This window comes from Roseomonas elaeocarpi (genome assembly GCF_042433915.1).
Lineage (GTDB): Bacteria > Pseudomonadota > Alphaproteobacteria > Acetobacterales > Acetobacteraceae > Roseomonas > Roseomonas elaeocarpi.
On sequence record NZ_JBHLUN010000008.1, the window covers coordinates 405,340 to 461,798 of the forward strand.

Annotated in this window: 48 protein-coding genes and 1 tRNA gene (1 of these 49 running past the window's edge); 18 read left to right on the forward strand and 31 right to left on the reverse strand. The window is 71.3% G+C overall.

Annotated features, from left to right (window positions below; all coding sequences use genetic code 11):
• Positions 1-220 precede the first annotated feature (220 nt).
• Together ACFFGY_RS13255 and ACFFGY_RS13260 are read left to right on the forward strand one after the other, a co-directional pair.
• The gene (locus tag ACFFGY_RS13255) at positions 221-1,573 is read left to right on the forward strand and encodes an LLM class flavin-dependent oxidoreductase (protein ID WP_377044967.1); all 1,353 of its coding nucleotides are present in this window, start codon (positions 221-223) and stop codon (positions 1,571-1,573) included.
• An 18-nt stretch (positions 1,574-1,591) separates the two neighbouring features.
• Positions 1,592-2,659 (forward strand): Bug family tripartite tricarboxylate transporter substrate binding protein, encoded by a 1,068-nt coding sequence (locus ACFFGY_RS13260; protein ID WP_377044968.1) that lies wholly within the window; start codon positions 1,592-1,594, stop codon positions 2,657-2,659.
• Between the two features lie 319 nt (positions 2,660-2,978).
• Here ACFFGY_RS13260 and ACFFGY_RS13265 read toward each other — a convergent pair whose 3' ends face one another.
• From ACFFGY_RS13265 to ACFFGY_RS13275, 3 genes are all read right to left on the reverse strand, one after another.
• Positions 2,979-4,454 carry a SulP family inorganic anion transporter gene (locus ACFFGY_RS13265; protein ID WP_377044969.1) on the reverse strand — a complete coding sequence of 492 codons (1,476 nt, stop codon included), beginning with the start codon at positions 4,452-4,454 and terminating at the stop codon, positions 2,979-2,981.
• A gap of 416 nt (positions 4,455-4,870) precedes the next feature.
• The gene (locus tag ACFFGY_RS13270; protein WP_377044970.1) at positions 4,871-6,007 is read right to left on the reverse strand and encodes a Kelch repeat-containing protein; all 1,137 of its coding nucleotides are present in this window, start codon (positions 6,005-6,007) and stop codon (positions 4,871-4,873) included.
• Positions 6,008-6,402: 395 nt separating this feature from the next.
• Positions 6,403-8,169: an aminopeptidase P family protein gene (locus tag ACFFGY_RS13275; RefSeq protein WP_377044971.1), complete on the reverse strand. Its 1,767-nt coding sequence runs from the start codon at positions 8,167-8,169 to the stop codon at positions 6,403-6,405.
• A gap of 191 nt (positions 8,170-8,360) precedes the next feature.
• Between ACFFGY_RS13275 and ACFFGY_RS13280 the strand changes: the two genes are divergently transcribed.
• Positions 8,361-8,711 carry a DUF1127 domain-containing protein gene (locus ACFFGY_RS13280; RefSeq protein ID WP_377044972.1) on the forward strand — a complete coding sequence of 117 codons (351 nt, stop codon included), beginning with the start codon at positions 8,361-8,363 and terminating at the stop codon, positions 8,709-8,711.
• A gap of 194 nt (positions 8,712-8,905) precedes the next feature.
• Here ACFFGY_RS13280 and ACFFGY_RS13285 read toward each other — a convergent pair whose 3' ends face one another.
• The 4 genes from ACFFGY_RS13285 to metF all read right to left on the reverse strand — a co-directional run bounded on the left by ACFFGY_RS13285 (position 8,906) and on the right by metF (position 13,863).
• Positions 8,906-9,856, reverse strand: coding sequence for a 50S ribosomal protein L11 methyltransferase (locus ACFFGY_RS13285; protein ID WP_377044973.1), 951 nt, complete (start codon positions 9,854-9,856; stop codon positions 8,906-8,908).
• Between the two features lie 25 nt (positions 9,857-9,881).
• Complete coding sequence (locus ACFFGY_RS13290) at positions 9,882-12,230, reverse strand: ATP-dependent helicase (protein WP_377044974.1); 2,349 nt, start codon at positions 12,228-12,230, stop codon at positions 9,882-9,884.
• Between the two features lie 16 nt (positions 12,231-12,246).
• Entirely contained in the window at positions 12,247-12,780 is a 534-nt protein-coding gene (locus ACFFGY_RS13295; RefSeq protein WP_377044975.1) for a pentapeptide repeat-containing protein, read from the reverse strand.
• 90 nt (positions 12,781-12,870) lie between these two features.
• Positions 12,871-13,863 carry a methylenetetrahydrofolate reductase [NAD(P)H] gene (gene metF / locus ACFFGY_RS13300; protein WP_377044976.1) on the reverse strand — a complete coding sequence of 331 codons (993 nt, stop codon included), beginning with the start codon at positions 13,861-13,863 and terminating at the stop codon, positions 12,871-12,873.
• Between the two features lie 465 nt (positions 13,864-14,328).
• Between metF and ACFFGY_RS13305 the strand changes: the two genes are divergently transcribed.
• Both ACFFGY_RS13305 and ACFFGY_RS13310 read left to right on the forward strand, forming a co-directional pair.
• Entirely contained in the window at positions 14,329-15,279 is a 951-nt protein-coding gene (locus ACFFGY_RS13305; RefSeq protein WP_377044977.1) for an MlaA family lipoprotein, read from the forward strand.
• A 199-nt stretch (positions 15,280-15,478) separates the two neighbouring features.
• Positions 15,479-16,117: an MlaC/ttg2D family ABC transporter substrate-binding protein gene (locus ACFFGY_RS13310; protein WP_377044978.1), complete on the forward strand. Its 639-nt coding sequence runs from the start codon at positions 15,479-15,481 to the stop codon at positions 16,115-16,117.
• Positions 16,118-16,491: 374 nt separating this feature from the next.
• Here the strand turns inward: ACFFGY_RS13310 and ACFFGY_RS13315 are convergent, their stop codons facing one another.
• The 7 genes from ACFFGY_RS13315 to ACFFGY_RS13345 all read right to left on the reverse strand — a co-directional run bounded on the left by ACFFGY_RS13315 (position 16,492) and on the right by ACFFGY_RS13345 (position 22,288).
• Complete coding sequence (locus ACFFGY_RS13315; protein WP_377044979.1) at positions 16,492-17,547, reverse strand: NAD(P)-dependent alcohol dehydrogenase; 1,056 nt, start codon at positions 17,545-17,547, stop codon at positions 16,492-16,494.
• A 269-nt stretch (positions 17,548-17,816) separates the two neighbouring features.
• On the reverse strand, positions 17,817-18,032 hold the full coding sequence (locus ACFFGY_RS13320) for a hypothetical protein (RefSeq protein WP_377044980.1): 216 nt from the start codon (positions 18,030-18,032) through the stop codon (positions 17,817-17,819).
• Between the two features lie 101 nt (positions 18,033-18,133).
• Complete coding sequence (locus tag ACFFGY_RS13325) at positions 18,134-18,694, reverse strand: GNAT family N-acetyltransferase (RefSeq protein WP_377044981.1); 561 nt, start codon at positions 18,692-18,694, stop codon at positions 18,134-18,136.
• A gap of 115 nt (positions 18,695-18,809) precedes the next feature.
• On the reverse strand, positions 18,810-20,489 hold the full coding sequence (ettA, locus tag ACFFGY_RS13330; protein ID WP_377044982.1) for an energy-dependent translational throttle protein EttA: 1,680 nt from the start codon (positions 20,487-20,489) through the stop codon (positions 18,810-18,812).
• A 204-nt stretch (positions 20,490-20,693) separates the two neighbouring features.
• Positions 20,694-21,212 (reverse strand): hypothetical protein, encoded by a 519-nt coding sequence (locus ACFFGY_RS13335; RefSeq protein ID WP_377044983.1) that lies wholly within the window; start codon positions 21,210-21,212, stop codon positions 20,694-20,696.
• Positions 21,213-21,365: 153 nt separating this feature from the next.
• Positions 21,366-21,737 (reverse strand): HNH endonuclease family protein, encoded by a 372-nt coding sequence (locus ACFFGY_RS13340; RefSeq protein WP_377044984.1) that lies wholly within the window; start codon positions 21,735-21,737, stop codon positions 21,366-21,368.
• A gap of 71 nt (positions 21,738-21,808) precedes the next feature.
• Positions 21,809-22,288, reverse strand: a complete 480-nt coding sequence (locus ACFFGY_RS13345) for a hypothetical protein (protein ID WP_377044985.1) — start codon at positions 22,286-22,288, stop codon at positions 21,809-21,811.
• 309 nt (positions 22,289-22,597) lie between these two features.
• On the opposite strand from ACFFGY_RS13345, the gene ACFFGY_RS13350 reads away from it, so the two are divergent.
• On the forward strand, positions 22,598-23,068 hold the full coding sequence (locus ACFFGY_RS13350) for a DUF4126 family protein (RefSeq protein ID WP_377044986.1): 471 nt from the start codon (positions 22,598-22,600) through the stop codon (positions 23,066-23,068).
• Positions 23,069-23,316: 248 nt separating this feature from the next.
• Positions 23,317-23,826 (forward strand): ferritin-like domain-containing protein, encoded by a 510-nt coding sequence (locus tag ACFFGY_RS13355; RefSeq protein ID WP_377044987.1) that lies wholly within the window; start codon positions 23,317-23,319, stop codon positions 23,824-23,826.
• A 383-nt stretch (positions 23,827-24,209) separates the two neighbouring features.
• Here ACFFGY_RS13355 and ACFFGY_RS13360 read toward each other — a convergent pair whose 3' ends face one another.
• The 7 genes from ACFFGY_RS13360 to ACFFGY_RS13390 form a co-directional block, all read right to left on the reverse strand.
• Positions 24,210-24,878 (reverse strand): RraA family protein, encoded by a 669-nt coding sequence (locus ACFFGY_RS13360; protein WP_377044988.1) that lies wholly within the window; start codon positions 24,876-24,878, stop codon positions 24,210-24,212.
• 6 nt (positions 24,879-24,884) lie between these two features.
• On the reverse strand, positions 24,885-25,688 hold the full coding sequence (locus ACFFGY_RS13365) for an ABC transporter permease (protein ID WP_377044989.1): 804 nt from the start codon (positions 25,686-25,688) through the stop codon (positions 24,885-24,887).
• Positions 25,685-26,515 (reverse strand): ABC transporter permease, encoded by an 831-nt coding sequence (locus ACFFGY_RS13370; protein WP_377044990.1) that lies wholly within the window; start codon positions 26,513-26,515, stop codon positions 25,685-25,687. Before ACFFGY_RS13370 ends, ACFFGY_RS13365 begins: the two co-directional genes overlap by 4 nt.
• The gene (locus ACFFGY_RS13375; RefSeq protein ID WP_377044991.1) at positions 26,512-27,690 is read right to left on the reverse strand and encodes an ABC transporter ATP-binding protein; all 1,179 of its coding nucleotides are present in this window, start codon (positions 27,688-27,690) and stop codon (positions 26,512-26,514) included. Before ACFFGY_RS13375 ends, ACFFGY_RS13370 begins: the two co-directional genes overlap by 4 nt.
• An 11-nt stretch (positions 27,691-27,701) precedes the next feature.
• On the reverse strand, positions 27,702-28,811 hold the full coding sequence (locus ACFFGY_RS13380; RefSeq protein ID WP_377044992.1) for an extracellular solute-binding protein: 1,110 nt from the start codon (positions 28,809-28,811) through the stop codon (positions 27,702-27,704).
• 321 nt (positions 28,812-29,132) lie between these two features.
• Positions 29,133-29,205 (reverse strand) — tRNA-Ile (locus tag ACFFGY_RS13385).
• Between the two features lie 14 nt (positions 29,206-29,219).
• Positions 29,220-30,494 (reverse strand): alpha/beta fold hydrolase, encoded by a 1,275-nt coding sequence (locus tag ACFFGY_RS13390; protein ID WP_377044993.1) that lies wholly within the window; start codon positions 30,492-30,494, stop codon positions 29,220-29,222.
• Between the two features lie 338 nt (positions 30,495-30,832).
• Between ACFFGY_RS13390 and ppa the strand changes: the two genes are divergently transcribed.
• Positions 30,833-31,369, forward strand: a complete 537-nt coding sequence (gene ppa / locus ACFFGY_RS13395) for an inorganic diphosphatase (RefSeq protein WP_377044994.1) — start codon at positions 30,833-30,835, stop codon at positions 31,367-31,369.
• 320 nt (positions 31,370-31,689) lie between these two features.
• On the opposite strand, the gene ACFFGY_RS13400 is transcribed toward ppa, so the two are convergent.
• Positions 31,690-33,198: an aldehyde dehydrogenase family protein gene (locus ACFFGY_RS13400; protein WP_377044995.1), complete on the reverse strand. Its 1,509-nt coding sequence runs from the start codon at positions 33,196-33,198 to the stop codon at positions 31,690-31,692.
• 176 nt (positions 33,199-33,374) lie between these two features.
• Between ACFFGY_RS13400 and ACFFGY_RS13405 the strand changes: the two genes are divergently transcribed.
• Positions 33,375-37,178 (forward strand): autotransporter domain-containing protein, encoded by a 3,804-nt coding sequence (locus tag ACFFGY_RS13405; RefSeq protein WP_377044996.1) that lies wholly within the window; start codon positions 33,375-33,377, stop codon positions 37,176-37,178.
• A 10-nt stretch (positions 37,179-37,188) separates the two neighbouring features.
• Here ACFFGY_RS13405 and ACFFGY_RS13410 read toward each other — a convergent pair whose 3' ends face one another.
• The 3 genes from ACFFGY_RS13410 to dnaG all read right to left on the reverse strand — a co-directional run bounded on the left by ACFFGY_RS13410 (position 37,189) and on the right by dnaG (position 41,662).
• On the reverse strand, positions 37,189-37,767 hold the full coding sequence (locus ACFFGY_RS13410; RefSeq protein WP_377044997.1) for a GNAT family N-acetyltransferase: 579 nt from the start codon (positions 37,765-37,767) through the stop codon (positions 37,189-37,191).
• Between the two features lie 4 nt (positions 37,768-37,771).
• Positions 37,772-39,694, reverse strand: coding sequence for an RNA polymerase sigma factor RpoD (gene rpoD, locus ACFFGY_RS13415; protein WP_377044998.1), 1,923 nt, complete (start codon positions 39,692-39,694; stop codon positions 37,772-37,774).
• A gap of 69 nt (positions 39,695-39,763) precedes the next feature.
• The gene (dnaG, locus tag ACFFGY_RS13420; protein WP_377044999.1) at positions 39,764-41,662 is read right to left on the reverse strand and encodes a DNA primase; all 1,899 of its coding nucleotides are present in this window, start codon (positions 41,660-41,662) and stop codon (positions 39,764-39,766) included.
• 127 nt (positions 41,663-41,789) lie between these two features.
• Between dnaG and ACFFGY_RS13425 the strand changes: the two genes are divergently transcribed.
• Positions 41,790-42,281 (forward strand): hypothetical protein, encoded by a 492-nt coding sequence (locus tag ACFFGY_RS13425; RefSeq protein ID WP_377045000.1) that lies wholly within the window; start codon positions 41,790-41,792, stop codon positions 42,279-42,281.
• A gap of 51 nt (positions 42,282-42,332) precedes the next feature.
• Here the strand turns inward: ACFFGY_RS13425 and ACFFGY_RS13430 are convergent, their stop codons facing one another.
• Positions 42,333-42,791: a GatB/YqeY domain-containing protein gene (locus tag ACFFGY_RS13430; RefSeq protein ID WP_377045001.1), complete on the reverse strand. Its 459-nt coding sequence runs from the start codon at positions 42,789-42,791 to the stop codon at positions 42,333-42,335.
• 104 nt (positions 42,792-42,895) lie between these two features.
• On the opposite strand from ACFFGY_RS13430, the gene carA reads away from it, so the two are divergent.
• From carA to ACFFGY_RS13460, 6 genes are all read left to right on the forward strand, one after another.
• A complete protein-coding gene (carA, locus tag ACFFGY_RS13435; protein ID WP_377045002.1) occupies positions 42,896-44,356 on the forward strand; it encodes a glutamine-hydrolyzing carbamoyl-phosphate synthase small subunit in 1,461 nt (486 codons plus the stop codon).
• Complete coding sequence (locus ACFFGY_RS13440; RefSeq protein WP_377045003.1) at positions 44,353-45,111, forward strand: SDR family NAD(P)-dependent oxidoreductase; 759 nt, start codon at positions 44,353-44,355, stop codon at positions 45,109-45,111. The genes carA and ACFFGY_RS13440 overlap by 4 nt, the downstream gene beginning before the upstream one ends.
• 18 nt (positions 45,112-45,129) lie before the next feature.
• Complete coding sequence (locus ACFFGY_RS13445; protein WP_377045004.1) at positions 45,130-45,468, forward strand: hypothetical protein; 339 nt, start codon at positions 45,130-45,132, stop codon at positions 45,466-45,468.
• Between the two features lie 49 nt (positions 45,469-45,517).
• On the forward strand, positions 45,518-48,760 hold the full coding sequence (carB, locus tag ACFFGY_RS13450; protein ID WP_377045005.1) for a carbamoyl-phosphate synthase large subunit: 3,243 nt from the start codon (positions 45,518-45,520) through the stop codon (positions 48,758-48,760).
• Between the two features lie 152 nt (positions 48,761-48,912).
• On the forward strand, positions 48,913-49,386 hold the full coding sequence (greA, locus tag ACFFGY_RS13455; RefSeq protein WP_377045006.1) for a transcription elongation factor GreA: 474 nt from the start codon (positions 48,913-48,915) through the stop codon (positions 49,384-49,386).
• Between the two features lie 12 nt (positions 49,387-49,398).
• Positions 49,399-50,661 carry a threonine ammonia-lyase gene (locus ACFFGY_RS13460; RefSeq protein WP_377045007.1) on the forward strand — a complete coding sequence of 421 codons (1,263 nt, stop codon included), beginning with the start codon at positions 49,399-49,401 and terminating at the stop codon, positions 50,659-50,661.
• Between the two features lie 134 nt (positions 50,662-50,795).
• Here the strand turns inward: ACFFGY_RS13460 and ACFFGY_RS13465 are convergent, their stop codons facing one another.
• The 4 genes from ACFFGY_RS13465 to ACFFGY_RS13480 form a co-directional block, all read right to left on the reverse strand.
• Positions 50,796-51,152 carry a hypothetical protein gene (locus ACFFGY_RS13465; protein ID WP_377045008.1) on the reverse strand — a complete coding sequence of 119 codons (357 nt, stop codon included), beginning with the start codon at positions 51,150-51,152 and terminating at the stop codon, positions 50,796-50,798.
• Positions 51,149-52,147, reverse strand: coding sequence for a DnaJ C-terminal domain-containing protein (locus tag ACFFGY_RS13470; RefSeq protein WP_377045009.1), 999 nt, complete (start codon positions 52,145-52,147; stop codon positions 51,149-51,151). The genes ACFFGY_RS13465 and ACFFGY_RS13470 overlap by 4 nt, the downstream gene beginning before the upstream one ends.
• Before the next feature lie 265 nt (positions 52,148-52,412).
• Positions 52,413-53,624, reverse strand: coding sequence for an acyltransferase family protein (locus ACFFGY_RS13475; RefSeq protein ID WP_377045010.1), 1,212 nt, complete (start codon positions 53,622-53,624; stop codon positions 52,413-52,415).
• Positions 53,625-53,664: 40 nt separating this feature from the next.
• Positions 53,665-54,156 (reverse strand): Lrp/AsnC family transcriptional regulator, encoded by a 492-nt coding sequence (locus ACFFGY_RS13480; protein WP_377045011.1) that lies wholly within the window; start codon positions 54,154-54,156, stop codon positions 53,665-53,667.
• Between the two features lie 147 nt (positions 54,157-54,303).
• On the opposite strand from ACFFGY_RS13480, the gene trxB reads away from it, so the two are divergent.
• Both trxB and ACFFGY_RS13490 read left to right on the forward strand, forming a co-directional pair.
• Positions 54,304-55,284, forward strand: a complete 981-nt coding sequence (gene trxB / locus ACFFGY_RS13485; protein WP_377045012.1) for a thioredoxin-disulfide reductase — start codon at positions 54,304-54,306, stop codon at positions 55,282-55,284.
• Between the two features lie 51 nt (positions 55,285-55,335).
• Positions 55,336-56,229 (forward strand): LysR family transcriptional regulator, encoded by an 894-nt coding sequence (locus ACFFGY_RS13490; protein ID WP_377045013.1) that lies wholly within the window; start codon positions 55,336-55,338, stop codon positions 56,227-56,229.
• A gap of 52 nt (positions 56,230-56,281) precedes the next feature.
• Here the strand turns inward: ACFFGY_RS13490 and ACFFGY_RS13495 are convergent, their stop codons facing one another.
• Positions 56,282-56,459 carry the final stretch of a hypothetical protein gene (locus ACFFGY_RS13495; RefSeq protein WP_377045014.1) on the reverse strand. 254 nt of this gene lie beyond the right edge of the window, so only the last 178 of its 432 coding nucleotides appear in the window; the start codon falls outside the window, past its right edge — the gene reads right to left on this strand; the stop codon is at positions 56,282-56,284.

Consider the following 56,459-nt stretch of genomic DNA (forward strand, 5'->3'; position numbering starts at 1 on the left):
CCGGGAGATTTCGTTCCTCCCACGGCCCGCGCGCGTCGTTTCGCACCCCTGGTACGGTGACGGCGCAGCGTCTCGCTTGGGCGGGGTGGGTCTTGGTGGAGGGTCCCGCAGACCCTAGGTTGCCAACAAGCAATGCGGACGCAGATCCGCCGGGGGAGAAGGAACGCCGCCCACCACGCCGGCCGCGCCCGCGCGACGGCAGGCCATGGACGGACATGCGATGCCCTCCGAACGATCCAGGCTGAGCCTCGGCCTGTTCCTGCTTTCCACCGGCCACCACATCGCGGGCTGGCGGCACCCCGAGAGCTGGGCCGCGATGCCGATGGACCTGCGCGCCTATGTCCGCGTCGCGCAGCAGGCCGAGGCCGCGTGCTTCGACATGCTGTTCCTGGCCGACAACAACTGCGTGCCGCAGACCGACTGGCCGGCGGTGCGCCGCACCACGCGCGAGCATATCCTGGAGCCGATCGCGCTGCTCTCGGCGCTGTCGATGGTGACGGAGCGGATCGGCCTGGTGGCCACGGGTTCCACCACCTATTCCGAGCCCTACCACGTCGCGCGCGGCTTCGGGACGCTGGACCACCTGTCGGGCGGGCGGGCCGGGTGGAACATCGTCACCACCTCCAACAGCAACGAGGCCTGGAACTTCGGGCGCGAAAGTCACCCGCAGCATGCCGACCGTTATCGCCGCGCGGCGGAGTTCGTCGATGTTGCCAAGGGACTTTGGGACAGCTTCGCCGACGACGCCTTCCTTAAGGACAAGGAGGGCGGGATCTACTTCGACGCCGCGAAGCTGCAGGTGCTGGAACACCGTGGCGAGGAATTCGCCGTCCGCGGGCCGCTGAACCTGTCGCGGCCGCCGCAGGGCTACCCGGTGCTGGTGCAGGCGGGCGGCTCCGATGCCGGGCGCGACCTGGCGGCGCGGCAGGCGGAGGTGATCTTTTCCGTCAGCCAGACGCTGGAGGAAGCGCAGAGCTTCTACGCAGACGTCAAGGCGCGGCTGGTGGCGCACGGGCGCGACGCGGCGTCGGTGAAGGTGATGCCGGGCCTATTTCCCGTGGTCGGGCGCACGCGGGCCGAGGCGGAGGACCGGATGGCGGCGTTGCAGCGGTTGCTGCACCCCGACGTGGGCCTGTCGCTGCTGTCGTTCCTCACGGGCGGCTTCGACTTCAGCCCTTACGACGTGGACGGTCCGCTGCCCGAGCTGCCGGATACCGACGTGGGCAAGGCACGGCTCAAGGTGATCGCCGACCTCGCGCGGCGGGAAAACCTGTCGATCCGCCAGCTGTACGAGCGCATCGCGGTGTCGCGCGGGCATCACATGGTGATCGGCAGCGCCACCGAGGTGGCCGACCGCATGCAGGAATGGTTCGAGGGCCGCGGCGCCGACGGCTTCAACGTCATGCCGCCCACCTTCCCGCAGGGCTTCACCGACTTCACGACGCTGGTGGTGCCTGAGCTGCAGCGGCGCGGCCTGTTCCGCTCCGCGTACGAGGGCACGACGCTGCGCGAGCACCTGGGCCTGCCGCGGCCGCCCCGCGCCGTGCGCGGCCGCACCGCCCTTCCCGAATAATCCACCCGGAGCACGACGATGACACGTTTCCTGGCCGCGCGCCCGGCATCTCCCCTGGCGTCTTCCATGGCGTCCCCTCTGGCCACCCCCTTGGCCGCCCCCCTGGCACGGCGCGCAGCGCTGGGCCTCCTCGCCGCGCCCGCGATCCTTCCCGCCCTCGCCCGTGTCGCGCGGGCTGCGGACCCGGCATCGGGCTGGGCGCCGGACCGCCCGGTGCGGATCGTGGTGCCCTTCCCGGCGGGCGGCGGGCTCGACCTCGTGGGGCGGGTGCTGGCGGAAGCGCTGGCGCCGGTGCTGGGGCAGCCGGTGGTGGTGGACAACCGTTCCGGCGCCGCCGGGGCGCTGGGCATCGAGCAGGTGTTCCGCAGCCCGCCGGACGGCGAGACGCTGGGCATCACCAGCGCCGGCAACATCACCATCGGCCCGCTGCTGCGCAAAACTCCCTACGAGGCGCTGGAGCTGACGCATGTCTCGCGCCTCACCACCAGCCCGTTGCTGCTGATGGCGCGCAAGGACCTGCCGGCGGCCGACATCGACGGTTTTATTGCCTGGGCCAAGGCGAAGCCGGAGCAGGTGCGCTTCGGCTCGGGCGGGGTGGGGTCCTCCACGCACCTGGCGCTGGAGCTGATGAACATCCGCATGGGCATCAAGATGCTGCACGTGCCCTATCGCGGTACCACGCCGCTGCTGACCGACCTCGCCTCGGGCAATGTCGACGTGGGCTTCAGCGATGCCGCGGGCTGGCCGCTGGTGGAACAGGGAACGCTGCGGCTGCTGGCGGTCTCCACCGCCGAGCCCTGGGCGCGTAGCCCCGCCACGCCGGTGCTGGACGGCAAGCTGGGCGAGTTCCGGGTGAACAACTGGTACGGGCTGGCGGCCCCGCCCGCGCTGCCGGCGCCGATCCTGGCGCGGCTGGAAACCGAGACGGCGCGCGCCCTGGCCCTGCCGCGCGTGCGGGACGCCTACGCGGCCTCGGGCTTCACCGCCTCGCCGATGCCGGCGCGCGAGTTCGCGCCCTACCTGGCGGGCGAGGTGGCACTGTGGAAGGGCGTGATCGAGACGGCGAAGATCGAGCGCGAGGACTGAGAGGGGGCGCTGGTTTGAACCCCGGGGAGGTGGAGAAGGAATTCTCCCCCTCCCCGGACCCCTCCGCCCTCATCTTTGTTTGAGACGCTGCCGCAGGAGTGTGGCTGAGGCTGTGCGCCCCGGCTCATGGAGCCGGAGCGAGGGACATCTCAGCCAGCGCTGAGAAGGACTTCTTGTCCGTTTCAGCAGCACCGGCGGCGACCGTTCCACGACCGGTTTCCACCGCCCTGCGGCAGCGTCAAAGAGAAAGATGAGTGGGGGTCCGGGGGAGAGAATTCCTTCTCTCCCCTGGCCGCCGGCCGAACAGTACCGCCCAGCCTCAGAGTTCCGCCGGCGAGAAGCGGCCGTGGCGCTCGACCATGGTGGCGCTGCTCTCGTTCAGCCCTTCCAGTTCGACGCGAAGCCCGTGGCGGCGCATCTTGTTCACCACGTTTTCCAGCGCACCCACGGCGGTGATGTCCCACAGCTGTGCCGCGCGCAGGTCGATGCGGATGTTCCGCGCCGTGTCGCGCAGGTCGAAGCTGTCGGCGAACATGTCGGCCGAGGCGAAGAAGACCTGGCCGTGCACCGTGTAGGTGCGGGTGTCGGTGGCGGCGTCGTACTGGCTGTCGACGCGCATCAGGTGCATGACCTTGAAGGCGAAGAAGACGCCGCTCAGCAGCACGCCGACGAGCACGCCCAGCGCCAGGTTGCTGGTGGCGACCACCACCGCGACGGTGGCGAGCATCACCGCGGACGACACCTTGGGATGCACCACGAGGTCGCGGAAGGAGCTCCAGGAGAAGGTGCTGATCGAGACCATGATCATGATGGCGACCAGCGCGGCCACGGGCACCTGCGCCACCCAGGGGCGCAGCAGCACCATCAGCACCAGCAGGAACAGCCCGGCGCAGAAGGTCGAGAGCCGCCCGCGCCCGCCGTAGCGGACATTGCCCACGGTCTGGCCGATCATGCCGCAGCCGGCGATGCCGCCGAACAGCCCCACGGCGATGTTGGCGATGCCGAGGCCGGTGCATTCCATCCGCTTGGAGCTGGTGGTCTCGGTCAGGTCGTCCACCACGCCGGCGGTCATCATGGATTCCAGCAGGCCCACGGCCGCCATCGCCAGCGCGTAGGGCGCCACGATCCGCAGCGAGGCCCAGTTCAACGGGATGTCGGGCAGCACCAGCGCGGGCAGGCTGGACGGCAGGTGGCCCAGGTCGGCCACGGTGCGCAGCGGCATGGGGAAGCTCATGCTGATCGCGGTCAGGATCACGATGCAGATCAGCGGCGACGGCACGGCCTCGGTGAGGCGCGGCACGAGGTAGATGATGGCGAGGCCCAGCGCGATCATCGCGTAGGTGTGCCAGGTGACGTCCATCATCTGCGGCAGCTGCGCCGAGAAGATCAGGATCGCCAGCGCGTTGACGAAGCCCGTGCGGACCGAGCGCGACACGAAGCGCATCAGCACGTCGAGGCGCAGGAGGCCGAACACCACCTGGAAGGCGCCGGCCAGCAGCGTGGCGGCGAGGAGGTATTGCAGCCCGTGCTCGCGCACCAGGGCGGCCGCCACCAGCGCGACGGAGCCCGCGGCGCCGGAGATCATCGCGGGCCGCCCGCCGGTGATGGCGATGACGATGCCGATCACGAAGGAGGCGTAGAGGCCGACCTCCGGGTCGACGCCGGCCACGAAGGAGAAGGCGATGACCTCGGGGATCAGCGCGAAGGTGCCGACCAGCCCGGCCAGGATGTCGCGCCGGATATTGCCGAACCATTCGGCGCCGTAGCGGCCGAGGGCGGTGGGGGGTGTGCTCATGGAGTTCCGGGATCAGGGGAGCCGTGTCACGCGCGGAAGGCGGCTGGCCGGTCCGCTCCGGGGCGCGTGCGCGGGGCACGGCGGCGGAGGGCGCGGGGCGCAGGTCCGGTCGAACGCTCGCAACAGCGGATCATGGGACGCGCCGCGGCGGAGGGACTCCGGGTCGCGGGCGGTGTGGCATGACGGTGTTGCGAGCGGGGACTACATCGGACCGGTGATCCTGCTTCGGGCAGCCCGGGCCGGAGGGGCTCCGGGGCAGGCCGCGTCGTGTTGCGTCGCAACAGGGTTACGGGCGGTTTCCCGGCGATGCAAGCGGAACCGTGCGGGTTCGGCGGTTTCCCCGCCGCCCCGGCACCCGCTTCAGCGCCCCGGTCTCAGCGCCCCGGTCTCAGCCCCCTCGCCTCAGCCCGCCTGGCTCAACCGAGGGTGAAAGCCTCGTGCACCGCCGACTGCACGGCGCCGCCCAGCACCGCGCCGCCGCCGGCGACATAGATCCAGTCGCCGATCGCGGTGGCGCCGACGGCGTGGCGCGGCGTGATCATCGGCGCGTGCCGCTGCCAACTGTCCGTGGCCGGGTCGTAGCTTTCCATCTGCCCGAAGACCCGTGCCTCGAGGGTCTGGCCGCGCTCGATGATGCCGCCCTCGCCGCCCATGCAGAACATCCGCCCGCGGTAGAGCACCATCCCGTGGCCCGAGCGCGGCGTGGGCAATGGGGCGCGCTCCTCCCAGGTGTCGCGGTCCGGCAGGTACACGTGATGCAGGCCGGTGTTGTACTGGAAGGTGTTGAAGCGGCCGCCCACCACGTGGATGCGCCCGTCATGGCTGACGCAGCCGACGTGGTCACGGGCGGCGGGTAGCGCGCGGCGCAGTTCCCAGCGGTCGGCGGCGGGATCGTAGGCCTCGTGCCAGCCGACGCTGGCGCGCTCCGCCGCGGGGTCGGTGGCGCCGCCGACGAGGTGGATCCGCCCGTCCAGCACCACCGCCGAGGCGGCGCCGCGCGGACGGGGCAGCGGCGCGATCTCCCGCCAGCGGTCCTCGGTGAGGTCGTAGCGGAAGGCCTTGTTGTCGCAGGCGCGGTTCTGCTCGATGAAGCCGCCCAGGGCGTAGACCTGCCCCCGGTCGGCCACCACGGCGATGTGGTTCGCCCCGCGCGGCAGCGGCGCCGCGCCGTACCAGCGATCCCCGGCCGGGTCATAGACGGTGTGGTAGGCGCGGTTGAACTGGCCTTCGCCGTAGCCGCCGACGACGTGCATCCGCCCTTCGGCCGCCGTGGCCCAGGCCATCTCGCTGCGCGGGATCGGCATCTCGGCGCGCGTTTCCCAGCGGCCGGCGGGGCCCTCGGGGGCATTGCTCTCGAAGAAGCGCTGCGCTTCCTGCTGCGCCGTCAGGTGATGCGGCGCGCCGTTCTGCGCCAGCGCGCCGAAGGGCGCCGGCGAGGACGGCAGGGCTTCCAGCGCCGGGCCGCCGTGGCCCGCGTGCTGCGCCAGCGCGCTGCCGGAGGCGGCGGTGCCGAGGCCCAGGATCGCCAGGCCGTTGAACTGCCTGCGGTGCATGTTCGTCCCCCTCCCCCCGCTCGCACCGGTTCCTCCCCAGCCCCGGCCGGTGGTGCGGGGTGAAGGGCCCGCGAGGGCTGCGCGTCGCGGGCCGGCCGCAGGACGGGACGGAGGCGTGCCTCGTCGCCACGGGGATGGCGGGATCATGAACGGGTGGACAGGTTTCCGCCAAGGGGTTTCGGGCGGTGCCGGTTGGGACGCGGGGTGTGGCGGCCGGACCCGGTTTCCGCCCTGGGGCGCGGCGCCCCGTGCCGGTTCCGCGTCCTGGTTCACCTGCGCCCTCGCCGTGACGGCTTTCCACCGTCGCTTCCCGCCTCGGTTCGCCGTGCCGGCTTCCCACCGCTGCTCCCCGACGCCGCCCGGCTTTCCAACGGACAGCGGGGAGGCCGCCGTCGTCAGAGCGGCGCGCAGGCCCGCGCCAGCCAGTCCCGCACCGGCGCGTCGAGGCCCGGCCCGGCCTCGCGCAGCACGCGCGCCTGGTAGTCGTCCACCCAGCGCCGCTCCGCGGGCGTGAGCAGCGCCGGCTCGATCAACGCGCGTTCGTAGGGGGCCAGCGTCAGGGTTTCGAAGCGCAGCCAGGGCTTGCCGGACAGGCCGGTGCCGTCGTTCTGCACCAGCAGCAGGTTCTCGATGCGGATGCCGTAGTGGCCGGGCAGGTAGAAGCCGGGCTCGTCGCTCAGGATCATCCCCTCGGCGATGGCGACCGGCTTGGCGGCGCGCGAGAAGGCGACGGGGCCCTCGTGGACGCTCAGGAAGGAGCCCACGCCGTGGCCGGTGCCGTGGTCGTAGTCCAGCCCCTCGTCCCAGAGCGGGCGGCGGGCGATGGCGTCGAGATGCGGTCCGGCCAGCCCTTGCGGGAAGCGCAGCGTCGCCAGGGCGACGTGGCCGCGCAGCACCAGCGTGTAGCGCTGGCGGAGCTCGGCCGGGGCCGGGCCGGGGCCGCTCCAGAGGGTGCGGGTGACGTCGGTGGTGCCGTCGGGGAACTGGGCGCCGCTGTCGATCAGGTAGCACTCGTCGGGCGCGATCCGCCGGTCGCTGCTGGCGGTGGCACGGTAGTGGACGATGGCGCCGTTCGGCCCGGCGCCGGAAATGGCGGGGAAGGACTCCGCGCGGAAGCCGGGAAGCTCACGGCGCAGGCGCAGCAGCTGTTCGGCGGCGCCGACCTCGGTGAGCGCGCCCTTCGGGGCCTCCTGCGCGAACCAGTGGAGGAAGCGGATCAGCGCCCCGGCGTCGCGGCGATGGGCGGCGCGGCTGCCCTCCTGCTCCACGGCGTTCTTGCGGGCGCGCGGCAGGCGCACGGGGTCGTCGGCGGCCACCACCTCGGCCCCGGCCTCGCGCAGGATCTGCCCGAACGCGGCGGGGGTCAGGTCGGGATCGACGCCGACGCGGCGGCCGGCCAGGGCGCGCAGGGCTTCGGGCAGTTCGGCGGGGGTTCGCAGGGCCACGGCGTTGCCGAGATGGGCGCGCAGCGCGTCGTCCACCTTGCGCCCGTCGATGAACAGCTCGGCCGTGCCGTCGGCGCGCAGGATGCCCTGGGTCAGCGGGATCGGCGTGTGGCCGAGATCCTCGCCGCGGAGGTTGAGCAGCCAGGCGGTGCTGTGCGCGTCGGCCAGCACCGCGGCGTCCAGCCCGGCCTCGCGCAGCGCGGCGGCGCCGGCGGCCAGCTTCTCCCCGGCGGCGAGGCCGGCGTGTTCCACCGGGTGCGGCACGGCGCGGGCGGCGGGGGCGGCAGGGCGATCGGTCCAGCTCTCGTCCACCGGGTTCTGGGCGAGCGGCACCAGCGTGGCGCCCGAGGCGGCGAGCCGGTCCAGCGTGGATTGCGGGAGGAGGCGCGGGTCGTAGCCGATGCGGCGGGTGCCGGCGTGCTGCCGGAGCCAGTCGGCCGGCGGCTGCTCGGTGATGTGCTGCCGTTCCCACAGGGCGGGATCGGTCTGGTCGGCGACCTGGGTGGTGTAGCGGCCGTCGGTGAAGACCGCCGCGCGCTCGGGCAGCACGATTGCCATGCCGGCGCTGCCGGTGAAGCCGGTCAGCCAGGCGAGGCGCTCGGCCGAAGGGGGCACGTACTCGCCCAGGTATTCGTCGGAGCGGGGAATGATGAACCCGTCCACGCCCGCGCGGCCGAGGGCCTCGCGCAGCGCCGCGAGATGCTGCACCGCACTCACGGGTTCGCGACCTTCGTAAAAAACATGTTTCACTCCTATTTCATGCGCCCGACGCATGCCTCCAAGGCCGGATCGGCACGCCCGAAACGAGGCTGAGAGATTATGTTCTCCCCATCAAGCGCGGCGGGGCGAGAGGCGGCACGGAGCCACCTTCCCGGACCTCTGAACCGCGCCGCAAAGGACGCCTGATCATGAACCCGAACTTCAACCAGACAGAAGCCAGCCTGATGATGCCCCGCGCCGCCAATGCCGAAACCGCCCGCGTGCAGGCCCTGCGCCAGCAGGCGATGCAGCAGAGCGACGCCGGCCTCGGCCGCTGGTTCTCCGGCCTGTTCGCCCGCCTGTCCGAGGGTCTGGCCCGCCGCCGCGCGATGGCCGAGCTGCAGGAGCTGAGCGATCGCGAGCTCGCCGATATCGGCCTGAACCGCGCCGAGATCCCGGGCCTCTTCGCCCGCATGGGCGAGCAGGTCGTGGCCGCCCCGGCCCGCACCAGCGTGGTTCGTCCGGCCAACGACTTCCGCCAGGGCCGCGCCGCGGCCTGAGGCGGGCGGCTGGGTCTCACCACTGCGTGAGACCTGCGCTGGTCGCATAAGCGGCCATGAAGCATGAGAAAAGGCGCCGGCTCCATGAGCCAGGCGCCTTTTTCTTTTGCATCGCAGCATCGGCCGGGTGGTCCGACCGGCTGTATGGCGCGATTTGAGGCAGCCAGCGGCCCGGGTGGCAGTGGGCGATGGCCTCAGCGGCGGCGCAGCACCAGCGTCGACCAGTGGCCGAAGTCGAGGCGCCGTTCCAGCACCAGCCCCTGCCGGCGATGCGCGGCCAGCACCATCCGCACTTGGGTGCCGAGCAAGCCGGCCAGGATGGCGGTACCGCCCGGGTTGAGGTGGGCGGCGAGGTCGTGCGCCATGGCGCAGAGCGGGCGGGCCAGGATGTTGGCGAAGACGAGGTCGTAGCGGCGGCGGTTGACCTTCGGCGAGCGCCAGCCATCGGCGAGCTCGGCCCGGAAGCGGTTGCGCAACCCGTTCATCACCGCGTTGTCGGCGGCGACGCGGACCGACCAGGGCTCGATATCGGTGGCCAGCACCGGCTGATGCAGGATCTTGGCGGCGCCCATGGCCAGGATGCCGCTGCCCGAGCCGAGGTCGAGCACCGAACGCAGCCGGCCGCGCCCGTGGCGCTTGGCCACCGACTCGAAGGCAATCAGGCAGCCGCGGGTCGATTCGTGCTCGCCGGAGCCGAAGGCGAGGCCTGCGTCGAGTCGCAGAACCACCCTGCCCCATTCCTTGCGGTCCTCCACATGGGTGGGGCGAATGATGAAGCGGGTGCCCAGCGCCTGCTCGGGGAAGGCCTCGATCGTGCGGGCGAGCCAGCCTTCGGCCTCGGTCTCGTGCCGCTCCGGCGTGCCGGCGTCGTGGCCGCTCACCATGCCCGCCAGCGCCAGGGCGGCGGCGAGCGCGGCCTCGTCGCCGTTCTGCTCCCACACGCCTTCGAGGCGCCAGGTCTCGCCCGGTTCCTCGCGGAAGTAGCTGACGGTGCGGCAAAGGCTTTGCAGCGCGGCCTCGTAGACCGGCACGGCCTCGTCCGGCAGGCCGCGGAGCACCAGGGTTTCCAGCGGGATCGCCCAGTGCGTGTTGCCCTGGGTCGGCCAGTGGCCGGGCTTCTGCTGGATGGCGGTCTGCGTGCTCATGCGGGGATTGCCTTCATGCGGCCGCTTATTGGGCGCGCTCCACGAAACGGTCCAGCACGCGCTTGCTGCCGGTCTTCTCGAAATCCACGTCCAGGCGGTCGTCGTCCACCCGGGTGACGCGGCCGTAGCCGAATTTTTGGTGGAAGACGCGGGTGCCGACGGTCATGGCATCCTTGCGCGCCGGGCGTTCCTGCACCTCCCAGGCGCCGGCCTCGATCACGCGGGGCTTGCGGGCGGCGGTGAGCGGGCCGTTGCTGAAGACGCTGGGGGCCGAGGCCATGCGCTGGCGCTGCATGGAGGAAGAGCCTTCGCGCTCCACCGCGTCCTCGGGCAGTTCGTCGAGGAAGCGCGACGGGATGGCGGCGGACCAGTTGGCGTAGATGCGGCGATTGGCGGCGTGGCTGATGACCACGCGCTTGCGGCCACGGGTGATACCCACGTAGGCGAGGCGGCGCTCTTCCTCGAGCGACTTGGTGCCGCCCTCGTCCAATGCGCGCTGGTGGGGAAAGAGGCCTTCCTCCCAGCCGGGCAGGAAGACGAGGTCGAATTCCAGCCCCTTGGCGGCGTGCAGCGTCATCAGCGACACGCGGTCGGCCTCGGATTTCTCGTCGTTCTCGGTGACCAGCGCCACGTGGTCGAGGAAGCCGGCCAGGGTTTCGAACTCGCCGATCGCGCGCACCAGTTCCTTGAGGTTTTCCAGGCGGCCCGGCGCTTCGGCGGATTTGTCCTGCTTCCACATCTCGGTGTAGCCGCACTCGTCCAGCATGGTGGCGACCGCGACGACGTGGCCTTCCTTGGCCATGGTGGCGCGCCAGCGGTTGAAGCCCTCGAAGAGCTCGCGCAGCGCGCTGCGGGGCTTCGGCCGGAAGGCGTCGGTCTGGGCGAGCTTGTCGGCCGCGACGGCCAGCGGGATGCTCTGGTCGCGCGCCACGATGTGCATCTGCTGCAGGGCGCCGTCGCCGATGCCGCGGCGGGGCGTGTTGACGATGCGCTCGAAGGCCAGGTCGTCGCTCGGCTGGTGCAGGATGCGCATATAGGCCATGGCATCGCGGATCTCGGCGCGCTCGTAGAACTTGAGGCCGCCAACGACCTTGTAGGGGACGCCGAGGACGATCAGCCGTTCCTCGAAGGCGCGGGTCTGGAAGCCGGCGCGCACCAGGATCGCCATCTCCGACAGGCGGAACTTCTCGCGGTGCGCGGCCTCGATGGCGTCGCCGACCATGCGGGCCTCCTCCTCGGAGTCCCACAGCGAGACGACCTTCACGCGCTCGCCATCCGCGTCGTTGCGGCCGGCGCGCAGCGTCTTGCCGAGGCGGCCCTCGTTCTTGGCGATCAGCCCGGCGGCGGCGGCCAGGATCGGCTTGGTGGAGCGGTAGTTGGATTCGAGGCGCACGATGCGCGCGCCGGGGAAGTCCTTCTCGAAGCGCAGGATGTTTTCCACCTCGGCGCCGCGCCAGGAATAGATCGACTGGTCGTCGTCGCCCACGCAGCAGATGTTCTTGTGCTCCTGCGCCAGGAGGCGGAGCCAGAGGTACTGCACCGTGTTGGTGTCCTGGTACTCGTCCACCAGGATGTAGCGGAAGGCGCGGTGGTACTGCGCCAGCACGTTGGGCTGGGTGCGCAGGATCTCGGTGGTGTGCAGCAGCAGGTCGCCGAAATCGGCGGTGTTGAGGTCCTTCAGCCGCGACTGGTAGGCCTCATACAGGCTGCGCGCGCGGTTGTTGGCATAGTCGCTGTCTTCCTGCGGGGTGACGCGGGCCGGCGTCAGGCCGCGGTCCTTCCAGCGCTGGATGATCGCCATCAGCCCCTGCGCCGGCCAGCGCTTCTGATCCACGCCCGCCGCGTCCATCACCTGCTTGAGCAGGCGCATCTGGTCGTCGGTGTCGAGGATGGTGAAGCTGTTGGTGAGCCCCACGTATTCCGCGTGACGCCGCAGCATGCGGGCGCAGAGCGCGTGAAAGGTGCCGAGCCACAGCCCTTCCGCCGGGTGGCCCAGGATCGCCGCCACGCGCTCGCGCATCTCGCGCGCGGCCTTGTTGGTGAAGGTCACCGCGAGGACCTGGTTGGGGAAGGCGCGGCGCATCATCAGGATATGGGCGAAGCGGGTGGTCAGCACGCGCGTCTTGCCGGTGCCCGCACCCGCCAGCACCAGCAGCGGCCCGTCCACGGTTTCCACCGCCTCGCGCTGCTCGGAATTCAGGCGCGCCAGGTAGTCGGGCGGCGGGGCCGCGACGGCGGGGGCCTGGCCGCCGCCGAAGCGGCCGTCGGGTGCGGAAGCGGCGGGGGCGGCGGGGATGCCGGAAGGGCGGCCGTCCGGTGCCGCCGCGGCGATGACGGTGCGGGCGGCGGCGGAAGCGTGGTCGGGCAGCGGCATGGTCGCGGCTCCTTCGTTACTGGCAGGCGCCGACGGAGCCGGGCGCGCAGATGCGCGTCCCGTCCGTCCAGCGGGCGCCGTCGAGGATGGCATAGGACAGGTCGGCGCCGAGAAGGTTCGCGCCGGAAAGATCGGCACCCGTCAGGTCGGTGCGGAACAGCTTGGCACGGCGCAGGTCGGCCCCGGTAAGCCTGGCGCGCAACAGCACCGCGCGGGTGAGGTCGGCGCCCAGCAGGCTGGCGCCCGCGAGATCAGCCCCGGTGAGGTCGGCGGACACGAAGCGGGCCTGCGCGGCCTCCGCCCCCGCGAGCTTGGCGCCGGGCAGGCGGGCGCGGATGAGGCTCGCGTCGCGCAGCACCGCGCCGGCGAGGTCGGCGCCCGTCAGGTCGCGCTCATCCAGCAGGCAGCGGCGGAAATCCACGCCCGGGGCGGGCGTGTCGTTGCAGGCGGCCCGGGCCGGAAGGGCGCCCAGGAGCAGCGGCAGGAGCAGGAGGAGGGCGAGCCGGGGCACCGGGCGGATATAGAACGGGTGGCGAACAAGGGGAACCATGCGCGCCGGTTTCGCCGCCCCGCGCGACAGCGCGGTGCGGGTTCCGGCCGGTCCGGCTCCGCGGGAGGAGCCGGACCGGCCGGGCGGGCTTCAGCCCACCGACTTCTCCGCCTGCTCGGCCTTGGCCTCTTCGGCGGCGCCCGACGGGCTCGCGGGTTCCGCCGGCCTGGCGGGCCGCGCGCCCAGGATATGGGCGATGGCGTAGGTCAGGTCGGGGCGGTTGAGCGTATAGAAGTGGAACTCGTCCACGCCGTTGGCCTGGAGCATGCGGACCTGCTCGGCGGCCACCGTGGCGGCCACCATGCGGCGCGTTTCCGGATCGTCGTCCAGCCCGTCGAAGAGGTGCGCCATCCAGTCCGGCACGCTGGCGCCACACATGGCGGAGAACTTGCGCATGGAGGCGAAGTTCGACACCGGCATGATGCCCGGCACGATCGGCACCTCGATCCCGGCGGCGAGGGCGCGGTCGATGAAGCGCAGGAAGGTGCCGTTGTCGAAGAAGTACTGCGTGATCGCCCGCGTCGCGCCGGCGTCGATCTTGCGCTTGAGGTTGTCGAGGTCGCTCTCGGCCGAGGCGGCACCGGGGTGGGTTTCCGGATAGGCCGCCACCGAGATCTCGAAGGGCGCCACGCGCTTCAGGCCTTCCACCAGGTCGGCGGCGTAGGCGTAGCCCTGGGCGTGCGGCTCGTAGCGCTCGGTGCCGGCCGGTGGGTCGCCGCGCAGCGCCACGATGTGGCGCACGCCGGCATCCCAGTACTGGCGCGCCACCTCGTCGACCTCTCCGCGCGAGGCACCGACGCAGGTCAGGTGGGCGGCGGGGGTGAGCGCGGTTTCGCGCACGATGCGCGACACCGTAGCGTGGGTGCGGGCCTGGGTGGTACCGCCGGCGCCGTAGGTGACCGACACGAAGCGCGGCGCCAGGGGTTCGAGCCTGCGGATGCAGCTCCAGAGCTGGGCTTCCAGCGCCTCGGTGCGGGGCGGGAAGAACTCGAAGCTCAGCGCCGGCGCCGGCAGCGCGGCCGGTGTCGGCAAGGCGCCGAAGCGCGGGCCGGTCAGCCAGCGGCCGAGAGGGTTCGCCGGCATGCTTCCCCCGGTATTCCCCCCGGTGTTCCCATGGGAGGCGCCTTGATCCGGTTGAGCAACGTGATTCATGGCCCCAACATAGCGGCTCCGCTCCGGAACGGCAGGGGGTTCGTGCGGTGCCGCGGCATGGCCGGGATGCGGCGGCACCGCGTGCCTGGGCAGGCTGCCGTTGCGCCGGCGCCCCGGGCGGATGGCCGACGGCCCGCACCGTCCGGTGCCCCTCTTCCCCGTTCGCCGCGCCCTGCGCCCCGTGTGCCCCGGCTTCGCGCGCCCCGGCTTCGTGCCCCCGGCTCCGTACCCATCGGCGCGAGAGGATATGTGACAGGAACAACGCTCCGGGCCATGCTGCCCGCCGGGTGGCGGGTGTTTACATCTGTCGCGGTATGTTGTTGTGCGGCGCTCCACGCTTTTCGGTGGCGTGGATGCTATGGCTGCGGCGCAAAGACCGAGTTGAGGACGCTTTCGTTGAAGACCGTTGGGACGATCCCCGGCGCCCTGCGCCACCCCTCCCCCGGACGTCCGCACGGACAGGCTCGGGGGCGCCGCTTCGGCCGCTTCCTGTCGCGCGGCCTGGCCGTGGCGCTGGCGCTGGGCGCCACCGCCTGCGCGACGCGCCCCGATCCGTCCGACCCCGACGCGGTGGCGGAGTTCAACCAGACCAACGACCCGATCGAGCCGTTTAACCGCTCGATGTTCGGCATCCACCAGGCGATCGACCGCAACCTGCTGCGCCCGGCCGCGGTGGGCTACCGCGCGGTGGTGCCCGATCCGCTGCGCGAGGGCATCCACAACGCGCTGGGCAACCTCAAGAGCCCGGTGACCTTCATCAACGACGTCGCCCAGGGCGAGGCCGGGCGCGCGCGCGACACGCTGACGCGCTTCCTGCTCAACAGCACGGTGGGCCTGGGCGGGCTGATCGACGTGGCCGACAAGATGGGCCTGCCGGCGCATACCGCCGATTTCGGCCAGACCGCCGGCAAGGCGGGGCTGGGCGAAGGGCCCTACCTGTTCATCCCGCTGCTGGGGCCGAGCAATCCGCGTGACCTCGCGGGCTTCGGCGCCGGCATCGCGGCCAATCCCTTCACCTACCTGACCTTCGGCAGCGACGGGCTGAACTACGCCTACGACTACGGCATCCCCGTGCTGACCGCGCTCGACACGCGCGAGCGTCTGATCGAGACGCTGGATTCGGTGAACCGCACCAGCCTCGACCCCTACGCCACCTACCGCTCCGGCTATCGCCAGCAGCGGGCGCGCGACATCGCCAGCACCGGGCCCGTCTGGCCGCCGGGCAAGGGCCCGAACGCCGCGGGCGCCACGCCGGAAGGCCCGGCCGCCGCCCCGGTGCCCGACGCCGGCAAGGCCGCGCCCTCCACGGGGCTCGGCGCGGGAACCCGGACGCCCTCGCAGCGCTAACAGGAGACGCGGCGCGGATCGCGGCGTGGGCCAGCGGCCCGCGCCGGGGTTTGCGCCATACCCGGGCGTTCCTCCAACCCGGCCTCCCCTGGCTGCCAGCTTGCGGCCACGGGATCGCCGCCGCGGGACCACGACCCCGCGCCACCTTTCCCCGACGGCCTCGCGGCCGCCCGGGACGACGAGACGGAAAGAAGTGCCGATGACCATGATCGACCGACGCAGCCTGCTGGCGGCCACGCTGGCCCTTCCCGCCCTGGTGGCGCTGCGCCACCCGGCGCTGGCGCAGGGCGTGGATCCGAGCCGCGCCACGAGCTTCATCCAGAGCACGGGCCAGGAGATGGTGGCGGCGATCAACGCCAGCTCGCCGGTGGCGCAGCGCCGCCAGCAGGTGGCCGCGATCCTGCGCCGCGCCGTGGACATCCAAGGCGTCGGCCGCTTCATCCTGGGCCGCTGGTGGAACCAGGCCAGCCCGGCGGAGCAGCAGCAGTACATGCAGCTGTTCGAGGAAACGCTGATCCGCAACCTGTCGGCCCGCTTCGGCGAGTACCAGGGCGTTCGCTTCTCGCTCGGCCGTGCGCAGCAGCGCACCGAGGACGACGTTCTGGTGAACACGGTCGTGGAGCGTCCCAACGCGGCGCCGGTCAGCCTCGACTGGCGCGTGGGCGATGTCGGCGGCCAGCCGAAGATCGTGGACCTGATCGCCGAGGGCACCTCGCTGCGCCTGACGCAGCGCTCCGAGTATTCCTCGGTGGTCAGCCGCAACGGCGGCAAGGTGTCGGCGCTGCTGGACGCCATGAAGCAGCAGATCGCGCAGCTCCAGGCCCAGGAAGGCCGCTGAGCCGCGCCCCGGGCCAAACCGGGATCGCTTCAGGAAAGGGCCGGGAGGGCGATCTCCCGGCCCTTTGCCGTTCATGGACGCGGCTGTCTGTGGCCAGGGAGAGGGAGAAAGTGTTCTCCCCCTCCCCGGGCCCCTCCCTCTCATCTTTTTCTGGGACGCTGCCGCAGGAAGGTGGTGGGCGTTGTGCGCTCCGGCTCACGGAGCCGGAGCGAGGCAGGCGTCAGCCAGAACTGACAGGAAGCCTGGATTTTTCTGGGAAGCGCCAGCGGCCATCGTGCCGCGACCGGCCTTCACCCCTCCCGCGGCAGCGTCCGAGAAAAAGATGAGTGGGGGTCCGGGGGAGAGAATTCCTTCTCTCCCCCGGGACGACCGCCTCAGACCGCAGCCGGCAGCGTCGCCATGTCGATCACGAAGCGGTACTTCACGTCGGAGCGCAGCATCCGCTCGTAGGCCTCGTTGATCTGGTCCATGCGGATCATCTCGATATCCGAGGTGATGTTGTGCTCGGCGCAGAAGTCCAGCATCTCCTGCGTTTCGGCGATGCCGCCGATCAGCGAACCCGCGAAGGAGCGGCGCTTCATGATCAGGCTGAACACCTGCACCGGCAGCGGCTTCTCGGGCGCGCCGACCTGCACCAGCGTGCCGTCGCGCTTGAGCAAGTTGAGGTAGGTGTTGATGTCATGCTCGGCCGCCACGGCGTCGAGGATGAAGTCGAAGCGCCCGGCCTCGGCCGCCATCGCCGCCTCGTCACGGGACAGCACCACCTCATGCGCGCCGAGGCGCTTGGCGTCCTCGATCTTGCTGGGCGAGGTGGTGAACATCACGACCTGGGCGCCGAAGGCCGCGGCGAACTTCACCGCCATGTGGCCGAGGCCCCCCAGGCCGACGACGCCCACGCGCTGCCCGGGGCCGACCTTCCAGTGCCGCAGCGGGGAATAGGTGGTGATGCCGGCGCAGAGCAGCGGCGCCACGGCGGCGAGGTCGAGCGCCTCGGGGATGCGGAGCACGAAGTCCTGCTCCACCACCACGGCGCGGGAATAGCCGCCGAAGGTGTGGCCGCCGCTGATCTTGTCCTCGCCGTTGTAGGTCGCGATGAAGCCGTTGTCGCAGTACTGCTCCAGGCCGTCGCGGCAGTTCGCGCATTCGCGGCAGCTGTCCACCATGCAGCCGACGCCGGCGAGGTCGCCGACCTTGAACCTGGTGACGCTGCCGCCGACGGCGGCGACGCGGCCGACGATCTCGTGGCCCGGCACGCAGGGGTAGAGGGTGTTGCCCCACTCGCCACGGGCCTGGTGGATGTCGGAATGGCAGACGCCGCAGTAGAGGATGTCGATCTGCACGTCGGTGGGGCCAGGGTCGCGACGTTGGAAGGTGAAGGGCGCGAGCGGTGCCTGCGCGGTTTCGGCGGCGTAGCCGGTGCAAGTGAACATGGAACCCTCGTCGCATGGGAGATGCCGGCCCGGGCCAGGGCGCCAGGTCACCGGTCCCGCCCCCGCCGGACGCGATCCGGGGCTGGGTTGAAGCGGGGGCAAGGTGGCCGGCGCGGTGGCAGGGTGGCCCAGGACACTTAGCGCGCCAGCCCCGCGCGTCGAGGGGTTCTTCGAGAATTATCGAAGAACATCAGCATGTTATGTTATCCGGTACCGCGTCGGGCAGCAGCGGCCCGTGGCGTTGGGCAAAGGGGCCGCTACGGCATTTCTCAGCGGATGGCGCCGGTGCCCGGGCCGCCCCGCGCCGAGGAATTTGCGTTGCTCTCGTCGCGCGGCGTGGAGCCGGCGCTGCTTCGCGTCGTCGGGTCGAAGTTGTTGTTCAAGCTGTCCCGCGGGCTCCGGTCCACGTCCGGCCGCAGCCCTCCGGAGCCACTGCAGGCCGCGAGCATCAGCACGGCACCCGCAGCGATCAAGGGCTTGAGCATCCCTGTCTCCTTTCGCCGGAGATCGGCGACGGAGGCATGATGGCACCGCGGGTCGTGACGGACTTCTCACACCTGCGTTGCCGGAAGTTCACGATTTGGCGTCAGGTGGCGGAAGTGTCGCCGGCGCGGCTCTCGTAGACCACCATCCGGCTGCCCCGGTGCAGGAACAGGTCGGCCTCGCGCATGCCGATGCCGGCGAGCACGGAGCGGGAACTGTCGTTGGTTTCCCGCGCCACCGCGATGATGCGGTCCAGCCCGGCGCGATGACCGAACTCGAGCGCCGCGCGCGCCGCTTCCCGCGCGTAGCCGTGGCCGCGGCATTCGGGCCAGAGCGCGAAGCGCAGCGCCACGCCGCGCCCGTCGGGGCGCTCCATCAGGCCGACGATGCCGAGGAAGCTCTCGTCCTGCTGGAGATGGATGCACCAAGTGCCGTAGCCGCGCACCGTCCAGAAGTCGATGTCGTCCTCCATCTCCTCGCGCGTGCGCTCGGGCGTTCGCACGCCGTGCAGCATGATGGCGAAGACGCGCTCGTCACCCTTGAGCTGGGTGAGCTCGGGCAGGTTCTCCCAGCCCACGGGCAGCAGCAGCAGGCGCTGCGTCCGCACGACGCGCGACAGGTGCAGGGAGGATGGGGCGAAGATCATGGGGAGCAGGCTCGACACGACGCTGGGCGCCCGGGTGCCGCTGGTGCGGCACGGTGCCGGGCGGCGCGAAAGCTGCCGCGCGCCGGGACCGCCCTGCCCCGAGGTGAGGAGGACGGGCCGGCGCGCCGGCGCTTCAGCGCGTGAGGGGGCGGTACTTGATCCGGTGCGGCTCGTCGGCCGCGGCGCCCATGCGTCGCTTCTTGTCGGCCTCGTAGGCCTGGTAGTTACCTTCGAACCACTCGACGTGGCTGTCGCCCTCGAAGGCCAGGATGTGGGTCGCGAGGCGATCTAGGAACCAGCGATCGTGCGAGATGATCACGGCGCAGCCGGCGAAGTCGGCCAGCGCCTCTTCCAGCGCGCGCAGCGTATCCACGTCGAGGTCGTTGGTCGGCTCGTCGAGCAGCAGGACGTTGTGCGGCGTCTTGAGCATCTTGGCCAAGTGGACGCGGTTGCGCTCACCACCGGAGAGCACGCCCACCGGCTTCTGCTGGTCGCCGCCCTTGAAGTTGAAGGCGGCGCAGTAGGCGCGGCTCGGCACCGAGCGCTTGCCCATGGTGATCATGTCCTGACCTTCGGAGATTTCCTGCCAGACGGTCTTCTTGTCATCCAGGCTGTCGCGGCTCTGGTCGACGTAGCCGAGCTCGACGCTGTCACCCACGCGCATGGAACCGCCGTCGGGCTTGTCGGCGCCGGTGATCATCTTGAACAGCGTGGTCTTGCCGGCGCCGTTGGGGCCGATCACGCCGACGATGCCGCCGGGCGGCAGCTTGAAGCTCAGGTCGTCGATCAGCAGGCGGTTGCCGAAGCCCTTGCGGATCTCCTCGGCCACGATGACGGTGTTGCCCAGGCGGGGCGCCGGCGGGATCTGGATCTCGGTCGGGTCGGGCGCCTTTTCCAGCGACTTGGCCAGCAGCTCCTCGTAGGCCTGGATGCGGGCCTTGCTCTTCGCCTGGCGGGCGGAAGGCGAGCGGCCGATCCACTCCTGCTCCTCGGCCAGCTGCCGCTGGCGGGTGCTCTCCTCCTTCTCCTCCTGGGCCAGGCGCTTGCGCTTGGCGTTCAGGTAGGCGGAGTAGTTGCCCTCGTAGGGGATGCCGCGGCCGCGATCGACTTCCAGGATCCAGTTGGTGACGTTGTCGAGGAAGTAGCGGTCGTGGGTGACGATCAGCACCGCGCCCTCGTAGTCGCGCAGCGTCTTCTCGAGCCAGCTCACGCTCTCGGCGTCGAGGTGGTTGGTGGGCTCATCCAGCAGCAGCAGGTCGGGCTTTTCCAGCAGCAGCTTGCACAGCGCGACGCGGCGGCGCTCACCGCCGGACAGGTTGGTGACGGGGCTGTCGAAGGGCGGGCAGCGCAGCGCGTCCAGCGCGATCTCGACGGTGCGGTCGATCTCCCAGCCGTTGGCGGCGTCGATGCGCTCCTGCAGCTCGGCCTGCTCGGCGAGGAGGTTGTTCATCTCGTCGTCGTCCATCGGCTCGGCGAACTTCGCCGAGATCTCGTTGAACCGCGCGAGGTCGGCGTTCACGGCGGCGAAAGCCTCCATGACGTTCTCACCGACGGTCTTGTCCGGGTTGAGGTGCGGTTCCTGCGACAGGTAGCCGACCTTGGCGCCCTCGGCCGCCCAGGCCTCGCCGCCGTATTCCTTGTCCTGACCCGACATGATGCGCATCAGCGTGGACTTGCCGGCGCCGTTGGGCCCCAGCACACCGATCTTGGCGGTGGGCAGGAAGCTCAGCGTGATGCCTTTGAAGACCTCGCGTCCGCCCGGGTAGGACTTGGTGAGATCCTTCATGACGTAGACGTACTGGTAGGCGGGCATGGGCGAGGTCTCGGTCGCTTGAGTGGGGCTGTTCGGGGCCGGTTCTACCGGCTCAGTCCCCCTGCGTCGAGCACGGGGCCAAGGGTCGGGCGGCGGCGGTGAGGTCCCCACGCAGATGGGCACGCGGCCGGAGCGGGTGAAGGTCCCCCACATCCGGCGCGGCAGGTGGCAGCCGGCGGGGCCATTCCCGCGGTCGCCGCGCCTTCAGTTCAGCACGATGCCGTCGAGCGTGACCTGCCGCGCCGAGATCTGCAGCATGGTCTGCGCGATCCCGGCACTGCCCGAGTAGTTCAGCGTCAGCGACACCACGCGCGCCTCGTCGAGCTGGTAGCGCATCACCGTGGGCGCGCCCGAGGGCTGCGGCACCGACACCGTGATCACCACCTTGCGCGACGCCTCAGGGCCGTAGTTCCCCTGCCGCAGCCATTGCAGCAGGAAGGCGTCCATGGGCTTCGGGCTGCCGGCCGCGATGCTGACATCGCCTCGCCCTTCCCCGCGCGGGTCCATGCCGCGGGAAATCGAGAAGGACAGGTCTTCCAGCTGGTATTCCCGCGGATTGCCGCCGCCCGGCTGTTCCAGCGACAGGGTGGTGGTGGCGCCGGCCGGCTGTTCCTCGACGGCCGGAGCCGGCTTCTCCGACGGCGCCACCACCGGTGGCTGCGCGGCGGCGGGAACGGCGAGGAGCGCGGCCAGCAGGGGCAGCAGCGGGAGCGGTGATTTCACGCAGAACCTCCGGGTCGGATTTCCGTCTCACGCGGGGAGCAGCCGCTCCCTTCGCGCGACACCGGGGCAAGATCGTGAACAAGGGAAAAGTTTCGGTGCCGGAAAGCCTGGAGCGGCGGGGAGACCGGGCGGAAGGAGCCGGCGCGGAAAGGCTCAGCGCCACTTCGCCGTGCGGCTCTTCGCGGCACGGGTCGGGGCGTGGAAGGCGGGCGGCTTGTTTCGCACCCATTCGAGGAAATCCACCATGCGCGGATCGGCGCGCAGGGCCTCGACCTCATGGAGGTCGCGCGCCAGCTCGGTTTCGGTGAAGCGGGCGTGGATGGCGCTGTGGCAGAGCTGATGCAGCCGCACCGTGCCGCGGTGCGTGCCGCCCTTCAGGCGGGGCGTCAGGTGGTGCAGCGAGGATTTCGCATCCGGCGGGATGGGACGATCGCAGAGCGGGCAGACCGGCGGGCCAGAGGCCTGGGCGTCCGCGCCCTGCTCGAAGGCGGATCGCGCGGCGCGTCGTTCGTGGCGTCGTGACACGCCCCGGATGTGGGGATCGCGCCAGCCAGGTGGAAGGGGCGGCGCCGGAACGCCGCCCCTCCCCGCCGGGCTCAGCGGTTGGTGGTGCCCAGGGCGCGGCTGGCGGCGGTGCCGGGCGGGTTGCCCGGCGTGCCGTCGGACTGCGAAGGATAGGCGCCCGAGGTGTTGGTGCCCGCGGCACGGTCGAGCGCGCGGCTGGCCGCCGTGCCCGGCGGATTGGCCGAGGACGTGCCCGGATGCGTCGTCGCACGCCCGTTGGTGGTGGTGCCGTGCGTGGTGGAGCGGTGCGTCGTGGTGGCGCGGCGCGCGCTGTTCGTGGCGCGGTCCGCGGCGCGGCCGGCGGCGGTGCCGGGCGGGTTGCCCGGCGTGCCGTCGGACTGCGAGGGATAGGCACCCGATGTGTTGGTGCCGGCGGCGCGGTCGAGCGCGCGGCTGGCGGCCGTGCCCGGCGGGTTGCCGGTGGTGCCGTCGACGTTCTGGGCCAGGGCCGGCACGGCGGCGGTGATCAGCGCTGCGGCCGCGAGGCCATGGATGGTGGCACGAAGGCGCATGATGATGGTTCCTCTTTCCGGCTTGAACTTGCCGGCATGACAAGGTGAACCACCCAAGGAGGCGGAAGTTCCGCCGCGCGCTGACCATGTTGTGGCACCCCGCCCCGCGCCTGCCACGATCGGGGCAGCGCCGGTCCCGCACCGTGGGCGGGAACGGCCGCGACGACGGCAGGACAGACCGGGTTGTGATGTCGCGCAGGTGCCGGACGGCAGGCCGGGTTGCCGTCCCGCGCAGGTGCCGGACAGGCATCCGGAAACCGGCGGCGGGCGGCGGATGTTGCATCCCCGAACAGCGTTCGGATGAACACGATGCTCGCCTCTTTCCTGATGGGCCTGGTGGGCGGGCAGCGCGCCATGACGCCGCTGGCCACGGTGTCGGTGGCGGCCTCGCGCGGCCTGCTGCCGGCGGACAACGGCGCGCCCCGCATCCTCGCCTCGCCCTGGGTGGCCGCGGCGACGCTGGTTCTCGCCGTGGCGGAACTGGCGGGCGACAAGCAGAAGGATGCGCCGGACCGCATCGTGCCGATCGGGCTCGTCGCGCGCTTCGTCACCTCCGCCATCGCGGGCGCATCCCTGGCGCCGCGCCAACAGCGCTGGCTGGGTGCGGCGGTCGGCGCCACGACGGCGGTGGCGGCATCCTACCCCGGCTGGCGCCTGCGCGTGGCCACCATCCCGCGCTACGGGCAGACGCCTACCGGACTGGTCGAGGACGCGGCGGTGATCCTGGGCGCCTTTACCATCCTGCGCAGCTTCGGCCGGGGGTCCGGCAGGTCCGCCTGAGCATCGCGGCGACGCAGGGTGGCGCGACCCTTGCAGCCCGGGAGCGCCGCCTGAGACAGGTCGCCCAGGATGAGCCTCCTGAGACAGGCGGCCTGGGACACCCTCGGGACGGACTGCCTGGCACGGCTTGCCTGGAGCTGCCCAAGGAGACGTGAGGCCGGCATGCCGAACGTTCCGCCGCGCCGAAGCGTTGTGCTTGCGGTTTGCGGCTGGGCCATTGGTCCGCACCGGGAAAAAGGAAGAATTCCATGCAGGAAGGTTATCGCGACCTTTACGTCACCGGCCTCGTGAACGCCCGGGCACTGGAAACCCAGGCCATCGAGCTGCTGTCGCGGCAGGTGGAGCGGGTCGAGAGCTACCCCGAGGTGGAGCAGGCGCTGCGTCGGCACATCACCGAGAGCGAGCAGCAGCGCGACCGCCTCGACGCGATCCTTGAGTCGCTTGGAACGTCGAATTCCGGCGTGAAGGACTTCATCACCGGGCTGATGGGCAACATGGCCGCGCTCGCCCACGCGCCGATGCAGGACGAGATCCTGAAGAACGCCCTGGCGAACTACGCCTTCGAGCATTTCGAGATCGCGTCCTATAAGTCGCTGCTGACGCTGGCCGACCTCGCCGGCGACACGCAGGCACCGACCGCGCTGAAGCAGTCGCTGTCGGAGGAAGAGCGCATGGCGCAGTGGTGCGAGGACAGCCTCGACCCGCTGGTGCGCAAGTTCGCCACGCTGAAGGCTCAGGGCGAGAAGGCCGGCATCTGACGGCAGCGTTCCGGTCGATATGCGCGAAGCCCGCCGTGATCGATGTCACGGCGGGCTTCGTTGCTTTCGGGGGTGTTGCCGTGGCCAGGGAGGGGGAGAAAGTGTTCTCCCCCTCCCCGGACCCCTCGCCCCTCATCTTTTTCTCAGACGCTGCCGCAGGAACGTGGCGAGCGTCGTGCGCTCCGGCTCGATGAGCCGGAGCGAGGGACGGTTCATCCAGGGCTGACAGGAAGTTTGATTTTTCCGGGCAGCGCCAGCGGCCCCCGCACCGCGACCGGCCTGCCCCGTTCCCGCGGCAGCGTCCCGGAAAAAGATGAGTGGGGGTCCGGGGGAGAGAATTCCTTCTCTCCCCCGGGACAGCGGGACGGTTCCCCGGCCCGAACTTAGCCCAGCCCGGCCAGGACCTTCGCGGTCGCGCCGCTGATGTCGCCCAGCTTCTCGCCGGCGGCGACGCGGGCCTGGGTCTTGAGGCCGCGCTCCTGGCGGGCGATCGCCTCGCGCGCCTCGGCCTCGGCCTCGTGCGGCGGCAGGACGAGGACGCCGCTGTCGTCGCACAGCACCGCGTCGCCCGGCATCACCACCACGCCGCCGATCGCGACCGGCACGTTCATGCGCCCGCCCAGGTCGTAGCCGCGCGTGGTGATCGGCGCCTGGCCGCGGCACCAGAGCGGGAAGTCGGAGGCCTCGACCTCCTCCAAGTCGGTGCAGGGGCCGTCCACCACGCCCGCCACCGCGCCGGCGGCCTTGGCGGCCACGGTCACGCCGCCGCCCCAGCAGGCGTGGCGGTCGTCGCCCAGGCGGTCCACCACCAGCACGTCGCCGGGGCGCAGCAGGCCGAGCGCGTGGTGCAGCAGGGTGGAATCCGGGCCCAGGATCTGCACGGTCACGGCGGTGCCGGCCACGCGGCGGCGGCGCAGCAGCGGCTGCACACCGCGGTCCACGAAGCCCCAGTGACGCCAGTGGCCGACGGTGGCGGTCTCGGTCTGCTCAAGGAGCTGGATGACCTCGCGGCTGATCTGCGGGGCGCTCTTCTCGACGACGTATTTCGGCACGGGTGCTTACTCCTTACCCAGGGCGCGCTGGAAACCGACCAGACGCTCGACGCACAACACGACAACCAGGGCCACCACGATCAGGGCCATGGCAAGGGCCGCCACCAGAGGGTCGGAGCGGCTCTCGGCGTAGCGGAACATTTCCACCGGCAGGGTCGTCAGGCGCGGCCCCACCAGGAAGAGGGTGATCACGGTCTCGTCGAAGGAGACCAGGAAGGCGAGCGCCGCGCCCGCGATGGCGCCGGGGGCGGCCATCGGCAGCGTGACGCGCAGCGCCGCGCGGAAGGGCGTGGCACCCAGCGTCCAGGCTGCCTGTTCCACGTCGGCCGGCACGGTGCTGAAGGCCTGCACCATGATGCGCAGCGCGAAGGGCAGCGCCACCAGCAGGTGCGCCAGGATCAGCCCAGGCCAGGTGGCCACCAGGCGCAGCGGCTGGAAGGCCAGAAGCAGCGCCAGGCCCAGCACCAGGGTCGGCAGCAGCAGCGGCGCCGCCATCAGCCCGGCCACCACGCCGCTGCCCGGAAAGCGCAGGCGGGTGATGGCGTAGGCGGCGGGCGCGCCGATCACCAGCGACAGCGCCGCCACCAGCGCCGCCAGCACGACGCTGGTGCCCAGCGCCGACATGAGCTGCCCGTTGGTGAACAGTGCCTCGTACCAGCGCAGCGAGAAGCCGGGCGGCGGGAAGTTCAGGTAGTTGCCGCTGCTGAAGGACACGATCAGCACCACCACGGCGGGTGACAGGAGGATCACGTAGCCCAGCGCGGCGAAGAGGCGCATCACCGGACCGGGCGTCGCGGCGCCGGCGCTCATGCCTCGTCCCCGCGGCGGAGCACGGCGCGCAGCACCATCACCGCGAGGAGGGTCAGCAGCAGCAGCATCGCCATAGAGGCGGCCACCGGCCAGTCCACGGTCTGCAGCGCCTGGTCGAAGATCTCGGTGGCCACGGTGTAGACGCGGCCGCCGCCCATCAGCTTGGGCGTGATGAAGGAGGAGATACCCAGCACCAGCGTCAGCAGGAAGGCGCCGCCGAGGGCTGGCGCCGCCAGCGGCAGGGTGACGCGGGCGAAGGTGCGGGCGCGGCCGGCGCCCAGCGTGGCGGCGGCTTCCTCCAGCCGCGGATCGAGGCGGCCCAGCCCCGCGATCAGCACCAGCACGGCGTAGGGCATCAGGCTCTCGACCAGGCCGATCCGCACGCCGGTCCAGTTGTTGAGCAGCGCGATCGGCGCGTTCGTAAGGCCGAGTGCGCGCAAGGTGGAATTCACCAGCCCGAGGTCGCCCAGGATGGCGCGCCAGCCCACCACGCGGGCGGTGCCCGAGATCAGCAGCGGCGAGATCGCCAGGATCGCCAGCGGCGTCTGCCAGCGCGGCGCGGCACGGCGGATCACCAGCACCACCGGCAGGGCCAGCGCGGTGGCGATGGCGGCGCTGGTGGTGCTGAGCACGAGGGTGTCCCAGGCGATGCCCCATTCGTAAGGGTCGGTCGCGACCTTCGCGTAGCTGTCGAGGGTGAGCGCCGTTTCCATGGCGCCGGTGTCGGTGGTGCGGTTGAAGCTGATCCGCAGCAGCCCCGCCATCGGGTACAGGAAGGCCAGCGCCATCACGAGCAGCGCCGGGGCGCTGAGCAGCCAGCCGATCATGCCGGGAACACCCGCAGGTCGGCCGGGCGCACCGCGAGGCGCGCCATGTCGCCCGGGCGCAGCGACGCCGCGGCATGGTGGGCCGGGAACTCGGCATGGAGCGGGCCGGCCGCGGTCTCGGATTCGATGGCCACGGCCTCGCCGGTATAGGTGCGGCGGGTGACGCGGGCTTCCAGCGCCAGGGCATCGCCCGGGGCGGCGGCGCCGGGCGGCACGAAGACCACGCGGTGCGGGCGCAGGAAGGCCTCGGCCGGGCCTTCCGGCATGTCGGCCCGGACCTGGAGCGCGCCGCCGCCGGAAGCGCGGAACACGCCGCCCGGCTCGACCCGGCCGGCGAAGCGCGTGGCGCGGCCGACGAAGGTGGCGACGAAGCGGGTGGCGGGGCGCTCGAAGATTTCTTCCGGCGTGGCGAGCTGCTCCAGGCGGCCGGCGTTCATCACGCCCACGAGGTCGGCCATGGCCAGCGCCTCGGCCTGGTCGTGGGTCACGAAGACGGCGGTGGTGCCCAGGCGTTGCTGGAGGCTGCGGATCTCGTCGCGCACGCTGTCGCGCAGCTTGGCGTCCAGTGCCGACAGCGGTTCGTCCAGCAACAGCAGGTCGGGGCGGATCGCCAGGGCGCGGGCGAGTGCCACGCGCTGCTGCTGCCCGCCCGACATGGCGCGCGGCTTGCGGTCGGCCAGGGCTTCCAGGCCCACCATCGCCAGCGCCTCGGCCGCGCGGGCCTGACGCTCGGCACGGTTCAGGCCGCGCATCTCCAGGCCGAAGGCGGCGTTGGCGGCGGCGGTCATGTGCGGGAACAGGGCGTAGCTCTGGAACACGACGCCCATGTTGCGCCGGTGCGGCGGCAGGGCGGTGACGTCGCGCCCCGCCACGACGACGCGGCCGCTGTCGGGACGCTCCAGCCCCGCGATCATGCGCAGCGTGGTGGTCTTGCCGCAGCCCGAGGGGCCCAACAGCGCCAGCAGCGCGCCCTTGGGCAGCGTCAGCGACACGTGGTCGGCCGCCAGCACCGCGCCGGCACCGAAGCGCCGGGTGAGCGCTTCGAGCCGCAGGTGCGGCTCGGTGGCGCCCGCGCCGGGCTGCGGGGCGGCGGTGTTCGGAACCTCGGGCGTCAAGGCACCGGACTTCAGGGGATCGGCCGTCACCGTGGTGCTGCGCAGGGAGGTGCTGCTCAACGGGATGCCGCTCAACGGTTCGCCGCCGTCATGACCTCGCGCCGCCAGACCTGGTTCCAGCGGTCACGCAGGCGCACGGCCTCCAGCCAGTCGATCGGGGCCACGCGGCTGCGGTACTTCGGGTCGAGCGCGGTGCGGTCGATGGCCTTGGCGGTGCGCTGTGCCTCGACATTGGTGGGGCCGTAGAACATCCGGTCGGTGAAGGCGACCTGCGGCCCGGCGGACAGGGCGTTGCGCACGAAGGCGATGGCGGCGGCGCGGTGCGGGGCGTTGGCCACGATGTTGATGGTGTTGATCTGGAAGGCGGTGCCTTCCTCGGGGATGATCACGCCCAGGCGGCCCTTGCTCTGGTCGTGGTAGTACTGCGCCCGGGCGTTCCACAGCGTGCCCATCTCGACCTGGCCGCTCAGCACCATGGCGCCGCCGTCGGGGCTGGGCTCAAAGGTCTGGACGTTGGGCGCGATGGCCTTGAGCGTGGGGATGGCGCTGTCGATCTTGCGCCAGTCGCCCGTGGCGTGGTTGGCCAGCGCGCCGATCAGCGCCAGCGCCTGGATGTTGGGCAGGGTGGAAAAGGACAGCTTGCCGGCGAATTCGGGCTTCGCGAAATCGGCCCAGCGGGTGGGCGCGGGCTTCACCTTCTCGGTGTCGTAGACCAGCGACAGGTGGTCGTAGGTCACGGCCGGGCCGCAGCCGGCGCCGGAGCTCCGCGCCTGCTCGTCCAGCTGCGCCAGTTCCGGCACATCCTCGGGCGTGAGCTTTTCCACCAGCCCTTCGGCGCAGGCTGCGGCGGCGGTGGTGGCGTCCATGATCACCACGTCCACCTGCGGATCGGCCTTCTGGGCGCGCAGCGTGCCCAGGAACTGGGCGGAACCGCCCAGGCCCGCATCGCCGTACTGGACCGCGATCCCGGTGCGCTGCGCGAAGGGGTTCACCACCGTGTCGAGGTAGTTGTCGCGGAAGATGCCGCTGTAGGTCAGCAGCGTCACCGGGCCCTGAGGTGTCCCCTGAGGAGCGGCCGCCGGGGCCTGCGCTGCGGCGGTTCCGGGCAGCAGCGCCGTGCCGAGGCTGGCGCCGAGCGCGGTGGTCAGGGTCAGCGCGGCGGCGAGGGTCGTCAGGCGCATAGGCGGAAAGCTCCGTGGCGATGGTCCGGCCAACCCCTTCGCGATCCTGCCGGTGGGCAGGGATCGCCAGTGGGTCGGCCGGGCGGGTTGGCTCATGCTGGCGCCTGCAGCTTGCAATCGCCGGGCCAGGACCGCCAGCGCCGAGGTTGAGCGGGGTGGGCCCGACCCGGACCCGCGCTCCGGCCGCCGCCCCGCACCGCTATTCCGGGCACCGCTATTCCGGCGAGCCGCTGAGGTGGACCCGCCGGTGTTCCCCCGGATGTTTCCCGAATATTCCCCCGGGGGGGGGCACCGCTTAGGGTTCTGCCGCGGGGTGTCGCCTGGGCCGGGCAGGAATCGAACCCGCAACCAAGCCGTTATGAGCGGCCAGCTCTAACCGTTGAGCTACCGGCCCGAGGCCCGAGCGGTTTACGGCGCCGGCGCCGGCTGGGCAAGGAAGCTGCGGATCGCCTCGGCCGCCTGCTCGATGCCCAGCGTGCCCTCGTTGTGGCCGCGGTCGCCGCCGAGCTCGCGCAGCACCACCGGCCGCTTCGCCTCCTCCAGCTGCCGCGCCAGCTCACGCCCGTATTCCACCGGGAAGACGCGGTCACCGGTGGCGGGCAGCACCAGCCAGGCGGCCTGGCTGCGGGCCAGAGCCGCGGCGGTGTCGGGGTACTCGTTGAGGAAAAGCTGCATCGCCCGCGTGAGGTACAGGAAGGAATTGGCGTCCGACACGCGCGCCCGCGCCGCCGCGGCGTCGAGCAGGAAGCGGTCCACCGCCACGGTGTCGCCGATGCGCTTGGCGGGCTCCTGCCCTTCGGGCACCTGCCGGTTGAAGCGCGCGAGGTCGCCGCGGTCGCGGGTCTGCAGCATCAGGATCCGCAGGGCGTCCGTCAGGCCCCGCGTCGGGGGTTCCCTCCCTTGCGCGTAGTACTCGCCGCCCCGCCAGTTGGGGTCGTTGCGGATCGGCGCTTCCCAGACCTCCATCCAACCCTGGAGATAGGCGTCCATCGCGCCGGTCGGCACCGCCGCCACGACGCGCCGCACCATCTGCGGATAGGCCGCGGCCCACTCGATCGCCTGCATCGCGCCCATGGCGGGACCGCCCACCATCGCCAGCGCCTTCACGCCAAGGCTGTCGAGCAGGAGCTTCTGGACCTCCACGAAGTCGCGGATCGAGAGCACGGGGAAGCTCATGCCGTAGGGACGGCCGGTCGAGGGATCGACGCTGGTGGGGCCGGTCGCGGTGATGCGGGTGTCGCGCGCGTGGAGGCTGGCCGGCACGTCGCTCGACACCACGAAGTAGCGGTCGGTGTCGATCGGGCGGCCGGGTCCGATGATGCTGTCCCACCAGCCCGGCGTGCCTTCCCGGTCGGTCCGTCCGAAGGCCTGTCCGTTGCCGAGAAAGGAGTGGCAGAGCAGGACCGCGTTGTCGCCGGTGGCGTTGAGCGTGCCCGCGACCTGGTAGCCCACCCGCAGGCGCCCGACCGTGGCGCCGCCGCGGGTGGCGTAGTCGCTGCTCTCGAAGACCTTGCGTTCCACCAGCGGCGCCTCGGCCGGGGTGGCGGAAGGCGCGGCGGGTGGCGGCACGGCGGGTGGCGCGGCGGGCGGTGTGGTCTGCGCCTGGGCCTGTGATCCCCAGAGCGCCTGCACCGACGCGGACATCCCGAGCAGGAGGGCGGGGAGCGTGCGGCGGGGCATCATGCGTGCGGTTCTCCGGTGGCCGGTGTGCCCGGCCCTCGTGGTTTGCCCAAGGTTTCCCCAGGGGGTTGCCCCAAGGGGTTACGCCCGGGGGGGGGTTTACGCCCCGGGGTTTTACGCCAGGGGTTGCCCTGGCTGGCGGCCCGGGCGGCGCCGTCGCCGGCGCGGGCTGCGGACGCCTGCCGGTCCTGGCCGGGCGGGCCGGGATGCTGACGCCGGGGCGGTTGTGGCGCAACCTCGCGGTGGCGGGAAAGCAGCATTGCTGCTAGGTCGCGCGGTGTTGCAAAGGGGCGCCCTGCGGCGTTCCTCCGGCCACCCCACACCCGCGAGCGAGTTTCCGCATGAACCCGTCCCTGATCCCCACCGGCAAGGCGCCGCCGCACGACATCAACGTGGTGATCGAGATCCCGCAGGGCTCGGCGGTGAAGTACGAGGTGGACAAGGACAGCGGCGCCATCGTGGTGGATCGCTTCCTGTTCACGCCCATGGCCTATCCGGCGGCCTACGGCTTCATCCCCGGCACGATCGCCGATGACGGCGACCCGACCGACGTGCTGGTGCTGGTGCCCACCCAGGTGGTGCCGGGCGCGGTGATCCGCGTGCGCCCGATCGGCGTGCTGCTGATGGAGGACGAGGCCGGCCAGGACGAGAAGCTCGTCGCCGTGCCGCACGACAAGATCAGCCTGCTGTACAAGGACGTGCAGACGGTGGACGACCTGCCGGCGATCACCAAGCAGCAGATCGAGCACTTCTTCACCCGCTACAAGGACCTGGAGCCCGGCAAGTGGGTCAAGGTCACCGGCTGGGGCACCAAGGAGCAGGCCCTGGCGCTGATCGAGCGCGGCCTGGCCGCGGCCGGCGAGAAGAGCGGGTCGTAAGGCGTTTTCCGGCCGCCGGTTCAGCGGTGGCCGCCGGCCAGGGAGGGGGAGAAGGAATTCTCCCCCTCCCCGGACCCCTCGCCCCTCATCTTCTTTCGCAACGCTGCCGCAGGAGCGTGTCCGGCGTTGTGCGCCTCGGCTCACCAAGCCGGAGCGACGGGCGCGTCATCCCGCGCTGAAGCGCGTGTTTTCGTTTCAGCGGAGCGAAGGCTCAGCCATTCCGCGGCCGGTCACCGCCGCCGTGCGGCAGCGTTTCGGAAAAAGATGAGCGGGGGTCCGGGGGAGAGAATTCCTTCTCTCCCCCGGGACAGGGCAACGCCTCAGCGGCGCAGCGACGTGTCCGCCTGCCGGACGCGCGAGCGCACCGTGAACACGCCGTCGCCCGACAGGATGGCGCCGCGCGCGAAGAGGCGGCCGTTTTCCCAGTTCGACAGGCCGAGCTCGGGCTTTTCCAGCGCGTACTGCCCATCCACCCAGCGGGTGAAGCCGTCGCCCACGAAGGGCGCGTTCACGGCCTCAAAGAAACGGTCATGCGCCGCGCGGTCCTCGCTGAGGAGCGAAGCGGTGAACTGCGGGCTGTGCCGGTTGAACAGCGCCGCCGCGGCGTCGAGATCGTCCACCACGTGCAGGCTGACCTCGGGCGTGTCTTCCCATTCCCATTCGCGGCCGAGCTCATCCGCCGCCATGCGCTCGGCGATCGGCTCCTCCCGCTCGCCCTCGGCGCGGCGGACGCGGACGCGCGCCTCCTGCCAGTGCGCCGGCAGGTGCTGCCAATCCTCCGCCACGACGTGGAGCTTGCAATTGTGGCCCCGCGCCTCGCCGGCGGCGTGGAGGGCATCGAGGAAGACGGGTACCAGCTCCGCCGCGCGGTCGCGGTGAATCAGGCAGGTGTTGAGCGTGTTGCAGACCTTGCGGTCGAGCGAGTTGCGCACCACCGCCGCGAAGCGCGCCGCATCGGCTGCCCGGTCGGCGAACATCCAGGCGCCGCCGGTGCCGTGGAGGCTGACCGCGGTGCCGGCCTGGCGCGCCACGGCGCCCAGCTGCGCCACCGCGGCGCCGGAGCCGCGCGCCACCGCCAGCGACAGGCGGCGGTCGGCGAACATGGCCCAGCCGGCGGCGTGCTCGGCGCTTTCCACCAGGGCGGCGGCGCCTTCCGGCAGACCGGCCTCGCGCAGGGCGGGGTCGAGGGCGTGCTGCACGATGGCGCGCGCGGTGCCCAGCGCGTCGCTGCCGATGCGGAACACCACGGTGTTGCCGGTGCGCAGCACGCCGGCGGCGTCGGCGAAGACGTTGGGGCGGCCTTCAAAGACGAAGCCGACGACGCCCAGCGGCGCCACCACCTGTTCCACGGTCCAGCCGGGATGTTCCACGCGGTTCAGTACGCGCCCGCGCGTCGAGCCCGCGTCGCGCCAGGCGCGCAGGCCCGCCACCATGTCGGCGCGCATGCGCTCGGTGGCGAGGAGGCGGGTGGTGGAGCGACCGCGGGCGCGGGCGCGCTCCACGTCGGCGGCGTTGGCCTCGGCGATCGGGGCCCAGGCCTCAGGCGATTCCAGCAGGGCGGCGAAGCGGTCGAAGAAGCGCGTCACGGCCTCGTCCGGTACCTCGGCCATGCGGCGGAAGGCGGCGTGGGCGCGGCCCACGGCCCCGGCGGCGATGCGGTGCTGCTCGGCCGGGACGTGCAGCAGCGCGCCGCTGTCCTGCACCACCAGGAGGTGGTCGCCCGGCCGGAAGCGTTCGGCCAGTTCCGGCGGCACGGCCACGGCGCGGTTGCCCGCGAAGGGGATCAGGGTGCCGGCGGCGAGGCGGTCGAGCGTGGTGGTGGCGGTCATGGCGGGCGGCACCCTACAGGGCGCGGGCGGCGGAACAAGCGCGATGGCGGCGGGGCGCCGCCGCGCGGCGGGCGTGGCCGCGCGTCGCCCCCATTCTGCGGGAGGGCCGATCTTGCCCGGCAGGTTCCGGCTGTATCAGAGTGCGACGGGTGTTTCAGCGCAGGAGTCGCGTCCTAGTGTCGCCTTTTGGACGGTCTTCCTGGCTGGTAGCGGCACTCGCCTCCACGGCGCTGGTGTCGATCCCGCCCGCGCTGGCGCAGAACGTGGTGCTGGCGCCGGGGCAGACCTACGACATCGGCGTGGGCAGCGGCGCCACGATCGACACGCTCAACGGCGCGGCCGGCAGCCGGGTGACGTTGGGGACCAACACGCTGACGATCGGCGCCGGCGGCAGCTTCGCGGGCAGCATCCAGCAGGATGGCGGGCTGACAGTCGGCGGCGGCACGCTGACGCTGGGTGGAACGAATACCTATACTGGCCTGACCACGATCCAGTCCGGCGCCACGCTGCGGCTGGGTGCGGGCGGCAGCCTTTCGGCGAGCACAGGGGTGTTCCTTCCCAGAGGCGGCACGCTCGACCTGAATGGACAGAACCAGACGCTCAGCCGGCTCCGTGGATCAGACCAATGGCTCCCCACCAACAACGTCGGCGGCAATGTAGTGCTCGGCAGTGGGACGTTGACCCTGAACATCGGGCCGCCGACCACGCAGATCCCGTACGAGAACATCTTCGGCGGCGTGATCAGCGGCACCGGCGCCCTGGTGAAGACGGGCTCCAGCTCGCTCTGGCTGACAGGCGAGAACACCTACACGGGCGGCACCTACATCCTGGAAGGGGAACTCGCAGCCGGCCCCGCCTATATCTTTCCTTCGCGGATCAGGTCACTCGCCAGCAACGCGCCGCTGTTCGTGGCATCGGGCGCCAGCTTCTATCTTTCTCAGAATGTCTTGTCGGTCACGACGCTCGGCGGTGGCGGCACGATCACGCTGGACAATGCCTCGCTCTACGTCGGGGGCGATAACAGCGACAGCCGCTTCGACGGCCAGATTTCCGGCGGGTACACCAGCTACGTTGGGTCCAGCTCCCTGGGCCACTCGTCGGAGGTGGTGGCAAAAAGCGGGACCGGCACCCTGACGCTGACGAATCCTCAGGCGCTGTACGGGCCGGTCATCGTGGGCGGGGGTGTCCTGGCCCTCACGGGACAGGCCTCCGCGTCCTACGCGGGATTTTCGATCGGCGGTAACGGCGTGCTGGACCTGACCGGAACCACCACGACGCCGGCGATCCTGAGCCTCGACGGCAACAATCCCTTTGCTCCCACTGTCGCCACGTCCGGACAGGTGCGCCTTGGGTCCTCGGGACTGCGCCTGACCAACCCGAGCTACAATCCGCGCACGATCGGCGTTTCGAGAGACGGGTACTTTAACGGCACCATCAGCGGCGACGGGCCGCTGATCCTGGGCCCAGAAGGTATTCTCGCCGATCCGGCCGCCTACAACGCGGTGGTGCGCCAGTACCTGGAAGGGGTGAACACCTACACCGGCGGCACGTTGATCGAGGCCGGCACGCTGGTGATCGGCCGAAGCGGCAACGCTGCCGCCCGCCTAGCCGGAGCGGTGTCCGTGCGAAGCCTGGGAGCCCTGGCCGGCTACGGCGCGATCGCTGGAAGCGTTGTCAGCGATGGCGTGGTTGCGCCGGGTTCGGAAGGTCTGCTTCTCAGCCCTGTCGTCGGCTACGCGCCCGGCACCGGAACGCTGCGGCTGGGCGGCGACTACACGCAGGGTGTGGGCGGAACGCTTGCAGTCGCCATCACGCCGGCGGCCAGCTCACGCCTCGACGTCGGTGGCACGGCGCGACTGGCCGGCACGCTGTCGCTTCTGCCGCTCGGCACCGGCTTCACCCTGAATAGTGAATACGAGGTGCTGACAGCGGCCGGAGGGGTACAGGGCTACTTCCAGGCCGTGCCGGCCTCGTTGGACGGGCTGCCAGTCACGGTTCTCTACGGGGCCGATCGGGTGGTGGTGGTGCTGCGGCAGGAGCCCGTGAAGGGCGGCGGTGGTGGCACCCCAGTCGAGAGCATGGTGATCGACCGCTCCAAGCCCTTCTTCACGCAGGATGACACCGCGGCGCGGCTGGCGACGGTCCAGTTCAACGGCGGCACCCTGCGCCCTTCCATCACCACCCAGATCCCACGCCCGGTCGCGGTCTCCGCGGCCGGCGCCGTGGTGGACACGCGTGACGCGGACCTTGTGCTGAGCAACGCCGTGACGGGCGGGGGCGGCCTGACCGCGCAGGGCGGCGGGCGGCTGACGCTGGCCGGCGCCGCGGATCTCGGCGGCGCGGTCACGGCGGCAGAGGGGGAACTGCGCGTGGACGGCACGCTCTCGGCCGCCTCGCTGGAGGTCCGGCCGGGCGCGGTGCTGCGTGGCACCGGCACCGTCGCGGCGCCGACGGCGGTGGCGGGCACGCTGGCGCCGGGCAACAGCCCCGGCACGCTGCGCTTCACCGCGCCGGTGACGCTGGCCGACGGGGCGGTGCTGCGCCTCGACGTCGATGGGCCGGGCACCGGCAACGGGGCGGGCAACTATAGCCGCGTCGTGGTGGAGGGGGCGGGCTTCACCGCCGCCGGCACGCTGGCACCAGTGTTGCGCGGCATCACGGGCGATGCCACGAACGGCTACACCCCGCCGGTCGGCCAGGGCTTCACGGTGGTCGCGGCCCAAGGGGGCGTCGCGGGCAGCTTCGCGGCGCTGGCGCAGCCCGAGGGGCTGGCGCCGGGCACGCGCTTCGACGCGCTCTACGGTTCGGACACGTTGACGCTCTACGCCACGCCGGCCTCCTATGCCGGGCTGGCTGCGGCGGGGGTGCGGCAGTCGGCCAACGAGCGCGCGGTGGGCAGTGGCCTCGACGCGCTGCGCCCCCTGCCGGGGCAGCGGCCGGACGCAGCCGTGGCGCCGGCGCTGGAGCGGCTCTACCCGCTGGGTCTGCCGGCGGTGGCGGCCACGATCCGCACGCTCGGCGCGCCGATCTACGGCGACGCGCTGGTGGGCGCGGTGGAGCGCGAGCGGCTGTTCGGCCGCACCCTGTCCGGCCGGCTCGCGGGCGAGGACGCGCCGTTGGCGTCCGGCGACGAGGTGGCGCCCTTCGGTGCCAATGGCACGGCCTGGATCAGCGGGCTGGGCCAGCATTTCCGCACCGGCGAGCGGGGCGGCCAGACCGGCTACACCGCCGACCTCGGCGGCGTGTCGGCCGGTGCCGAGGCGCGCGGCCACGAGGACTGGCTGGCGGGCTTCGCGCTCGGCTTCACCACGGGGCGCGTGTCGTCCAAGGCCACCGGGGCGCAGGCGCGCTCCGACACGGGGCATCTCGGCCTTTATGGCAGCTGGACGCCGGGACCCTGGTACGTCGAGGCGCAGGTGACCGGCAGCCTGGGCGAGGCCAAGGTGCGCCGCTCGCTGGGCGCCACCGGCCTGTCGGTGCGCAGCGACCCGGACACCTCCGGCGTGGCGGGCGAGGTCGGCGCCGGGGCCGAGTTGTTGCTCGGCGGCTGGCGGCTGCGACCAGGCGCGGGGCTGCGGGTGGATGCGCAGCACCGCGACGGGGTGCGCGAGCGCGGCGCCGGGGCGCTGGGCCTGCGGGTGGAGGATGACGGCGTGACGGGGGTGCTGGGTACGCTGGGGGCCACGGCGTCGCGGCGCTTCGCGCTCTCGCCCGGCATCGGCGTGTCGCCGAGCCTGCGGCTGCAATGGGGGCACGACTTCGCCGACGTGACCACGGGCACGGAGGCCGCCTTCGCGGGGGCGCAGGACGCGGTGTTCCGCGTCACTTCCTCGCATGGCGGGCGCGACCGGCTGCTGGCGGGGGCCGGGGCCAGCATCGACCTGCCCTGGAACCTCGCGGTCTTCGCCTCCTACGGCGTCGACCTGCGCAGCAACTACACCGCCCAGACCGTCACCGGCGGCATCTCCTGGCGCTGGTGAGTGGCCTGCCTCAGCCCCGCAGATGCGCGGGGATGCGCAGGCCCAGGCCTGTCGGCACCGGCCATTCCTCGCGCACCCGGCGGATCGTGGTGAAGCCGGCCGCGAGGTAGTTCGGCAGGGCGCGCGGATGGTCGGCGGTGCAGGTGTTCACCGTCAGCACGGTGCAGCCTTCCGCCCAGCACGTGTCCACCGCCTGGCGCAGGAAGGCGCGGCCCAGTCCCTGCCCCACCGCGTGCGGCAGGAGGCCGAAGTAGCTCAGGTTGACGGTGTTGCCGGCGCGGCGCTCGAGCTCGTAGAAGCCGGCCGGCTCGCCGCCCTGGTAGAGGACGTGGATGGAGATGGCCGGGCTGGCGAGGATGTCGCGCAGCCTGGCATCGGGCACGGTGCGGCGGAACCACCAGAGGTATTCGCCGCCCACCGTGTCGTAGAGGTAGCGGTAGAACGGCACGGTGGGGCGGCTGAGCCGCTCCACCACCGCGTCGGCCGGAAGCGGCCGGACGGCTCCTTCCGGCGGGTGGTCCATGCGGAGAAAGGTGACGTCCACGGTGACGGGGACGACGGCCTGGGGGTGCACCACATGGACCGACATGGGCTCAGCTATCCAGGAAGGAGCGCAGCTTGCGGCTGCGGGACGGGTGCTTGAGCTTGCGCAGCGCCTTGGCCTCGATCTGGCGGATACGCTCACGCGTGACGTTGAACTGCTGGCCGACCTCTTCCAGCGTGTGGTCGGTGTTCATGCCGATGCCGAAGCGCATGCGCAGAACACGTTCCTCGCGCGGGGTGAGGCTGGACAACACGCGCGTGGTCGCCTCGCGCAGGTTGGTCTGGATCGCGGCATCGAGCGGGATGATCGCCGCCTTGTCCTCGATGAAGTCGCCCAGGTGGCTGTCTTCCTCGTCGCCGATCGGCGTTTCGAGGGAGATCGGCTCCTTGGCGATCTTGAGGACCTTGCGGACCTTCTCCAGCGGCATGCCGAGCTTCTCGGCCAGTTCCTCCGGCTGCGGCTCACGCCCGATCTCGTGCAGCATCTGGCGCGAGGTGCGGACCAGCTTGTTGATCGTCTCGATCATGTGCACCGGGATGCGGATGGTGCGCGCCTGATCCGCGATGGAGCGGGTGATCGCCTGACGGATCCACCAGGTCGCGTAGGTCGAGAACTTGTAGCCGCGGCGGTACTCGAACTTATCCACGGCCTTCATCAGGCCGATATTGCCTTCCTGGATCAGGTCCAGGAACTGCAGGCCGCGGTTCGTGTACTTCTTGGCGATCGAGATCACGAGGCGGAGGTTGGCCTCGATCATCTCCTTCTTGGCCTGCGTCATGTCGCGCTCGCCGCGCGACACGGTGGCGTAGACGCGCTTGAACTCGGCCATCGGCAGGCCGGTCAGGCTGACGGTCTTGCTGATCTCGGCGCGCACCAGCTCCACGTCGTCGCGGCTCTTGGCCACGAAGGCCTTCCAGTACTTGCCGGGCAGCGTGTTGACGCGATCCAGCCAGGCGGGGTCGAGCTCGTTGCCGCGCCACTGGTTGAGGAAGTCCTCGCGCTTGACCTTGGAGCCCTCGGCCATGCGCAGGATCTGACCCTCGAAGTTGGTCATGCGCCGGCTGAGGCCCTTGAGCTGATCCACCAGCTCCTCGATGCGGTTGTTGTGCAGCCGCACCTTCTCGACCAGCGTCACCAGTTCCTGGCGCTGCTTCTCGTAGGTCTTCTCGGACCGTCCCGCGAGCTCACCGCCCGTGGTGTAGGTTTCCATGCGCTTGCTCGACAGCTTGTCGAGCTTGCCCAGCGTCTGCTCGATGGCCTCGAAGTTGGCCAGCACCTCGGGCTTGAGCTTCTCTTCCAGGGCGGACAGCGACAGGCCCATGCCCTCGCCTTCCTCGCCCTCTTCCACTTCCTCGACCTCGGCCGGGGGCGGCGCATCGGCGTCGCCGGCGTTGGTGGCCTCGAGGTCGATGACGTCGCGCAGCAGCTTGCGGCCTTCCTTGACGTCCTCGTACCAGCCGAGGATCGCCTTGAAGGTCAGCGGGCTCTCGCAGAGGCCGCCGATCATCATGTCGCGGCCGGCCTCGATGCGCTTGGCGATGGCGATCTCGCCCTCGCGCGACAGCAGCTCCACCGAGCCCATCTCGCGCAGGTACATCCGCACCGGGTCATCGGTGCGGCCCATCGACTCTTCGTTGGTGTTGCCGCCGGACTCCTCGTCCTCTTCCTTCTTCTCGCCGTCCTCGTCCTCGGCGACGGCCTTCTTCTCGCCGTCTTCCTCGGCGGATTCCTCGGCCTCGACGACGTTGATGCCGCCCTCGCTCAGCATCGCCATGGTGTCCTCGATCAGCTCGGAAGACACCTGCTCGGAGGGGAGCGCCTGGTTGATCTCGTCGTAGGTGACGTAGCCGCGCTCCTTGCCGCGGGCGACCAACTTCTTGACGGTCGCGGTCAGGGTATCGAGCAGCGCGCCCTCCACCTGCTCGTCGCGGGTCTCGGTCGTTTCCGTGCCTGTCGCGGTCTTTGTCGCCATTCCGAGCCTCCGAAATGCATGGCACCCGACGCCTGCCCGCCGGGTCCATGCCGTGAAATTGTGTCTACCCTAGAGCCCGTCCAGGCCCGTATCGCCACGCTGAACGGCGTCGAGCGCTTCTTTCAGCCGGTAGGCCCGCCGCTCCGCCGCCGGATCATTGGTTTCGATCCATTCCTGCAAGGCCTGACGCCGATCCTCGATCAAGGTGTCCTTGCCCCGCAGCAGGGCGTAGAAATGCCACCACGCCCCCAGAACCTCCGCCGGCTGAGCATCCGGTCCGGCCGCCGCCGGCAGCCCGGTCTTTTCCGTGGCCCAGGCGTGAACCTCACCCAGTTCAGCCGCGTGCAGGTGGGCGAGCAGAGTCGCGGAGTCAAGCGTTCGTGAGTTTTCCGTGTGCGATCCGTGACAACTGAGCACGCCGTGGCGCAGCCGCTCGCACTCGCCGGGCGGCAGGTCCAGCAGCGCGCAGGCTTCCTCGACCTCGTCCAGGATCCAGGGATGGGCCACGGTGATCGCCAGCAGGCAGCGGGCCTGTTCCAGCCGCGCGCCGTCGGCCGAGATCGGCCGGCGCTCGATCCGGATCGGCGGCGGGCGGCGGTTGCCACCGGGGCGCCGGCTGAAGCCGCCCTCCCCGTCGCTGTTCCGGCGGGGTGCCGGGACGCCGGCGCCGCCGCCACCGGCACCTTGGGGCGCGCCGCCCGGGCGGTTGTTGCGGCGGTTGCTGAAGAAGCGCTCGAACAGGGCCGAGCGGTATTCCGAGGCCAGCGCCTTGTCGGGAATGCGCGCGGCGTATTCCGCCAGGTCGTTGCGCAGCGCCGCGCGCTGGGCCGGTGAGCCGCCCTCCCGGTCCTTCGCCAGGATATCGTAGAGCGCCTCGTGCATCGGCCGGGCACCGTCCAGCACCGCCTGGAAGGCGGGCGCGCCCTGGCGCAGCACCAGCGTGTCCGGGTCCTCTCCGGCGGGTAAGGTGGCGAAGCGCAGCGAGCGCTCGGGGTTGAGCAGCGGCAGCGCGATCTCGGCGGCGCGGGCCTGGGCGCGGGCGCCGGCGGCATCGCCGTCGAAGCACAGCACCGGCTCGGGCGCCATGCGCCACATCTCGCTGATCTGGTCCTCGGTGATCGCGGTGCCGAGCGGGGCGACGGCGCTGGCAAACCCCGCCTGATGCAGGGCGATCACGTCCATGTAGCCTTCCACCGCCACCACCGTGGCGCCGCGATGGGCGGCCTCGCGCGCGAAATCCAGGCCGTACAGGTTGCGGCGCTTGGAGAAGAGCTCGGTTTCCGGGCCGTTCAGGTATTTGGGCTGGCCGTCGCCCAGGATGCGGCCGCCGAAGGAGATGATCCGCCCGCGCCGGTCGCGGATCGGGAACATCACGCGGTTGAAGAAGAAGTCCGAGAAGCCGCCGTCGCGCTCGTTGGGCTTGGTGAGGCCCGCCTCGGCCAGGCGGGCGGGTTCGATCCGCAGCGGCGCCAGGTCCGCCGCCAGCGCGCCGCGGCCGCCGCCGGACCAACCCAGGCCGAAGCGCTCGATGGTGTCCTCCGTCAGGCCGCGGCGGCGCAGGTAGTCGAGCGCCGGCTGCCCTTCGGGCGAGCGGAGGCGGCGCTGCATGGCCTGGCAGGCGGCCTCCATCACGTCGTGGAGGTCGCGGGCGCGGTTCTCGCGCTCCACCTGCTGCGGGCTTTCCTTCGGCACCTCGAGCCCGGCCTCGGCCGCCAGCCGCTCCACCGCGTCGCGGAAGGGGGCGCCCTCGGTGTTCATCACGAAGGCGATGGCGTCGCCGTGCGCGCCGCAGCCGAAGCAGTGGTAGTGGTCGTCGTAGACGTAGAAGGAGGGCGACTTCTCGTTGTGGAAGGGGCAGCAGCCCTTCCACTGGCGCCCGTTCTTCACGAGCTTGGTGCGGCGCCCGATCAGCGAGGGAAGCGGCGTGCGGGCGCGCAGTTCTTCCAGGAAGGCGGGCGGGAGGGCCATCAGCCTGTCTTTAAGGCAGTTCGCACGGGGCTTTGCGCGTCATCTGCGTGGATCAGCAATGTTCAGCCTCCTTGTGCGCCGCAAGGTCGTGCCAGGATAGATCGGCATCATGATGGCGCGAGAACCCATGAGCATCGATTCGCACCTCCCCGGCCCGCAGCAGCCCTCAGGCTTCCAAGGGCAATCCCGGGGCACCTGGTCCGGCCGCGACCCGCGGCGCGACGACCGTCGCCGCAGCGAGCGCCTGGCCGAGGGCGGGATCGTGGCCGGGCTGATGCTGGCCAGCGTCGTGGCGACGGCCTGGATGCTGGGCGGCGGGCGGCAGCTCTCGGTCGCGGTCAGCCCACAGGCGGACTACCGGCTGGAGTTCTGGCGCCCGACGCGGGTGCAGCAGATCCTCCACCCCCTGCACGAGGAACCGGCGCTGGTGCGGCTCTACCGCGTCACCGACAACTGCCTCCTGCGGGAAAGCGACGTGATCGACCTCAGCGAGGACGGCGAAGAGGCCCGTTGGGCGGTGCCGGACCGCGGCGAGGTGTCGGTGGGCCAGACGCTGAGCTGGGAAGGCCTGCCGCCGGCGCCGGGCGGCGGGGACTGCCCGGAGCTGGCGGTCGAGTAAGGGACCGCCGGCCCGCGGGTGGGCGGGGCCAGGCCCCACCCCGGGCGTGCCTCAGCCGCCCAGCTTCGCCTTCACGAGCGGGCCGACCTTGGCCATGTCCAGCGTGGCCGCGTGCTTGGCCTTCAGCGCCGCCATGACCTTGCCCATCTCCTTGATCGAGGTGGCGCCGGTCTCGGCCACGGCCTCGTCCACGGCGGCGGCCGTGGCGGCCTCGTCCATCTGCTGCGGCAGGAAGGACTCGATCACCGCGATCTCCGCCTCCTCCTTCTCGGCAAGCTCGGGGCGGTTGCCCTGTCGGTACATCTCCACGCTTTCGCGCCGGCTCTTGCTCATGCCGCGTAGCATCGAGACGATCTGCTCGTCGGGCACCTTGTCGACGCCCGACGGGCGTGCGGCGATGTCGGTGTCCTTCAGCTTGGCCATGATCATGCGAATCGTGGAGGTCGTCGCCTTGTCACCGCCCTGCATGGCGGTCTTGAGGTCGGCGGTGAAGCGGGTGCGCAGGTCCATGGACGGGCTCTCCGGAGGGTCGGGAAGAAGGTTGGGAAAAAATTTCCCAGCCTTATGGATGGGAAATGGTGGACTTGGGAAATCAGTTCCCAGATAAGGGTTCCATGCGGTCCGTGGAAGAGATCATCACCCTGATGGGCGGCGCCGAGGCAGTGGCGAGCCGCTGCGGCGTCGGCCTCGAAGCCGTGCGCAAGTGGCGGCAGTCGCGCGCCATCCCGCCCAAGCACTGGGCGGCGGTGCTGTCCGCCACCGGGCTGGGCTTCCACGAGATGCCGCGCGGCGGCTCCGCCGATGCCGGTTCCGACCCGTCCGCGGGCGAGAAGCCGTCGGCCGCCGCGGCGCAACCAACCCCTCCGGAGAAGACGATGCCCGAGCCTGTCGAGACCGTGTCCGGGACCCGCGGCGGGGATGTTCCGCCCGGCGCCACCGCCTGCGTGGTGCTGAGCGACGGCAGCGTGTTCTGGGGCCGCGGCTTCGGCGCGGCGGCGCGGCAGGTGGGCGAGATCTGCTTCAACACGGGCCTCACGGGTTACCAGGAAACACTGACCGACCCGTCCTATGCCGGGCAGATCATCACCTTCACCTTTCCCCATATCGGCAACGTCGGCGCCAATGGCGAGGACGTGGAAAGCACGACGCCCGCCGCGCGCGGGCTGATCGTGAAGGCCGACCTGACCGAGCCCTCCAACTACCGCGCCACGCGCCACTTGGACGACTGGCTCAAGAGCTTCGGCATCCCCGGCATCGCCGGCGTCGACACCCGCGCGCTGACGATCCGCATCCGTGACCTCGGCGCGCCCAACGGCGTGATCTGCCACGCGCCGGACGGGGTGTTCGACCTCGCCGCGCTGCGGGCCGAGGCGGCGGGCTGGCCGGGGCTGGAAGGCATGGACCTGGCGAAGGACGTGTCCTGCCGGCAGTCCTACAACTGGGAAGGCGGTCTCTGGAGCTGGGCCGAGGGCTACGCCGCCAAGACCCCGAAGCGCCACCGCGTGGTGGCCGTGGACTACGGCGCCAAGCGCAACATCCTGCGCTGCCTGGCCGATGCCGGCTGCGAGGTGACGGTGGTACCGGCGACGGCCACCGCCGAGGAGATCCTGCGTCACGAGCCCGACGGCGTTTTCCTGAGCAACGGCCCGGGCGACCCGGCGGCCACGGGCGAATACGCCGTGCCGGCGATCCAGGGCGTGCTGGAGGCCCAGAAGCCGGTCTTCGGCATCTGCCTCGGCCACCAGCTGCTGGCGCTGGCGCTGGGGGCCAAGACCTACAAGCTCGACCGCGGGCACCGCGGCGCGAACCAGCCGGTGAAGGACCTCGCCACCGGGCGGGTGGAGATCACCTCGCAGAACCATGGCTTCGCGGTGGACGACAAGTCGCTGCCCGAAGGCGTCAGCATCACCCACGTCTCGCTGTTCGACGGCTCCAACGAGGGCATCGCCTGCGAGGCCAAGCGCGCCTTCTCGGTGCAGTACCACCCGGAAGCCTCGCCGGGGCCGAGCGACAGCCACTACCTGTTCCACCGCTTCACCGCGGTGATGAGCAAGGCCAAGGGAGAGCCGGCGTGACGGCACTGTTCGACCTGTCCGGCCGGGTGGCGCTGGTCACCGGCGGCAATGGCGGCATCGGCCTGGGTCTCGCGCAGGGGCTGGCCGAATGCGGGGCGCGGGTGGTGATCACCGGGCGCAACGCCGAGAAGAACGCGGCCGCCGTGGCGGCGCTGGGCGGCGACGCCCTCGCGCTGGTGGTGGACGTGACCGACCGCGCCGGGTGCGACCGCGCCGTGGCCGAGGTGCTGCGCCTGGCAGGCCGGCTCGACATCCTGGTGAACAATGCCGGCACCAATATCCGCCAGCCGCCCGAGGCGATCACCGACGAGGCCTGGGACACGGTGCTCAACACCAACCTGACCTCGATGATGCGGCTGTGCCGCGCGGCCTACCCGGCGCTCAAGGCTTCCGGCCATGGGCGGGTGATCAACAACGGTTCGATGATGTCGATCTTCGGCGGGCCGCAGCACGTGAGCTACGGCGCCTCCAAGGGCGGCGTGGTGCAGCTGACCAAGTCGCTGGCCGTGGCCTGGAGCGGCGACGGCATCACCTGCAACGCCATCCTGCCCGGCTGGATCGAGACGGAGCTGACGGTGGGCGCCCAGCGCGACAACCCGGCGCTGCATGACAGCGTGATCGCGCGCACGCCCGCCGGCGTCTGGGGCAAGCCCGCGGATTTCCGCGGCATCGCCGCTTTCCTGGCCAGCGACGCGGCCGCTTTCGTCACCGGCACCGCCATCCCGGTGGATGGCGGCTACTCGGCGCGCGGCTGAGCCGGAAGGCCGCGCCGGATGAACGGGGTGACCACGGGCGACGCGCCGATCGACAGGGCCGCCATCGAGAGCAGCATGCTCGGCGGGGCGGACCTGCTGCTGGCCTTCCTTGTCGGCTGCCTCGCCTGCCTCGCGCTGGTCTTCCTCCTGCGCTCCGTGCTGCGGCGCCGGGCCGAGGGGCTGCACAACAAGGGCGGCGTGGCGCTGCTGCTGACGCTCGCGGTGTCGGCCGTGGTGCTGTGGCTGCTGCGGCCCTGGATCTCGCCCTCCTTTCCGGTGAACGGCTTCGTCGAGGCCGGCTACATCGCCTGCGTCATGAACATCCCGGCGGCCATCGCGCTGACCTGGCGGCGTTAAGCGCCGCCCCTCACCTCTTTCAACGCCCGATCACCCGAGCGGAGCCACCATGCCCAAGCGCACCGACCTCCAGTCCATCATGATCATCGGCGCCGGGCCCATCGTGATCGGGCAGGCCTGCGAATTCGACTATTCCGGCGCTCAGGCCTGCAAGGCGCTGCGCGCCGAGGGCTACCGGGTGATCCTGGTGAACTCCAACCCCGCCACGATCATGACCGATCCGAGCCTGGCGGACGCGACCTATATCGAGCCGATCACCCCTGAGGTGGTGGAGCGCATCATCGCCAAGGAGCGGCCCGATGCGATCCTGCCCACCATGGGCGGGCAGACGGCGCTCAACACCGCGCTGAAGCTGGCCGAGGCCGGCGTGCTGGGGAAGTACGGCTGCGAGCTGATCGGCGCCAAGGCCGAGGTGATCGACAAGGCCGAGGACCGGCTGAAGTTCCGCGACGCGATGACCAAGATCGGCATCGAGAGCCCGCGCTCGGCCATCGCGCACACGATGGAGGAAGCGCGCGCCGGCCTCGACGAGGTGAAGCTGCCCTGCGTCATCCGCCCCTCCTTCACGCTGGGCGGCACGGGCGGCGGCATCGCCTACAACCGCGAGGAATTCGAGCAGATCGTCTCGGCCGGCCTCTCTGCCTCGATGACCAACGAGGTGCTGATCGAGGAAAGCGTGCTCGGCTGGAAGGAGTTCGAGATGGAGGTGGTCCGTGATTCCGCGGACAACTGCATCATCGTGTGCTCCATCGAGAACCTCGACCCGATGGGCGTCCATACGGGCGATTCCGTGACCGTCGCGCCGGCGCTGACGCTGACCGACAAGGAATACCAGCGGATGCGCGACGCGAGCATCGCGTGCCTGCGCGAGATCGGCGTGGATACCGGCGGCTCCAACGTGCAGTTCGGCATCAACCCGGTGGATGGCCGCATGGTGGTCATCGAGATGAACCCGCGCGTGTCGCGCTCCTCGGCGCTGGCGTCGAAGGCCACCGGCTTCCCGATCGCCAAGATCGCGGCGAAGCTGGCGGTGGGCTACACGCTGGATGAGCTGACCAACGACATCACCGGCACGCCAGCCTCCTTCGAGCCCACCATCGACTACGTGGTGGTGAAGATCCCGCGCTTCACCTTCGAGAAGTTCCCAGGCACGCCGGCGACGCTGACCACCTCGATGAAGTCGGTGGGCGAGGCCATGGCGATCGGCCGCTCCTTCGCGGAGGCCTTCCAGAAGGGCCTGCGCTCGCTCGAGACCGGGCTGACCGGGCTCGATGACATCGCAGCCCCGGGCGACGGCTCGGTGGAAGCCTTCATCGCGGCGCTGTCGACGCCGACGCCGGACCGTTCCGTCGTGGTGGCGCAGGCCTTCCGCGCCGGCCTGTCGGTTGAGCAGATCCACGGCGCCTGCCGCTTCGACCCCTGGTTCCTGCGCGAGATCGAGCGGATCGTGCGGGCCGAGGAAGGCGTCCGCGCGGGCGGGCTGCCCGTGGATGCGGCGGGCTTCCGCCGGCTCAAGGCGCTGGGCTTCTCGGACCGTCGGCTGGCGAAGCTCGCCGGCAGCGACGAGGCCGACGTCACCGCGGCGCGGCTGGCGCTGGACGTGCGGCCGGTGTTCAAGCGCATCGACACCTGCGCCGCCGAGTTCGCCTCCTCCACCGCCTACATGTACTCGACCTACGAGGGCGGCTTCGGCGCGCCCGTGGACGAGGCGGCGCCGAGCGACCGGAAGAAGATCATCATCCTGGGCGGCGGGCCCAACCGCATCGGCCAGGGCATCGAGTTCGACTACTGCTGCGTCCACGCGGCCTATGCCCTGCGTGAGGCCGGGTTCGAGACCGTCATGGTCAACTGCAACCCGGAAACGGTGTCGACCGACTACGACACCTCCGACCGCCTCTACTTCGAGCCGCTGACCGCCGAGGACGTGATCTCGCTCATCCGGGTCGAGCAGTCGCGCGGCGAGGTCCTGGGCTGCATCGTGCAGTATGGCGGGCAGACGCCGCTCAAGCTGAGCCAGGCGCTGCACAAGGCCGGCATCCCCATCCTGGGCACCTCGGCCGAGGCCATCGACATCGCCGAGGACCGCGAGCGCTTCCAGCAGTTGCTCCAGGGCCTGGGCCTCAAGCAGCCGCGCAACGGCACGGTGCGCACGCTGGAGGAAGCGGCGGACGAGGCGGACCGCATCGGCTACCCGGTGGTGGTGCGCCCCTCCTACGTTCTGGGCGGGCGCGCGATGGAGATCGCGCACGACCGGGCGCAGCTGATGCGCTTCGGCGCGGAAGCGGTGAAGGTGTCGGGCGAGAACCCGATCCTGATCGACCAGTACCTGTCGGACGCGATCGAAGTCGACGTGGACTGCATCGCCGACGAGGCGGGCAACGTCTACGTGGCCGGCGTGATGGAGCACATCGAGGAAGCCGGCATCCATTCCGGCGACAGCGCCTGCTCGCTGCCGCCCTACTCGCTGAGCCCGGCGGTGATCACCGAGCTCAAGGCCGAGACCGAGGCCATGGCCCGCGCGCTCAAGGTCAAGGGCCTGATGAACGTGCAGTACGCGGTGAAGGGCAACGAGATCTTCGTTCTCGAGGTCAACCCGCGCGCCTCGCGCACCGTGCCCTTCGTGGCCAAGGCGACCGGCGTGCCGGTGGCCAAGATCGGCGCGCGGGTGATGGCGGGCGCACTGCTCAGCGAGTTCCGCCTGGATGACGACGCCATCAGCCCGCACGTCGCGGTGAAGGAAGCGGTGTTCCCGTTCAACCGCTTCCCCAACGTCGACGTCATCCTGGGGCCGGAGATGAAGTCCACCGGCGAGGTGATGGGCCTCGACCATTCCTTCGAGCGCGCCTTCCTCAAGGCCCAGATGGGCGCCGGCGTGAAGCTGCCCGAGGCCGGCACGGCCTTCATCTCGGTGCGCGACGGCGACAAGGCGGCGATGGTGTCGCTGGCCCGGCGCCTGGTGGAGATGGGCTTCGGCGTCGCGGCCACCCACGGCACCGCCGCCCGCCTGCGCGAGGCCGGCCTGCCGGTGAGCGAGGTGAAGAAGGTGCTGGAAGGCCGGCCCAACTGCGTGGACGCCATGAAGTCGGGCGAAATCCAGCTGGTGATCAACACCGCGGGCTCGGGCCAGTCGGTGGCGGACAGCTTCGACATCCGCCGTTCCGCGCTCACCAGCGGCATCCCGCACTACACCACGGTGGCCGGCGCGCGGGCCGCGGTGCACGCCATCGCGGCGCTGCGTGCGGGAACGCTTGATGTGGCCCCCTTGCAGTCCTACTTTCAGTCTTCGTTCTGAGGGCACGGGGCGGGGCTGACCGAACGGTCGGCACCCGCCCCTGCTTTTAAGAGGCACCGTGTTTGGGGTGGGATCGCCCACCCGGCGCCGTGCCGGCTTCCGGTTCACCGGTGGCTGGCGCGGTCGCGTCGTGTTCTGGGAAGGTTTACGCCGTGCAGAAGTTCCCCATCACAGCCGAAGGGCTGGCCCGTCTGGAGGACGAGCTGCGGGTGCTGCGGGCCGAGGAGCGGCCGGCGGTGATCCGCGCCATCGCCGAGGCGCGCGCCCATGGCGACCTGTCGGAGAACGCGGAGTACCACGCGGCGCGCGAGCGGCAGTCCTTTATCGAGGGCCGCATCGCCGAGCTGGAGTCCGTGATCCCGTCCTCCGAGGTGATCGACGTGGCCAAGATGGCCGGCGACCAGGTGCGCTTCGGCGCCACGGTCACCATCGTCGACGAGGAATCCGAGGACGAGAAGACCTATCGCATCATCGGCGCCTACGAGGCCGACATGAAGAAGAACAGCATCTCGATCTCCTCGCCGCTGGCGCGCGCGCTGCTGGGCAAGGGCGTCGGCGACACGGTCGAGGTGCCGGCGCCGGGCGGGGCACGCTCCGTCGAGATCACCAAGGTCGCCTACAACTAAGGCCCGCCCTGCATGACCGCCGCCGCGCCCGACGCCGTGACCGCCACCGCCTTCGCCAGCCGCGTGGCGGCACCCCCGGTCACACTGGCAGAAGTCCGGGCGGCGGCGGAGCGCATCCGCGGCGCGGTGGTGCGCACGCCCACCATCCAGGCCCCCGCGGTCGGCCGCGCGGCGGGTTGCGAGGTCTGGCTCAAGCTCGACAACCTCCAGGCCACGGGCGCCTTCAAGGAGCGCGGGGCGGCGAACCGCCTGGCGCTGCTTTCCGCGCGCGAGAAGGCCACCGGCGTGGTCGCCATGTCGGCCGGCAACCACGCCCAGGCCGTGGCGCGCCATGCCAGCCTGCTGGGGATCCGCGCCACCATCGTGATGCCGCGCTTCACGCCGGCCACCAAGGTGGTGCGCACCGAGAGCTGGGGCGCCGAGGTGGTGCTGCACGGCGAAACCCTGGCGGAGGCCGCGGCGCATGCCCACGCGCTGTCGCTGCGCGACGGGCTGGTGTTCATCCATCCCTACGACGACCCGGGCGTGATCGCCGGCCAGGGCACCATGGCGATCGAGATGATCGAGGATGCCCCGGCGATCGACACGCTGGTGTTCCCGGTGGGCGGCGGCGGACTGCTGGCCGGCTGTGCCGCAGCGGCGCTGGAGATCAACCCGAACCTGCGCGTCTTCGGCGTGGAGGTGGAAGGCTACCCGGCCATGGCACAGCGCCTGGCGGGGCGGCCGATCACGGTGGGCGGTCCGACCGTGGCCGAGGGGATCGCGGTGCGCGACGTGGGCGAGACGCCCTTCGCGCTCCTGCGGCAGATGGGCATCGAGGTGCTGGTGGTGCCCGAGCGCGCCGTGGAACAGGGCATCGCCCTGCTGGCCGAGGGCGCCAAGGTGGTGGCCGAGGGTGCCGGGGCGGCGGGCGTCGCGGCGCTGCTGAGCCATCCGGCGCGCTTCGCCGGGCACCGCGTGGGCACGCCGGTCTGCGGCGGCAACATCGACGCGCGGGCGCTGAGCAACGTGCTGCTGCGCCAGCTGCTGCGCGACGGGCGGTTGCTGCGGCTGCATTTCGACATCCCCGACCGACCCGGCGTGCTGGCGGATATTTCCCGCCGGATCTCGGAAGCCGGCGGCAACGTGATCGAGGTGAAGCACCAGCAGCTCTTCGGCGCGCCCACGGTGCAGTCCACCGAGCTGGAGCTGATGGTCGAGGTCCGCGACGCCGCCCAAGGCGCCGCGATCATCGCGACGCTGGAAGCGGGCGACTACGTGGTGCGCCGGGGCTGACGCCCCGGCTTCAATTCCCCTTCTGGGGCTGACGCCTCGGCTTCATTCCCTCGCAGGGGCTGACGCCAGGGTTTCAGGTCCCCCACGGGGCTGGCGTCCCAGCCCCCATTTCCACCAGGGCTGACGCCCCGGCTTCAGTCCTCCTCGAGCGCCGACAGGCGGCGCGCCAGGCTGCGCAGGCTTTCCTCGGGCAGTTCCCCCAGCGCGTCGCGCAGCCGGCGCATCTGCCGGCGGCTGTCGTGCAGCTGGTCCACCAGCGACAGCACCACGGGGATGGCGGGCTCGCCCAGCTCCAGCTCGTCGCGCAGTTCCAGGATCAGGCCCAGGCGCGCCACGTCCACGGCGCGAAACAGTGTCTCGCCCCCTTCACGCGACGGGCGGACCCAGTCCGAGGCGATCCAGCCTTCCAGCGTGCGCGGGTCGAGCCGCCGGAAGCGGCTGAGCACGGCGGCCACGGTGATCGTGCCGGCGGGCGTGGTGGTGGCGCTCATCCCGGTTCTCCCCCCAGGTTGCCTCGCGGATCAAAGGGCGGCTGCTTCAGCTGCCAGCTGCGCAGGAACTCCTCCAGCGCCCCGTCGACGGGCCCGGTCACCAGGCGCAGCGTCACCGTCAGGTCACCGGCCTCCGCCCCGCTGCCGGCCGCCACGCCGCGTCCGCGCAGGCGCAGCTTGGTGCCGCTGTCGGAATGCGGCGGGATGGTGAGCGACACCTCGCCGCGCGGCGTCGGCACGGGCACCCGGGCGCCGAGCACCGCCTCGCTGAAGGTCACCGGCAGTTCCAGCGCGAGGTTGCGGCCGTCGCGTTGAAAGAAGGGGTGCGGCAGCATCGTGACCTCGATCAGCGCGTCGCCGGCGGGGACGTCGTTGCGCCCCGGTTCGCCCTTGCCGCGCAGCCGCAGGATCTGCCCGTCCTCCAGCCCGGGCGGGATGCGCACGTCGAGCTCCCCGCCCTCAGGCAGCGTCAGCCGGCGGGTGGCGCCGTTCACCGCGTCCAGGAAGGAGACCTCCATCCGGTACTGGTGGTCGGCGCCCCGGCGCGCGCGGGTGGTGCCGCCGCCCGCCCCGGTGTGGGTGCGGAGGAAGTCGCTGAAGATGTCGCCGAAGTCGCCGGAGTCGAAGTCGCTGAAGCCCGCGAAGCCGCCGGCCTCGCTGCCCCCCGCCCGGTTCCCACGGCTGCCGGCGCCGGCCGCGCCAGGGCGGTAACGTGCCCCACCGGCACCCGCGGCGTAGTCGCGGTAGTAGCTGCGCTCCGGCCGCTCCTGCCCTTCGGCGTCGATCTCGCCCCGGTCGAACCGGGCGCGCTTGTCCGGGTCGGACAGCAGGTCGTTCGCGGCGTTGGCGGCCTTGAAGCGTTCCTCGGCCTCCCGGTTGCCCGGGTTGAGGTCGGGGTGGTTCTTCTTGGCGATGGCGCGGAAAGCCTGGCGGATCTCGTCCGCACTCGCCGTCCGGCTCACGCCCAGGGTCTGGTAGGGATCGTTGCTCGCCATCGGCCTTTCCAACGTCGCAGGACGGCCCCGGCTTCCGGGGCGGGGCGCCTCGATAGATGGAGACGTGAAAACGGCCGTGCCACGCACGGACGAGCGGCATCGGCCGCGGGCACGCGCCGTTCGGCGGTCCGGTTCGCTACCACGGCCCGGCGCCCAGGCTCAACGGGGCGGGCTCAGCGGTCGGCCACCACGGATCGACATCACGGACCGGCGCCACGGTTGGGCGCCACGGTTGGGCGCCACGGTTGGGCGCCACGGACCGGCCTCAGCCGGGGTGCCCCGCCCCACCCTCCCCCACGCGCCGCGGCCGGCCGCGCAGGACGCGGCTGAGCGACTGCGCGAACCCATCCGCACGCAGGAGCAGCGCCACCGCCATCGCCGTCCAGGCGAGCGCCGTGACGCAGGCCATCAGGCGCGCCGGCACCTCACCCAGGACCGGTTGCAGCAGCAGGTAGGTCGCAGCGCCCGCCGCCACTACGCCGGGCCAGTGGCCGAGATAAAGCGGAAAGGACCAGCGCCCGAGGGCCAGCAGGATCGGGCGGCGCACTGCAACCCCGCCGAAGGCGAGCACGAGGCCCAGGAACTCCAGCATTCCGCCCGTCATCTTCTGGCACTGATAGACCGACAGGCAGGGGAGCGCCGGCAGTTCGGCGCGGCACAGCGTGCCGATGGCCGCGGCCACGCCGCCCTCTGCCAGAACGCCGATCCAGGCGCCGAGGGACACCAGCAACAGGCCGAGGAGCGGGATCGCCATTGTGTTTTTCGTCGCGGTGGTTCTCGCCGCGCCCGGCGCGCGCCCGGGCGACACGAAGCTCAGCAGGTGGCCCAGCAGGAAGCACAGGAAGGCGCTGCGGACGAGCACCACCAGCAGCCCGGCGACCGCCGGCAGCCAGAGCCGCGGGAAGCTCTGCCGTAAGCGGACCAGCGCCAGCACCAGCATCGCGCCCTGGAATTCCAGCGACAGCGTCCAGAGCAGCGGCACCCAGGCACGGGTGAGCGACCTTAGTTCCGGTCCCGGCCAATCGTATTTGCTGAGATAACCCGCGCCGTCGTAGCCCAGCAGCGGCGCGTCGAGCAGCCCGTCGCGGAACACGTCGGGCAGGTTGGGCCGCAGGTCCCAGCTGCCCTGCAGCCAGGAGGACGCCAGGACCTCACCGGCCCGAAGGTTGGGATGTCCGAACAGGCGCATCGCCACCCAGGCGAGAAGGCAGGCCGCCAGCGCCGGCAAGGCGAGCCGCAGGTAGCGCCCGACCACCACGGGCAGCACGGAGCTGTCGCCCGACCAGGCGCGGGTGAGCACGAAGCCGCTCAGCCCGAAGAACAGGAACACGGCCGAGTAGCCGTCGAAGGGTACGAAGAGCGGCGTTGCCCGCCAGGTGGCGCCCGTGCTCCCGCTCGGCGCCAGGATCCATTCCGGCCAATAGGCCGATGCCAGGTGCAGGAACACCACCTGCACCGCCGCCACGCCACGGATCACATCCAGGACGTGATCCCTGCCCCGCGCGGGCACGCCGGGTTCACCCGGGCATGGCTTCGCCCCCCAGCGGCACACCCACGGCCTCCTTGGCCGTGCGGATGACCTGTAGCGTCTGCACCCGCATGACGTGGTCCGCCCCCGTCAGGCGGGCCGTGAGCGCGTTCTCGTGGGCGGTGTCGCGCGCCACCATGCGCAGGAGGAAATCGCCGCCACCCCGGATCATGTGGCACTCCCTTACCTCGGGCCAGGCGGTGACCATGCGCTCAAACGCTTCCAGGATCGACAGTTTCTGCGTTTCGAGGCCGACCAGCGCGAAGACCGTGACCTCCCAGCCCAGCGCGGAGGCATCGAGGTCAGCATGGTAGCCGCGCAGGACGCCGGTTTCTTCCAGGCGGCGGACGCGGCGCAGGCAGGGCGGGGCGGACAGGCCCACGCGGCGCGCCAGTTCCACGTTGGTCATCCGCCCGTCCCGCTGCAGCTCATCCAGGATCAGGAGGTCGGTCGCGTCCAGGTCGGGCGCTTCGTTCGGCATCAGTTTCATTGCCCGAAGTGGCGGGGGAACGAAATATCCTTGCACGTCCCATGCCGTCCAGCCCATCCTTCATGGCATATCGGGTTGCGATACACGCAGGGCTGACCGATATGCTGCGCGAGACCCGCGACTCGCAGGAATTCAGCCGTGTCTGAGAATCATCGCACCAAGCTCCTCGTCCTCGGTGCAGGGCCCGCGGGCTATACCGCCGCGATCTACGCCGCCCGTGCCGGACTTGCCCCGCTCGTCGTGGCCGGGCTGCAGCCCGGCGGGCAGCTGACCATCACCACCGAGGTGGAGAACTACCCGGGCTTCGCGGACCCGATCCAGGGCCCCTGGCTGATGGAGCAGATGGCCGCCCAGGCGCAGCATGTCGGCGCCAAGATCATCATGGACACGATCGTGTCGGTGGACACCGGCAGCCGGCCCTTCCGCTGCGTGGGCGACAGCGGCGACACCTACACCGCCGATGCGCTGGTGATCGCCACCGGCGCCCAGGCCCGCTGGCTGGGCATCCCGGGCGAGCGGGAGCTGTCGGGCTTCGGCGTGTCGGCCTGCGCCACCTGCGACGGCTTCTTCTTTCGCGGCAAGGACGTGGCCGTGGTGGGCGGCGGCAACACCGCGATCGAGGAAGCGCTCTACCTGTCGGGCCTCGCGCGCAAGGTCACGCTGATCCACCGCCGCGAAACCTTCCGGGCCGAGCGCATCCTGCAGGACCGCCTTTTCGCCAGGCCCAACATCGAGATCGTGTGGAACACCACGGTGGGCGCGGTGCTGGCCGACGAGAGCGGCCGCGTCCCGGTGGCGCGGGCGCTGCTGCTGGAGGACGTCACCACCGGCGCGCGGCGGGAGCTGCCGATCCAGGGCCTGTTCGTGGCGATCGGCCATTCCCCCGCCACTGCGCTGTTCCGGGGGCAGCTCGCCATGGACGAGAGCGGCTACCTCGTGACGGAGCCCGGCTCCACCCGCACCTCGGTCGAGGGCGTCTTCGCCGCGGGCGACGTGCAGGATCACATCTATCGCCAGGCGATCACGGCGGCAGGCACGGGCTGCATGGCCGCGCTGGATGCCGAGAAGTGGCTGGCCAGCATCCCCGACGAGGCCCCGGCCCCTGCGGCCTACCTCTGACACCAACGCCGTCCAACCACCGCTTCCCAACCCTGGGGGACAAAACTCCACATGCCGCTCGACTGGGACAAGCTCCGCGTTTTTCACGCCGTCGCCGAGGCGGGGTCCTTCACCCATGCCGGCGAGTCGCTGAACCTTAGCCAGTCGGCCGTGTCGCGGCAGATCCAGGCGCTGGAGGAAGCGCTGTCGGTGCCCCTGTTTCACCGCCACGCGCGTGGACTGATCCTGACGGAGCAGGGCGAAACGCTGAACAAGACGGTGCGCGAGGTCTTCGCCAAGCTGGCCATGACCGAAACGCTGCTGACCGAGAGCCGGGAGCGGGCTGCGGGACGGCTGAAGGTCACCACCGCCACCGGCTTCGGCGCGCTGTGGCTGGCGCCGCGCCTGCAGCGCTTCATCGACAAGCACCCCGACGTCACGGTCACGCTGCTGCTGGACGACGTCGAGCTGGACCTGGCGATGCGCGAGGCCGACGTCGCCATCCGCATGCACCCGCCGCGCCAGCCCGACCTGATCCAGCGCCACGTCGCCACCTTCGGCTGGAAGGTCGTGGCCTCGCCCGAGTACCTGAAGGCGAACGGGCCGCTGAACCGGCCGGAGGACCTCGATAACCACCGGCTGATCACCTACGGCGACTACCGCCCGCCGGTGGAGGACATCAACTGGCTGACCGAGGCGGGCCGCCGCCCGGGGAGCCCACGCCGCGCCGCCATGGAGGTGAACAGCCTGCCCGCGATGCTGCGCGCCGTGCGCTCGGGCATGGGGATCGCGGCGCTGCCGGACTACATGGACGACGACTTCTCCGACCTGACGCCGGTGCTGCCGGAAATGAAGACGCCGAAGTTCGAGGCCTTCTTCGTGTATCCGGAGGAGATGCGCCATTCCAAGCGCGTGGCGGTGTTCCGCGACTTCCTGGTGGCGGAACTGAGCAAGGTTCCGCACTGACGCGGCGGAGGGGACACGGTCCGTCCCCTCCCCGTCCTTGCCGGGCCGCCGGTCAGCGGCCCGAAGCCAGCCTTTCCCCGATCGTCGGGTCGATCGCCGACACCGCGGCGGCGAGCGGCGCGGGCCAGGGCGAGCCGCGCGGCGGCACCTGCCGGTCGAGTTCCCCGTCCCGGATCAGCACCATCCAGAACAGCGCGTCGGCGGGTTCGTAGCCGATCAGCAACCCGTTC

What these genes read in the sequence shown, in the direction of transcription:
- ACFFGY_RS13255 (WP_377044967.1), top strand. Translation starts at nt 221, where the DNA reads ATGCCCTCCGAACGATCCAGGCTGAGCCTCGGCCTGTTCCTGCTTTCC.
- ACFFGY_RS13260 (WP_377044968.1), top strand. Translation starts at nt 1,592, where the DNA reads ATGACACGTTTCCTGGCCGCGCGCCCGGCATCTCCCCTGGCGTCTTCC.
- ACFFGY_RS13265 (WP_377044969.1), bottom strand. Translation starts at nt 4,454, where the DNA reads ATGAGCACACCCCCCACCGCCCTCGGCCGCTACGGCGCCGAATGGTTC.
- ACFFGY_RS13270 (WP_377044970.1), bottom strand. Translation starts at nt 6,007, where the DNA reads ATGCACCGCAGGCAGTTCAACGGCCTGGCGATCCTGGGCCTCGGCACC.
- ACFFGY_RS13280 (WP_377044972.1), top strand. Translation starts at nt 8,361, where the DNA reads ATGAACCCGAACTTCAACCAGACAGAAGCCAGCCTGATGATGCCCCGC.
- ACFFGY_RS13285 (WP_377044973.1), bottom strand. Translation starts at nt 9,856, where the DNA reads ATGAGCACGCAGACCGCCATCCAGCAGAAGCCCGGCCACTGGCCGACC.
- ACFFGY_RS13290 (WP_377044974.1), bottom strand. Translation starts at nt 12,230, where the DNA reads ATGCCGCTGCCCGACCACGCTTCCGCCGCCGCCCGCACCGTCATCGCC.
- ACFFGY_RS13295 (WP_377044975.1), bottom strand. Translation starts at nt 12,780, where the DNA reads ATGGTTCCCCTTGTTCGCCACCCGTTCTATATCCGCCCGGTGCCCCGG.
- metF (WP_377044976.1), bottom strand. Translation starts at nt 13,863, where the DNA reads ATGCCGGCGAACCCTCTCGGCCGCTGGCTGACCGGCCCGCGCTTCGGC.
- ACFFGY_RS13310 (WP_377044978.1), top strand. Translation starts at nt 15,479, where the DNA reads ATGACCATGATCGACCGACGCAGCCTGCTGGCGGCCACGCTGGCCCTT.
- ACFFGY_RS13315 (WP_377044979.1), bottom strand. Translation starts at nt 17,547, where the DNA reads ATGTTCACTTGCACCGGCTACGCCGCCGAAACCGCGCAGGCACCGCTC.
- ACFFGY_RS13320 (WP_377044980.1), bottom strand. Translation starts at nt 18,032, where the DNA reads ATGCTCAAGCCCTTGATCGCTGCGGGTGCCGTGCTGATGCTCGCGGCC.
- ettA (WP_377044982.1), bottom strand. Translation starts at nt 20,489, where the DNA reads ATGCCCGCCTACCAGTACGTCTACGTCATGAAGGATCTCACCAAGTCC.
- ACFFGY_RS13345 (WP_377044985.1), bottom strand. Translation starts at nt 22,288, where the DNA reads ATGCGCCTTCGTGCCACCATCCATGGCCTCGCGGCCGCAGCGCTGATC.
- ACFFGY_RS13350 (WP_377044986.1), top strand. Translation starts at nt 22,598, where the DNA reads ATGCTCGCCTCTTTCCTGATGGGCCTGGTGGGCGGGCAGCGCGCCATG.
- ACFFGY_RS13355 (WP_377044987.1), top strand. Translation starts at nt 23,317, where the DNA reads ATGCAGGAAGGTTATCGCGACCTTTACGTCACCGGCCTCGTGAACGCC.
- ACFFGY_RS13365 (WP_377044989.1), bottom strand. Translation starts at nt 25,688, where the DNA reads ATGAGCGCCGGCGCCGCGACGCCCGGTCCGGTGATGCGCCTCTTCGCC.
- ACFFGY_RS13370 (WP_377044990.1), bottom strand. Translation starts at nt 26,515, where the DNA reads ATGATCGGCTGGCTGCTCAGCGCCCCGGCGCTGCTCGTGATGGCGCTG.
- ACFFGY_RS13380 (WP_377044992.1), bottom strand. Translation starts at nt 28,811, where the DNA reads ATGCGCCTGACGACCCTCGCCGCCGCGCTGACCCTGACCACCGCGCTC.
- ACFFGY_RS13390 (WP_377044993.1), bottom strand. Translation starts at nt 30,494, where the DNA reads ATGATGCCCCGCCGCACGCTCCCCGCCCTCCTGCTCGGGATGTCCGCG.
- ppa (WP_377044994.1), top strand. Translation starts at nt 30,833, where the DNA reads ATGAACCCGTCCCTGATCCCCACCGGCAAGGCGCCGCCGCACGACATC.
- ACFFGY_RS13400 (WP_377044995.1), bottom strand. Translation starts at nt 33,198, where the DNA reads ATGACCGCCACCACCACGCTCGACCGCCTCGCCGCCGGCACCCTGATC.
- ACFFGY_RS13410 (WP_377044997.1), bottom strand. Translation starts at nt 37,767, where the DNA reads ATGTCGGTCCATGTGGTGCACCCCCAGGCCGTCGTCCCCGTCACCGTG.
- rpoD (WP_377044998.1), bottom strand. Translation starts at nt 39,694, where the DNA reads ATGGCGACAAAGACCGCGACAGGCACGGAAACGACCGAGACCCGCGAC.
- dnaG (WP_377044999.1), bottom strand. Translation starts at nt 41,662, where the DNA reads ATGGCCCTCCCGCCCGCCTTCCTGGAAGAACTGCGCGCCCGCACGCCG.
- ACFFGY_RS13425 (WP_377045000.1), top strand. Translation starts at nt 41,790, where the DNA reads ATGAGCATCGATTCGCACCTCCCCGGCCCGCAGCAGCCCTCAGGCTTC.
- ACFFGY_RS13430 (WP_377045001.1), bottom strand. Translation starts at nt 42,791, where the DNA reads ATGGACCTGCGCACCCGCTTCACCGCCGACCTCAAGACCGCCATGCAG.
- carA (WP_377045002.1), top strand. Translation starts at nt 42,896, where the DNA reads ATGCGGTCCGTGGAAGAGATCATCACCCTGATGGGCGGCGCCGAGGCA.
- ACFFGY_RS13445 (WP_377045004.1), top strand. Translation starts at nt 45,130, where the DNA reads ATGAACGGGGTGACCACGGGCGACGCGCCGATCGACAGGGCCGCCATC.
- carB (WP_377045005.1), top strand. Translation starts at nt 45,518, where the DNA reads ATGCCCAAGCGCACCGACCTCCAGTCCATCATGATCATCGGCGCCGGG.
- ACFFGY_RS13460 (WP_377045007.1), top strand. Translation starts at nt 49,399, where the DNA reads ATGACCGCCGCCGCGCCCGACGCCGTGACCGCCACCGCCTTCGCCAGC.
- ACFFGY_RS13465 (WP_377045008.1), bottom strand. Translation starts at nt 51,152, where the DNA reads ATGAGCGCCACCACCACGCCCGCCGGCACGATCACCGTGGCCGCCGTG.
- ACFFGY_RS13470 (WP_377045009.1), bottom strand. Translation starts at nt 52,147, where the DNA reads ATGGCGAGCAACGATCCCTACCAGACCCTGGGCGTGAGCCGGACGGCG.
- ACFFGY_RS13480 (WP_377045011.1), bottom strand. Translation starts at nt 54,156, where the DNA reads ATGCCGAACGAAGCGCCCGACCTGGACGCGACCGACCTCCTGATCCTG.
- ACFFGY_RS13490 (WP_377045013.1), top strand. Translation starts at nt 55,336, where the DNA reads ATGCCGCTCGACTGGGACAAGCTCCGCGTTTTTCACGCCGTCGCCGAG.